52 protein-coding genes and 1 riboswitch (2 of these 53 running past the window's edge) are annotated in these 57,671 nt (G+C 54.0%); of the genes, 9 read left to right on the top strand and 43 right to left on the bottom strand.

The genetic code is table 11. The annotated features are described in order from the left end of the window. The 6 genes from E0E37_RS04695 to E0E37_RS04665 form a co-directional block, all read right to left on the bottom strand. On the bottom strand, positions 1–128 hold the 5' end (the start) of the coding sequence (locus tag E0E37_RS04695) for a restriction endonuclease subunit S (RefSeq protein ID WP_130861825.1). The gene continues 457 nt to the left of window position 1, outside the view; only the first 128 of its 585 coding nucleotides appear in the window; the start codon lies at positions 126–128; its stop codon lies beyond the left edge, outside the window. Between the two features lie 146 nt (positions 129–274). Further along, entirely contained in the window at positions 275–520 is a 246-nt protein-coding gene (locus E0E37_RS04690; RefSeq protein ID WP_130861824.1) for a DUF6061 family protein, read from the bottom strand. A gap of 543 nt (positions 521–1,063) precedes the next feature. Beyond that, complete coding sequence (locus tag E0E37_RS04680) at positions 1,064–2,251, bottom strand: AAA family ATPase (protein WP_130861823.1); 1,188 nt, start codon at positions 2,249–2,251, stop codon at positions 1,064–1,066. Next, positions 2,241–2,576 (bottom strand): plasmid mobilization protein, encoded by a 336-nt coding sequence (locus E0E37_RS04675; RefSeq protein WP_130861822.1) that lies wholly within the window; start codon positions 2,574–2,576, stop codon positions 2,241–2,243. Before E0E37_RS04675 ends, E0E37_RS04680 begins: the two co-directional genes overlap by 11 nt. A 2-nt stretch (positions 2,577–2,578) precedes the next feature. After that, on the bottom strand, positions 2,579–3,487 hold the full coding sequence (locus tag E0E37_RS04670; protein ID WP_456298045.1) for a tyrosine-type recombinase/integrase: 909 nt from the start codon (positions 3,485–3,487) through the stop codon (positions 2,579–2,581). A gap of 163 nt (positions 3,488–3,650) precedes the next feature. Continuing rightward, complete coding sequence (locus E0E37_RS04665) at positions 3,651–3,848, bottom strand: helix-turn-helix domain-containing protein (protein ID WP_130861821.1); 198 nt, start codon at positions 3,846–3,848, stop codon at positions 3,651–3,653. Between the two features lie 304 nt (positions 3,849–4,152). On the opposite strand from E0E37_RS04665, the gene E0E37_RS04660 reads away from it, so the two are divergent. Beyond that, entirely contained in the window at positions 4,153–4,641 is a 489-nt protein-coding gene (locus E0E37_RS04660; protein ID WP_130861820.1) for a helix-turn-helix domain-containing protein, read from the top strand. A 197-nt stretch (positions 4,642–4,838) separates the two neighbouring features. Here the strand turns inward: E0E37_RS04660 and guaA are convergent, their stop codons facing one another. The 4 genes from guaA to E0E37_RS04640 form a co-directional block, all read right to left on the bottom strand. Next, complete coding sequence (guaA, locus tag E0E37_RS04655) at positions 4,839–6,407, bottom strand: glutamine-hydrolyzing GMP synthase (protein ID WP_130861819.1); 1,569 nt, start codon at positions 6,405–6,407, stop codon at positions 4,839–4,841. A gap of 148 nt (positions 6,408–6,555) precedes the next feature. Further along, positions 6,556–8,064: an IMP dehydrogenase gene (locus E0E37_RS04650; RefSeq protein ID WP_130861818.1), complete on the bottom strand. Its 1,509-nt coding sequence runs from the start codon at positions 8,062–8,064 to the stop codon at positions 6,556–6,558. Between the two features lie 57 nt (positions 8,065–8,121). Beyond that, a complete protein-coding gene (locus E0E37_RS04645) occupies positions 8,122–8,910 on the bottom strand; it encodes a M15 family metallopeptidase (protein WP_130861817.1) in 789 nt (262 codons plus the stop codon). A gap of 121 nt (positions 8,911–9,031) precedes the next feature. Then, the gene (locus E0E37_RS04640; RefSeq protein WP_165445207.1) at positions 9,032–9,946 is read right to left on the bottom strand and encodes a DMT family transporter; all 915 of its coding nucleotides are present in this window, start codon (positions 9,944–9,946) and stop codon (positions 9,032–9,034) included. 684 nt (positions 9,947–10,630) lie between these two features. Here E0E37_RS04640 and E0E37_RS04635 point away from each other — a divergent pair. Beyond that, complete coding sequence (locus E0E37_RS04635) at positions 10,631–11,491, top strand: epoxyqueuosine reductase (protein WP_130861815.1); 861 nt, start codon at positions 10,631–10,633, stop codon at positions 11,489–11,491. A gap of 380 nt (positions 11,492–11,871) precedes the next feature. On the opposite strand, the gene groL is transcribed toward E0E37_RS04635, so the two are convergent. The 4 genes from groL to E0E37_RS04615 all read right to left on the bottom strand — a co-directional run bounded on the left by groL (position 11,872) and on the right by E0E37_RS04615 (position 15,741). Continuing rightward, positions 11,872–13,506 (bottom strand): chaperonin GroEL, encoded by a 1,635-nt coding sequence (gene groL / locus E0E37_RS04630; protein WP_130861814.1) that lies wholly within the window; start codon positions 13,504–13,506, stop codon positions 11,872–11,874. A 129-nt stretch (positions 13,507–13,635) separates the two neighbouring features. After that, positions 13,636–13,920: a co-chaperone GroES gene (gene groES, locus E0E37_RS04625; RefSeq protein WP_130861813.1), complete on the bottom strand. Its 285-nt coding sequence runs from the start codon at positions 13,918–13,920 to the stop codon at positions 13,636–13,638. Positions 13,921–14,219: 299 nt separating this feature from the next. Further along, the gene (locus E0E37_RS04620) at positions 14,220–14,930 is read right to left on the bottom strand and encodes a DUF554 domain-containing protein (RefSeq protein ID WP_207302920.1); all 711 of its coding nucleotides are present in this window, start codon (positions 14,928–14,930) and stop codon (positions 14,220–14,222) included. Position 14,931: 1 nt separating this feature from the next. Further along, positions 14,932–15,741, bottom strand: a complete 810-nt coding sequence (locus tag E0E37_RS04615; protein WP_130861812.1) for an Asp23/Gls24 family envelope stress response protein — start codon at positions 15,739–15,741, stop codon at positions 14,932–14,934. A gap of 102 nt (positions 15,742–15,843) precedes the next feature. Between E0E37_RS04615 and E0E37_RS04610 the strand changes: the two genes are divergently transcribed. Next, positions 15,844–16,014: a DUF362 domain-containing protein gene (locus E0E37_RS04610; RefSeq protein ID WP_130861811.1), complete on the top strand. Its 171-nt coding sequence runs from the start codon at positions 15,844–15,846 to the stop codon at positions 16,012–16,014. A gap of 143 nt (positions 16,015–16,157) precedes the next feature. On the opposite strand, the gene E0E37_RS04605 is transcribed toward E0E37_RS04610, so the two are convergent. Continuing rightward, a complete protein-coding gene (locus E0E37_RS04605) occupies positions 16,158–16,790 on the bottom strand; it encodes a redox-sensing transcriptional repressor Rex (RefSeq protein ID WP_130861810.1) in 633 nt (210 codons plus the stop codon). 479 nt (positions 16,791–17,269) lie between these two features. Between E0E37_RS04605 and abc-f the strand changes: the two genes are divergently transcribed. From abc-f to E0E37_RS04585, 4 genes are all read left to right on the top strand, one after another. Then, entirely contained in the window at positions 17,270–19,252 is a 1,983-nt protein-coding gene (gene abc-f / locus E0E37_RS04600; protein ID WP_130861809.1) for a ribosomal protection-like ABC-F family protein, read from the top strand. A 147-nt stretch (positions 19,253–19,399) separates the two neighbouring features. Next, positions 19,400–19,633, top strand: a complete 234-nt coding sequence (acpP, locus tag E0E37_RS04595) for an acyl carrier protein (protein ID WP_130861897.1) — start codon at positions 19,400–19,402, stop codon at positions 19,631–19,633. A gap of 461 nt (positions 19,634–20,094) precedes the next feature. Then, positions 20,095–21,495, top strand: coding sequence for a YfcC family protein (locus E0E37_RS04590; protein WP_246019632.1), 1,401 nt, complete (start codon positions 20,095–20,097; stop codon positions 21,493–21,495). Positions 21,496–21,595: 100 nt separating this feature from the next. Continuing rightward, entirely contained in the window at positions 21,596–22,813 is a 1,218-nt protein-coding gene (locus tag E0E37_RS04585; RefSeq protein ID WP_130861807.1) for a M20 metallopeptidase family protein, read from the top strand. 185 nt (positions 22,814–22,998) lie between these two features. Here E0E37_RS04585 and E0E37_RS04580 read toward each other — a convergent pair whose 3' ends face one another. From E0E37_RS04580 to E0E37_RS04550, 7 genes are all read right to left on the bottom strand, one after another. Then, positions 22,999–23,868: a DUF6612 family protein gene (locus E0E37_RS04580; protein ID WP_130861806.1), complete on the bottom strand. Its 870-nt coding sequence runs from the start codon at positions 23,866–23,868 to the stop codon at positions 22,999–23,001. A 158-nt stretch (positions 23,869–24,026) separates the two neighbouring features. Further along, the gene (tsaD, locus tag E0E37_RS04575; protein WP_130861805.1) at positions 24,027–25,058 is read right to left on the bottom strand and encodes a tRNA (adenosine(37)-N6)-threonylcarbamoyltransferase complex transferase subunit TsaD; all 1,032 of its coding nucleotides are present in this window, start codon (positions 25,056–25,058) and stop codon (positions 24,027–24,029) included. Positions 25,059–25,092: 34 nt separating this feature from the next. Next, positions 25,093–25,308 (bottom strand): hypothetical protein, encoded by a 216-nt coding sequence (locus E0E37_RS04570; RefSeq protein WP_130861804.1) that lies wholly within the window; start codon positions 25,306–25,308, stop codon positions 25,093–25,095. 189 nt (positions 25,309–25,497) lie between these two features. Further along, the gene (rimI, locus tag E0E37_RS04565) at positions 25,498–25,968 is read right to left on the bottom strand and encodes a ribosomal protein S18-alanine N-acetyltransferase (RefSeq protein WP_130861803.1); all 471 of its coding nucleotides are present in this window, start codon (positions 25,966–25,968) and stop codon (positions 25,498–25,500) included. Continuing rightward, entirely contained in the window at positions 25,965–26,762 is a 798-nt protein-coding gene (tsaB, locus tag E0E37_RS04560; protein ID WP_165445205.1) for a tRNA (adenosine(37)-N6)-threonylcarbamoyltransferase complex dimerization subunit type 1 TsaB, read from the bottom strand. The genes rimI and tsaB overlap by 4 nt, the downstream gene beginning before the upstream one ends. Continuing rightward, on the bottom strand, positions 26,759–27,172 hold the full coding sequence (tsaE, locus tag E0E37_RS04555) for a tRNA (adenosine(37)-N6)-threonylcarbamoyltransferase complex ATPase subunit type 1 TsaE (protein ID WP_130861801.1): 414 nt from the start codon (positions 27,170–27,172) through the stop codon (positions 26,759–26,761). Before tsaE ends, tsaB begins: the two co-directional genes overlap by 4 nt. 386 nt (positions 27,173–27,558) lie before the next feature. Further along, positions 27,559–28,104: an ECF transporter S component gene (locus tag E0E37_RS04550; RefSeq protein WP_130861800.1), complete on the bottom strand. Its 546-nt coding sequence runs from the start codon at positions 28,102–28,104 to the stop codon at positions 27,559–27,561. A 231-nt stretch (positions 28,105–28,335) separates the two neighbouring features. Continuing rightward, positions 28,336–28,486, bottom strand: a riboswitch (FMN riboswitch). A gap of 176 nt (positions 28,487–28,662) precedes the next feature. Here E0E37_RS04550 and E0E37_RS04545 point away from each other — a divergent pair. Beyond that, entirely contained in the window at positions 28,663–29,622 is a 960-nt protein-coding gene (locus tag E0E37_RS04545) for a polysaccharide deacetylase family protein (RefSeq protein ID WP_165445204.1), read from the top strand. Between the two features lie 41 nt (positions 29,623–29,663). Beyond that, positions 29,664–30,401, top strand: a complete 738-nt coding sequence (locus tag E0E37_RS04540; RefSeq protein ID WP_130861798.1) for a bactofilin family protein — start codon at positions 29,664–29,666, stop codon at positions 30,399–30,401. 193 nt (positions 30,402–30,594) lie between these two features. On the opposite strand, the gene tuf is transcribed toward E0E37_RS04540, so the two are convergent. The 21 genes from tuf to E0E37_RS04435 form a co-directional block, all read right to left on the bottom strand. Next, the gene (gene tuf, locus E0E37_RS04535) at positions 30,595–31,788 is read right to left on the bottom strand and encodes an elongation factor Tu (protein ID WP_130861393.1); all 1,194 of its coding nucleotides are present in this window, start codon (positions 31,786–31,788) and stop codon (positions 30,595–30,597) included. A gap of 66 nt (positions 31,789–31,854) precedes the next feature. Then, the gene (fusA, locus tag E0E37_RS04530; protein WP_130861797.1) at positions 31,855–33,918 is read right to left on the bottom strand and encodes an elongation factor G; all 2,064 of its coding nucleotides are present in this window, start codon (positions 33,916–33,918) and stop codon (positions 31,855–31,857) included. A 59-nt stretch (positions 33,919–33,977) separates the two neighbouring features. Beyond that, positions 33,978–34,448, bottom strand: a complete 471-nt coding sequence (gene rpsG / locus E0E37_RS04525; protein ID WP_130861796.1) for a 30S ribosomal protein S7 — start codon at positions 34,446–34,448, stop codon at positions 33,978–33,980. A 338-nt stretch (positions 34,449–34,786) separates the two neighbouring features. Beyond that, on the bottom strand, positions 34,787–35,203 hold the full coding sequence (gene rpsL / locus E0E37_RS04520; RefSeq protein ID WP_130861795.1) for a 30S ribosomal protein S12: 417 nt from the start codon (positions 35,201–35,203) through the stop codon (positions 34,787–34,789). Between the two features lie 275 nt (positions 35,204–35,478). Next, a complete protein-coding gene (gene recQ / locus E0E37_RS04515) occupies positions 35,479–37,299 on the bottom strand; it encodes a DNA helicase RecQ (RefSeq protein ID WP_130861794.1) in 1,821 nt (606 codons plus the stop codon). A 57-nt stretch (positions 37,300–37,356) separates the two neighbouring features. Next, positions 37,357–38,292, bottom strand: a complete 936-nt coding sequence (locus E0E37_RS04510) for an RpnC/YadD family protein (protein ID WP_130861793.1) — start codon at positions 38,290–38,292, stop codon at positions 37,357–37,359. Positions 38,293–38,557: 265 nt separating this feature from the next. Beyond that, positions 38,558–42,283: a DNA-directed RNA polymerase subunit beta' gene (rpoC, locus tag E0E37_RS04505; RefSeq protein ID WP_130861792.1), complete on the bottom strand. Its 3,726-nt coding sequence runs from the start codon at positions 42,281–42,283 to the stop codon at positions 38,558–38,560. A 93-nt stretch (positions 42,284–42,376) separates the two neighbouring features. Then, complete coding sequence (gene rpoB, locus E0E37_RS04500) at positions 42,377–46,201, bottom strand: DNA-directed RNA polymerase subunit beta (RefSeq protein ID WP_130861791.1); 3,825 nt, start codon at positions 46,199–46,201, stop codon at positions 42,377–42,379. Positions 46,202–46,446: 245 nt separating this feature from the next. Continuing rightward, positions 46,447–46,761: a hypothetical protein gene (locus E0E37_RS04495; protein WP_130861790.1), complete on the bottom strand. Its 315-nt coding sequence runs from the start codon at positions 46,759–46,761 to the stop codon at positions 46,447–46,449. 16 nt (positions 46,762–46,777) lie between these two features. Next, on the bottom strand, positions 46,778–47,119 hold the full coding sequence (locus E0E37_RS04490) for a hypothetical protein (protein WP_130861789.1): 342 nt from the start codon (positions 47,117–47,119) through the stop codon (positions 46,778–46,780). A gap of 208 nt (positions 47,120–47,327) precedes the next feature. Further along, positions 47,328–47,696 carry a 50S ribosomal protein L7/L12 gene (gene rplL, locus E0E37_RS04485; protein WP_130861788.1) on the bottom strand — a complete coding sequence of 123 codons (369 nt, stop codon included), beginning with the start codon at positions 47,694–47,696 and terminating at the stop codon, positions 47,328–47,330. Between the two features lie 24 nt (positions 47,697–47,720). Continuing rightward, positions 47,721–48,197 carry a MarR family winged helix-turn-helix transcriptional regulator gene (locus tag E0E37_RS04480; protein WP_330548538.1) on the bottom strand — a complete coding sequence of 159 codons (477 nt, stop codon included), beginning with the start codon at positions 48,195–48,197 and terminating at the stop codon, positions 47,721–47,723. 607 nt (positions 48,198–48,804) lie between these two features. Further along, positions 48,805–49,161 carry a hypothetical protein gene (locus E0E37_RS04475; RefSeq protein ID WP_130861787.1) on the bottom strand — a complete coding sequence of 119 codons (357 nt, stop codon included), beginning with the start codon at positions 49,159–49,161 and terminating at the stop codon, positions 48,805–48,807. Positions 49,162–49,323: 162 nt separating this feature from the next. Further along, on the bottom strand, positions 49,324–50,094 hold the full coding sequence (locus tag E0E37_RS04470; protein WP_130861786.1) for a dimethylarginine dimethylaminohydrolase family protein: 771 nt from the start codon (positions 50,092–50,094) through the stop codon (positions 49,324–49,326). Positions 50,095–50,840: 746 nt separating this feature from the next. Continuing rightward, positions 50,841–51,488 carry a GntR family transcriptional regulator gene (locus E0E37_RS04465; protein ID WP_130861785.1) on the bottom strand — a complete coding sequence of 216 codons (648 nt, stop codon included), beginning with the start codon at positions 51,486–51,488 and terminating at the stop codon, positions 50,841–50,843. Between the two features lie 156 nt (positions 51,489–51,644). Continuing rightward, positions 51,645–52,217 (bottom strand): hypothetical protein, encoded by a 573-nt coding sequence (locus E0E37_RS04460; RefSeq protein WP_130861784.1) that lies wholly within the window; start codon positions 52,215–52,217, stop codon positions 51,645–51,647. Positions 52,218–52,332: 115 nt separating this feature from the next. Further along, positions 52,333–53,130, bottom strand: a complete 798-nt coding sequence (locus tag E0E37_RS04455) for an SDR family oxidoreductase (protein WP_130861783.1) — start codon at positions 53,128–53,130, stop codon at positions 52,333–52,335. 99 nt (positions 53,131–53,229) lie between these two features. Continuing rightward, positions 53,230–54,381 carry an ATP-NAD kinase family protein gene (locus tag E0E37_RS04450; RefSeq protein ID WP_207302919.1) on the bottom strand — a complete coding sequence of 384 codons (1,152 nt, stop codon included), beginning with the start codon at positions 54,379–54,381 and terminating at the stop codon, positions 53,230–53,232. A gap of 118 nt (positions 54,382–54,499) precedes the next feature. Further along, entirely contained in the window at positions 54,500–56,068 is a 1,569-nt protein-coding gene (gene gcvPB, locus E0E37_RS04445; protein WP_130861782.1) for an aminomethyl-transferring glycine dehydrogenase subunit GcvPB, read from the bottom strand. Beyond that, on the bottom strand, positions 56,068–57,462 hold the full coding sequence (gcvPA, locus tag E0E37_RS04440; RefSeq protein ID WP_130861781.1) for an aminomethyl-transferring glycine dehydrogenase subunit GcvPA: 1,395 nt from the start codon (positions 57,460–57,462) through the stop codon (positions 56,068–56,070). The genes gcvPB and gcvPA overlap by 1 nt, the downstream gene beginning before the upstream one ends. Positions 57,463–57,487: 25 nt before the next feature. Continuing rightward, positions 57,488–57,671, bottom strand: the 3' portion of a protein-coding gene (locus E0E37_RS04435; protein WP_130861780.1) for an SDR family NAD(P)-dependent oxidoreductase. Its footprint extends 593 nt past the window's final position; the window shows 184 of its 777 coding nt (coding positions 594–777); the start codon falls outside the window, past its right edge — the gene reads right to left on this strand; it ends in the stop codon at positions 57,488–57,490.

Raw genomic sequence — 57,671 nt, 5'->3', positions numbered from 1 at the left:
TGAATTATCCCTTCCTGCTGAATACACCGTAGATTAATCAAGGGATATCTATACTCACTTGGCTCTTTGGCCTGTTTTCTCGACAAGACCAGGCCGCTGCGAACACTCGCAAGGTCCCGCAATTTCATCCCTTCACTCCTTTTGTCATGACCGATAAATAACAGACATATTCTAAAAAAATTTCGCTTTTGAACTATCCCCATTATAAGCTAACCAGTCGAATTTGTCAATAATAAAATTGTCACGGTTGAAAAATAACTCTTATCTAGTGCGATTAACTTTTATCGCTCATATAACTAACACTTTTTAGGTAGTTGGTGATGTCGACGTTCAAAATCAGCTCGGCGTAGGCCAGCGGATCATTATAGATCAGCCAGTCCAATTCTGACCGCTGGTACATGCTGTTTGCCACCTCATTTTCCACTGCGATGCAGTCAATGGAGAGCAGCGTCCCGTCATCCAGACGCAGTTCCACGCAGGCGGTGTCCAGGTTAAACTCACAGGACAAAATCTTTCTCATACTCGTTACCTCCCAATTCTTAAATTTCAGTTGATTTTCCGCAGCGGTACAAGAGCCGTTTCGGCCTTTTTAGATACGGGCAAACAATGCGTGTGGCTATCCACACACTCACATTTCCAGCCGTCTGCTTGTTGAGGGCAGCGCCCCCAAGCCCCCTTTGAACACAGAATTTCATTCTGTGGCTGCGCGTTCTGCGAACGCTTTGAAAGGGTACGCCAAAGCGCCGTCTCCTTTAAGATGCCATGGAACAAATCGTTCCACCCTTACGCCTGATGGCTACCGTGAAACACAGTAGCCATCGCTAGATGCGTGGGCAAAATGTTTTCCCATCCTTCGCTTTTACTTCGCATCCTGTGCCCCGGTCTCAAGTCATGAGGACTACTCCTTAATATTTACATGGTACGCCCTAAAATAGGGCTCACCTGAAAAGATGGGGTGGCAAAACACCACCTCACATTTTCTTTCCCGCAACGGCAGCGACGGTCGCAACGGTGCTGGGAGTACCCCTCAAAACACCGTCGCGACCGTTGCAAGCGTCGCGCTTTACTTGATTACTTCAACCATAGGTGCTTCTATCACCATGTAGGTCAGCCGGATACGCCGTCCGGTGTGCTTGGTTTTGTTCTCGTATTTTACCTGATGTTCTTCCAGCAAGCGGCTGGCATTCACATTCAGATGTTTGGTGAGCCGGTTTACCGCCATATCCGTTTGAATCGCCTGGGCCAGCTCGGTGGGACTGCCTTCCCACTCGCGGTTCTCGTCAGATACGATCTTCGCTACCGCTTCCAGCACCGGGTCCGGAGGTTGCTTCCAAAGCTCATTCTCTGCATGGTCGAGGAGCCATACCAAACGCTCCTGGTCTTTACTTAGATACAGCCGCTGATCCGGCTGATCCCGTCCACTGATTTCCAGTGTAGCCTTTCCGTCGGTTCGTTTTTCTTTCTGCATGATGAGCGCTCCATCTGCACAGCCCGACAGTCCAATGGTACCGGAAATCTTCTCAAAGCTATCTCCCGCAGGCTGCTTTCTGGTGTGGTGGACGATCAGGATGCAAACTCCATGCCGGTCTGCAAATTGTTTCAGTTTTCCAATCACCTCATAATCGCTGGAATAGCTGTAACTGTCGCTTACCATCTCCCGGACTTTTTGAAGTGTGTCCACGATAATGAGCTTGGTGTCACTGTGTTCCCGGACAAACTTTTCAAGTTGTTCATCCAGACCGCTGCCGATCATCTTGGCACTGGTAGCAAAGTGGAGGGAGCTTGTCCCCTCCACACCGAACATACGGAACATCCTGTGCTGCAAACGGCTTTCGTCATCTTCAAGTGCAAGGTAAAGTACCGTCCCCTGATGAACCTTGTAGCCCCACAAATCCTGCCCGGTACTGACATGGTTGGCGATCTGCGCCACCAGGAAGGACTTTCCGATTTTGGGTGCTCCGGCAAGGATATATGCTCCGGTATAGAGCAGGTTTTCAATCACTGCGGACTTTACCTCAAACACATTGTCCATCAGCTCATCTAGGGTTACAGTGTGCAGGTAAGCTGGGTCGCTCATGCGCTGTATCCTGCGATACATTTCCTCTAGGCTTTCCTGAGGATTTACAACTTCATCATTGATTTCTTCCTTGGAAGTGGTTATACTAATGTCAGAAATTTTAGAGATTGACTGTCCATCGTCTGCGCCAACAGATGAGTCCTGGGCAGTCATTTTCTTTTTTTCATCGATCATAGGCAATATCCTCCTGCATTCCTTTCATAATGTTTGTGATCATCTGAATGGTGTCCAACAGTTCCTCATTTACGCCTTGCCCGGCTTCAATACGGTGCAGCTCGTTCAGCACAGCAGCCAGCTGATCTCGCAGTGCCTTATAGACTCTTGGATTGCCCTGCACCACCACATCCCGACAGAGCAGCCGACGGATGATATAATCCTGTTTGGTCAGTCCTGTGAGCTTGACTGCTGTTTCAATCTGGGCATCCTCCTCCGGGGAGACCCGAAAGGCCACAGTCTTGTTCCTCCAACGGCTGTGCTTATCCAAATTCTTTGCTGACATTCTTAATTGCCCCTTTCCATATTCAATTTATCTGCCATTTCCGTTTGTTTGGCCGGAAACAGGTGTGTATAATTGTAGGTGATGTCGATACTTTCATGGCCCACCCGGTCTGCGATGGCTGTGACAGAGAACCCCATGTCGATGAGAAGCGAAACTGCGCTGTGACGAATATCATGGATTCTGATGCGCGGGACTCCGGCCTCTTTGGAGCCACGATCCATTTCCCGGTGGAGATAACTCTTGGTGACGGTGAACATTCGGTCATTCGCTCCAATGCCGTAGAGCATTTTGAGGTAATCCTGGATTTCTTCGGCCAGAAACTGCGGTATGGTGATAACCCGATTACTCTTTTCGGTTTTTGGAGTGGTAATCAAATCCTGCCCGTTTAGCCGCTGATAGGATTTGTTGATAGTGACAGTGCGCTTCTCAAAGTCAAAATCTGCCGGGGTCAGAGCCAGCAGTTCCCCCTCCCGGATGCCACACCAGTAGAGCATCTCAAAGGCATAGAAGGACAGCGGCTTGTCCATCATCACCTCCGCAAATTTCAAGTACTGCTCCTTGGTCCAGAACATCATCTCTCGGTTTTTCTTTTTCCCCATACTGCCAGCCTTTTTGCAAGGGTTATCCCGGAGATTGTAATATCGCACTGCGTGGTTGAAGATGGCGCTGAGCTGATTGTGAACCGTCTTAAGGTACACAGGTGAATAGGATTGCCCCTTTTCATCCTTGTGGTTCAGCATCTCGTTCTGCCAGGTGATGATCTGTTGGGCGGTGATATTGCACATCTTCAGCTTGCCGAAGTAGGGGAGCAGCTTTGTGCGGATAATATGCTCCTTTGTGGCCCAAGTGTTTTCCTTGAGCCGGGTCTTCATATCCGCTGTGTAAAGTTCCACAAAGCTTTTGAAGTTCATATCCAGATCAGCGCTGGTTTTATGAACCTGTTCACGCTCCCAGGCCTGCGCCTCTCGCTTGGTCTTGAAGCCCTCTTTTGGGTCTGTTTCCGCTCACCATTCCAATCGGTATAGCGATAAACTGTCCGCCAGGTGCCGGTTTTTTCTTCCTTGTAAACTGCCATTATGACTCCTCCTTTGCTGTTTTGGTATAGCAATACTTCTCCCTGAAGAATTCTCGATTGACACGGCCGGAGATGGTCAGATACCCTTTCTCCTGTAATTCTTCATTAAGCCCATGGATTACCTTGTAGGCGTGGGATTTGGAGATACCCAATTCCTGAGCAACTTCGTCTGCTCGCATAAAACTCTGTTTCTGCATAAATAAAATACCTTCCTTTCCTCGTTGATCGTTTCTGCCTGCTAATTTTGATTTTCATAAAGACCTCCTTACTCTCTACTGCCACTTTTTTCAGATTTTGCACCCAAGAATTTTGAAGAAATTTTCTTCGGGCATCATAGCTAAGCAAATATGCTTTGCTTATTGTCATTATACTAAGCATAATAGCTTGTGTCAATCGGAGTACACAAAATAAATTAAATAAAATTGTTTAGTATTCTCTTGACTTTCCTAAGCATTTCTGCTACGCTTTTTATAAAGACAACCAACGATTGGAGTTGATAATATGGCGATTGGTGAACGAATTCACTTTTTCCGTCTCCTGCGGGGGATGACACAGAAATATCTTGGCATGTCACTGGGCTTCCCGGAGAAGTCTGCTGATGTACGCCTTGCACAGTACGAAACAGGATCAAGAACCCCAAAGGCAGACCTGACAGCGGCTCTGTCTGAGGTGCTGGATGTCTCACCTCATGCACTCTCTGTTCCGGACATAGACTCCTATGTGGGGCTGATGCACACTCTGTTTACCCTGGAGGATAACTACGGGCTCAAGATCAGTGAGCTGGATGGAGAAGTCTGCTTGAAGGTCGATGTTCGCAAGAACAAGGACGCCGCCCGGCTGCACGAAATGCTCTGTTCTTGGCAGCAGGCCGCTGCCATGCTGGAAGCGGGTGAAATCTCTAAAGAGGATTACGACAAATGGCGCTACCACTATCCGGAGTTTGACAAGACCCAGAACTATGTGAAGATGCCGCCCCAGGATCTCGTTTGACCCTCCCACTTGTAGGCCACGGGAGAGGCCGTTTGTTGCACAGGACAATAATAAAAAGAAAAAGAGAGCTAACTGACTAATCAAAATCAGTTAGCTCTCTTTTTATGAATAATGAAAAAATGTTGCCAATTCGTTGCCACGGAGGGCATCAAGCCTTAGAAAACCCAGTCATTCCGGGCTTTTTCAGACCTCTGAGATCATTCCCACTCAATAGTTGAAGGCGGCTTCGATGTAATGTCGTACACGATGCGGTTGACCCCCTTCACCTCGTTGACGATGCGGTTGGAGATCACCTCCAGCACATCGTAGGGAATGCGGGCCCAGTCGGAGGTCATGCCGTCCACGCTGGTGACGGCGCGGATGCCCACGGTGTAATCGTAGGTCCGGAAATCTCCCATGACGCCCACGCTGCGGATGTTGGGCAGGACGGTAAAATACTGCCAGATGGATTCCTGCAGTCCGGCTTTGGCGATCTCTTCACGGAGGATCCAGTCGGATTCGCGGATGATGGAGAGCTTTTCCTCCGTCACCTCGCCCAGACAGCGGATAGCCAGTCCGGGACCGGGGAACGGCTGCCGCCACACCAGCTCGTGGGCGATACCCAGTTCCTCGCCAACGGCTCGCACCTCGTCCTTAAACAGCAGGCGCAGGGGCTCCAGCAGCTGCATTTTCATGTCTTCAGGCAGCCCGCCCACGTTGTGATGGCTCTTGATGACCGCGGCCTCGCCGCTGCCGCTCTCCACCACGTCGGGATAGATGGTCCCCTGGAGCAGAAAATCAAAACCGCCCTCCTGCTCATAGAGCTTTGCAGATTCCTCGTCGAACACGCGGATGAATTCCGCGCCGATGATCTTGCGCTTCTCCTCCGGCTCGGACACGCCCGCCAGCCTGCCGAGGAAACGATCCTGGGCGTTGACGCGCCTGATCTTCATATTAAACTGTCTGCCGTAGACTTCCATGACCTGGTCGCCCTCGTCTTTGCGCAGCAGACCGTGGTCCACAAAGATGCAGGTCAGATTGTCCCCGATGGCACGGTGTGTGAGCACGGCGGCCACGGAGGAATCCACGCCGCCGGACAGAGCGCACAGGACCTTTTTATCCCCCACGATGGCTTTGATCTCTTCCACCTTGCGCTGCGCAAAGTCAGACATTTTCCAGTTCTGCCCGCACTGGCAGACCTTGTACAAAAAGTTCTGCAGAAGGGTCTGACCGAAGGGCGTATGGTGTACCTCCGGATGGAACTGGACTGCGTACAGCTTACGCTCCGGATCTTCCATTGAGGCGGTGGGGCAGTTCTCTGTGTGAGTGGACACATAAAATCCCGCAGGCACCTCCTGGATATAATCCGTGTGGCTCATCCAGCACAGTGATTCGGAGGCGATGCCGTCGAAGAGCAGACTTTCGTGTCCGGACAGCGTATCGGTCTTCGAACCCTTCATGAGCTTGACCCTGCCGTATTCCTTATAGTCCGGGCTCACAACTTTCCCCCCCAGTACGTGAGCCATAAGCTGCGCTCCGTAACAGATGCCCAAAATGGGGATCCCCATCTCAAACAGCTCCTTGGGCAGCTGAGGCGCGTTTTCCAGATACACGCTGTTGGGTCCCCCCGTAAAGATAATGCCCGCCGGTTCGGATTCCTTCACCCGTTCCATGCATTTCGTATAGGATACGATCTCACAGTAAACGTGAGCTTCCCGCACCCTCCGGGCGATCAGCTGATTGTACTGACCTCCGAAATCCACCACTAATATACCCTGATATTCCATCCTTGCCTCCATTCTCTCTGTTCTGTTTCTCCGCCCGCCGTCCTGTCTGCAGCGGCGTTTCCAGCTCTGCTCCCCAGGGCGCTGCCCCTGTAATTGAAAAATTCCGCGGAACGAAGGTCCCGGGAATTTTTCTTTCATTTCAATGCAGTTACCGCACCTGATTGTTGTTCGTATCCTTCAAAATTACGTCGTGAGCTCCGCCTTCCACGATACTCGTAGCGGATACCAGTGTGATCTTGGCGTTTTTCTGAAGATCGGGTATCGAAACGGCGCCGCAGTTGCACATGGTGGAACGCACCTTGGACAGCGATTGATTCACGTTGTCCTTCAGCGCTCCGGCGTAAGGCACGTAGGAATCCACTCCCTCCTCGAAGGAGAGTTTGCCGTCCCCGCCCAGATCGTAGCGCTGCCAGTTTCTTGCCCGGTTGGAGCCCTCGCCCCAATATTCTTTCACATAAGTGCCGTTGATATTCAGCTTGGCCGTAGGGCTTTCATCGAAGCGGGAAAAATACCTGCCCAGCATGAGGAAATCCGCTCCCATGGCCAGAGCCAGCGTCATGTGATAATCGTGTACGATGCCGCCGTCAGAACAGATGGGGATGTACACGCCTGTTTTCTCGAAATACTCGTCCCTGGCCGCCGCCACCTCGATGACCGCCGTGGCCTGTCCGCGTCCGATCCCTTTCTGCTCCCGTGTAATGCAGATGGAACCGCCGCCGATCCCTACTTTAACGAAATCCGCTCCCGCTTCAGCCAGAAACAGGAAACCCTCTTTGTCCACCACATTTCCTGCGCCTACTTTTACGGAATCTCCATATTTGCTGCGGATCCAGTCGATCGTCAGCTTCTGCCACTCGGAAAATCCTTCGGAAGAGTCGATGCAGAGCACGTCCGCTCCCGCCTCGATGAGGGCGGGCACCCGCTCTTCAAAGTCTCTCGTATTGATGCCTGCGCCTACCACGTAGCGCTTGTCTCTGTCCAGCAGCTCCAGCGGATTTGCCTTGTGCGAATCATAGTCTTTGCGGAATACGAAGTGCGTCAGTCTTCCGTTTTTGTCGATGACGGGCAGCGCGTTCAGCTTGTGGTCCCACAGCATGTCGTTGGCCTCGGACAGCGTCACGCCCTCTTCTGCATAGATGAGACTGGAAAGCGGCGTCATGAATTCGCTGACCTTGGTATCCGGATCCATTCTCGAAATACGGTAATCCCTGCTGGTGACCAGACCTACCACCTTGCCCTCCGCCGTGCCGTCATCTGTGACAGCGATGGTGGAATGGCCGCTCTTCTTTTTCAGCTCCAGAATATCCGCCAGCGTCTGATCAGGGCGTATGTTGGAGTCGCTCTTGACGAATCCGGCCTTGTGGCTCTTGACGCGGCCCACCATGGCGGCCTCGCTCTCGATGGATTGTGAACCGTAGATGAACGAAATTCCGCCTTCCTTCGCCAGAGCGATGGCCATGTTTTCGCCGGAGACCGACTGCATGATCGCCGATACCAGCGGTATATTCATAGTGATGGCCGGCTCCTCTCCTTTCCGAAACTTGGTCACAGGTGTCTTCAAGCTCACGTTCTCCGGACGGCAGCTGCGGTCCGAATAGCCCGGAACCAGCAAATATTCGCTGAATGTGCGGGACGGTTCACTGAAAAAATAAGCCATATTTTTTCTCCTCCATTCTTTTTCTTTCTCTCCGATAAATGTGTGATCCGGCGACTCCTATACTTCGCCCAGATATTCTTCCAGGGTAAGACCCTTCTCATATATTTCGTCGGCCGCAGGCTGACCCACATAGCGGATATGCCACGGCTCGAACTGATAACCGGTTATGTCCTCCTTGCCCAGAGGAAAACGGATGATAAACCCGTATTCGTGGGCGTGTTCCGCCAGCCACTTTCCCTCCGCCGTGTCGGCGTAGTCGGTGGTGAGCTGGTAATTCACGCTGGGCGACGATACGTCTGTGCACAGCCCGGTCTGGTGTTCGCTCTGCCCCGGCCTCGCGCTGAATGTATTGGCCTCCGCCTCTCCGTGTTTCTTCACGTAATTATCCCACAGGACTTTCTGAAAACCGTAAGAGCGGTAAGCCGTGGTGGTTACGATGGTATAGCCCTCTTCCTTGGCCGCCTCCACCAGCTTGTGGAACTGCTCCGTGGGCTCCTTGCGCATAAAGCGCGCCGCGGCGTCGCGGTCTTCCGCGTAATACTTGATATCTGTCAGATCATCAGGTTTATAATTCTCATCCAGCGGATGTGTTTTATTTACCAGCAGCAGGAATTCCTCGTTCTGAACAGGCTTGTCCACGTCCCCGCCATCCTCACCGTCCGGATCCTGCGCTCCTGCTACGTTCTGGCCTCCTCCCTGCCCGGAGAGATCTCCCTCCTTAGGATCGGAGAACACAAAATGTCTCAGCGCCCACACCGCTAAAAAAATGACGACCAATCCCACCAGAATTCCCGCCGCCAGCTTCAATTGCCGTTTAAATTTGTCCATTTCTCTGCGAGTAACCATAATCTCTCTGTTTGTCCCCTTTTTACACTCCGGCCCCCGGAGCCGCAAAACAAAGCTGCGGCCCCGTGCCGAGTTATTGATTTATTTTATACCAGAACGGCTTTTGGTTCAAGGAAAAAGTTTATTTTCCCGCGTTTGCCATGCCCGTCTCTTCCCGGCTCTCTCCCTGTGCGGCCGGCGCAGCCTTTTCATTCCAGATGCACCAGGCTACGATCGCCGCGATCACCACCGCCGCGCCTGTCAGCGCAAATATTCCCGGGGCCTCACCGTTGAAGAGAAAGACCCAGACCGGGTTCAGCAGCGGCTCCACCACCCCGATGAGATTGCAGGCCAGAGGCGTGCAGTGTTTCATGGAAAGAGCGAAAAGCACGTAAGGGATCCCCAGCTGAACGATCCCCAGAGCCAGTATGCAGGACACTGTTACCGGCGTAAACTCCGCGCCGGTGAAAAACACGAAGGGCAGGCCGATGACAGCCGCGAAGACCTGGCCCAGAAAAACGCCGCTCATGCGGGTGTCCTCATCCACCTCTCCTACGGCCAGATAGGCCGCCGCAACCATGAGACCCGCCATGATCCCGAAACAATTTCCCACGATGCTGCCCGGCGCCAGCTGATCCAGAAAAAACAGAGAAATACCTCCCAGCGTGATCGCCACCGTGATGATATCTCCCTTTCTGCACTTCTTCTTCAGAAAGACCGCGCCCAGGAGCAGTATGAACACGGGGGACGTGAACTGGAGCACGATGGCGTTTGCCGCCGTCGTCAGCTTGTTTGCGATGACAAAACATAAAAAGACACTTGCCAGAAACAATCCGCTCAGGACTGACTGTCTGTTCAGTCTGAATTTTATTTTATATATCTTAATATATGCCAGGACCACCAGAGCCGCGATCAGACTGCGCATCCCCGTAATGGCAAAAGGATTCCAGGGAATCAGCTTAATAAAGATCCCCCCGGTACTCCAAAAAACTCCGCAGATCACCATCTGTATGATCCCGATTCTCCGTCCGCCGGCTACCGGCTGTATTTCCTCCATCTCTGTCTCGCCGCCTCCATCTCTTTTCGTGCTTTCCTCTTCTGCGCTTTCTTTTTCCCGTCGTCCTGCCCTGCGGCCTCCGAAAAGCCGCATACATGCCGAAATCCGCAGCCGAACGCTTTATCTCCCGCCCCTCCCTGAAAACGGGGCCTTGAACATACTCATTATATCCAAGACGATCAAATGGTGCAATACCAACTGAACTTTATTTATGGTACAATGTTCATACCCCGCGACTGGCGAGCCAAAGGCGAAGACAGAGCGGCGGTATGACAGGTGCCCAGAACACTTAGCGATTGCCAAGCCGAAGGCGAAGGCAGAGCTTAGTGTTTATGGTACAATGTTCATACCCCGCGACTGGCGAGCCGAAGGCGAAGACAGAGCGGCGGTAAGACAGGTGCCCAGAACACTTAGCGATTGCCAAGCCGAAGGCGAAGGCAGAGCTTAATGTTTATGGTACAATGTTCACACCCCGCGACTGGCGAGCCAAAGGCGAAGACAGAGCTCAGTGTTTATGATACAATAAATCTATCCGGATCAGCCGCGCCGCAGTCCTGCGGACCCGGCGCTTCCCGCGAAACGATCCGCACCACACACCATGCGCCGGCAAGAGCCGCGGTCCTCTGCGGACTGCCCCGCCGGCCGCCTGCATATACGACCTGTGAAAACGAAGGAGAGTAAATCATGGACTGGAAAACACAAATTACCCATATGATCTCGGATTATATCAGAGAATATGAGAACAGCGGCACGCCTATGCGTTGGAAAGCGCCGCTGGTGGGCTTCGCCGCCGCCGATTCTCCGGAATTTCCGAAACTGTCCAGAGTGGTCCACCCGGAACACGCCCTCCCCCGGGACATTCTTTCAGACGCTTCCATCGTCGTCTCTTATTTTCTTCCCTATCCGGACGAGATCGTCCGCAGCAATCTGGAGGAGGACCGAAACGTCTCCGTGAACGGCCTCTCTCTCATCGCCGCATCCGCGGAGTGGGCCATGGCCTACCGCGAGACGAACATCCTTTTCGGAAAGCTCAACGATTATCTGAAGGAGGAACTGGAAAAGCTGGATCAGCAGGGAAGGCCCGTCTCCGAATCCGGCCGTTCCCCCGTCAGGGCCGCTCTGCCCTTAAAAGCTGCCTCCATGGACAGCGCTACCGTCACCAGCCGCTGGTCACAGCGCCACGTGGCCCGTATTGCCGGACTGGGCACCTTCGGCATGAACAACATGCTCATCACCGACTCCGGCTGCTGCGGCCGCTACAGCAGCCTTGTCACAGATCTGAAAGCGCCGGCGGATCCCATCCGGCGGGATGAGAGCTGTCTGTATAAACGAAGCATGGCGGCGGACCACAAGCCTTCCTGCGGTCTGTGCATCGGCCGATGTCCCTCCGGCGCCCTGACTGCGGAGGGATTCGACCGCTTTCTCTGCTCCAAGGTCTGCGAGGCCAATCAGGAGATCCACGACCCTGGCGTGACCCTGGGCGCGGACAGCGAGGTCTGCGGCAAGTGTCTCTCCGGGCTTCCGTGTTCCTTTTGCAGACCCTGATCTGCCGGTGGCTGTCTGTCCTGATAGGAGACGACAGGAGACGATCTGACGGCCTGTTCCATGGCCGCTCCCCTGCGGGCGCAGGACGGGACGGGGAGCTGGCAGCGATCCCCCCATCCTGTGAACGGCAATGACGACGATACTATAAATGTAGGAAATCATTTTTTCTATTCTGCTGCCAGCGTGCTGAAATGTCAGGCAGGATCGTTTGTTCCCTGCAAAAGAAAAAGACGCCGCGGTGTGCATCCTGATGAGATGCCCCGCGGCGTCTTTGTGCGGGCGTCTGCTGCGCGCCCGCTTTTATTGTAAGGTTATTGCTGTCTGTCTGTGGGGCCGGCGGGAGGTCAGTCTCCCTTTTGCGGCAACATGGGGCTGATGGATTACATCATGCCCATTCCGCCGCCCATTCCGCCTCCGCCCATGGGCGGCATCGGCTCATCCTTCTTGACTTCCACAATGCCGGCTTCTGTGGTCAGGAGCATTCCGGAAGCGGATGCAGCGTTCTGCAGTGCGGATCTGGTCACCTTTGTCGGATCTACGATACCAGCCTCGATCATATCCATGTACTGCTCGGTAGCGGCGTTGAAGCCTACTCCGCTCTTGCTGTTCTTGATTCTGGCAACTACGACGGAGCCTTCCATGCCGGCGTTCTCAGCGATCTGTCTAACCGGCTCTTCCAGGGCTCTCACGATGATGTTCGCACCGGTCCTCATATCGCCGGACAGAGATTTGGCATATTTGGCAACTGCGGGGATCACGTTTACCAGCGCGGTGCCGCCGCCCGGTACGATACCTTCCTCAACAGCAGCTCTGGTAGCGTTCAGGGCGTCTTCGATCCTCAGCTTCTTTTCCTTCAGCTCGGTCTCGGTAGCGGCTCCTACCTGGATGACCGCAACGCCGCCGGACAGTTTCGCCAGTCTCTCCTGAAGCTTTTCCTTATCGAAGTCGGAAGTGGATTCCTCGATCTGCGCCTTGATCTGATTTACTCTGGCCTTGATCGCTTCCGCATCGCCGGCGCCGTCCACGATAACGGTGTTTTCTTTATTGACTTTGACGGTGTTGGCCGTTCCCAGCATATCCAGAGTGGCTTCCTTCAGCTCCATGCCGATCTCCTCGGAGATGACCTGGCCGCCGGTGAGGACTGCGATATCCTTCAGCATTTCTTTTCTTCTGTCGCCGAATCCCGGAGCCTTTACGGCAACGCAGTCGAAGGTTCCTCTCAGCTTGTTGACTACCAGCGTGGCCAGAGCTTCACCTTCCACATCCTCAGCGATGATCAGCAGCTTCTTGCCCTGCTGTACGATCTGCTCCAGGATGGGCAGTATCTCCTGAATGTTGGAGATCTTCTTATCGGTGATGAGAATATACGGATTGCTGACTACAGCCTCCATCTTATCGGTGTCGGTCACCATGTAAGCGGACAGATAACCTCTGTCGAACTGCATGCCTTCCACGACCTCCAGCGTCGTTCCCATGGACTTGGATTCCTCAACGGTGATGACGCCTTCGTTTCCGACCTTTTCCATGGCCTCCGCGATGAGCTGACCGATGGTATCGTCGTCAGCGGATACGGACGCGACCTGCGCGATGGCTTCCTTGGACTCCACTTTCTTGGAGATGCCCTTAATGCTGTCTACCGCCACATCTACAGCTCCCTGGATTCCCTTTTTCAGGATCATCGGGTTGGCTCCGGCTGCAACGTTCTTGAATCCCTCTCTGATGATGGTCTGCGCCAGCAGCGTGGCGGTGGTGGTTCCATCTCCGGCCACATCGTTGGTCTTGGAGGCTACTTCTTTTACGACCTGAGCTCCCATATTTTCATAGCCGTCTTCCAGCTCGATCTCTCTTGCGATGGTAACGCCGTCATTGGTGATCAGCGGGGAACCGAACTTTTTCTCGATGAGAACATTTCTTCCCTTGGGTCCCAGCGTGATCTTGACCGTATTTGCCAGCTGATCTACGCCGGCCTGCAATTTTCTTCTGGCTTCTTCGCCGTAATTGATTTCCTTTGCCATTTTAAACACCCTTTCTTATTATATCGCAGACCTCCGGAACAAATTTCCGACCGGCCGCATCCTTTGCCCTGATCTTCCTATTTCTATGTCCTTCTTCATCGGACCGCTCACTGATCTTCGCGGCCGGACTTATTTGACCACCGCCAGAATGTCTCTCTGGGATACGATGATGTAATCCTCGCCGTCATATTTGATCTCTGTGCCTGCATATTTGGAGAAGATAACTTTGTCACCCTCTTTTACTTCCATTTTGATCTCCTTGCCGTCGACCACCCCTCCCGGACCTACGGCCATAACTTCGGCCATCTGCGGCTGTTCCTTGGCGGATGCGGTGAGGATAATGCCTCCTGTAGTCTTTTCTTCTGCCTCTAATCTTTTGATCACGACTCTGTCGCCCAACGGTTTGATGTTCATAATACCTTTCTCCTTTCGATTTTGGTTTATGTAAAATCATTTTCAACTTTGTTAGCACTCATCATTATCGAGTGCTAACATTAATTATAGCCAACTATCCCCCAATGTCAATAGCTTTATCGTAAAAACTCCGAGGTTTTTTGATTTTTTCATTTGCCACCGGGATTTTCAACTTTACTATGCCCAAAAGTCTCATTGCCTAACCAAATTTTGAAGGTTTATCTCCCTTTTTCCTGGTATTTCAGATTCATTTTTATATAAAGTGAAATTTTACACCATTCTGTTTTCCCAGACCCGCATCAGACCAGTCCCTTTATCAGATCCGCCGCCTGAATAAACAGCCAGGGCAGAAAGATAGCAGGGATCATATTGGCCGCCCGGATCTTTTGCTGTTCCGGAACGATGAAGTTCCACCCCACGGCCACCAGCACCAGATTTCCGGTCGCAGATATTTCCGTGATGATCTCCGGCGTCAGATAATCCTTCACAAAACCGGCGCCCAGAGCGAGGATCCCTTCATATATAAATACCGAGACGGCCGCAAAGGCCACGCCGATGCCCAGCGCGGAGGAAAAAATGATGGCAAGCATCAGGTCGATCAGGGATTTTGCGAAAAGCATGTCGTTGTTGCCCTGCAGCCCGCTGTTCATGGCCCCCACGATAGCCATGGAACCGGTGCAGAAAAGCAGGCTTCCGGTGGTAAAGCCTTTGGCGAAGCTCCCCTCAGAGGCCCCCAGCCGCGTCTCCGCCCAGGCGCCCAGCAGATTCATCCGCCGGTCGATATCGATCCATTCTCCCAGGATGCCGCCCGCCACCATGCTGAGTATGACTACCATGATACGCTGGTAGCTCATGGCCCCCTGTATGCCGATCAGGATGACCGCAAGACCCATCCCCTTCATCATGATCTCCTCGTAGCGATAGGGGATCCCTTTCAATATATACCTGCCCAGCAGCCCGCCCGCGATCACCGCGGCGGTGTTCACCGCCGTACCCAGCAAATGCGTCACTTTATTTCAGCCCCCTTATCTCCACGTCCACAGCCAGCACGTTGAACGCCGTCATATGTTCCACCTGAGCTGCGATCTCCCTCTGGAGGACCCGGGCAGCCGTCAGCACTTTCGTGCGGTAGCGCAGATACAGCAGGACCCGGATATTCATGCCCTCCGGAAGGTTGTCCGAAGTAACGCGCACAATGCCGGCCACCAGCTCTTTTTTCTGTTCCGCCACGCAGAGCACAATGTCGCTGATCACCCGATCCGAGATCACGTACTCACCCAGATAGCTGTAAGTGGGGCGCACTACTGTTTTTTCCGTAAACGCCGCCCTGCCGCCCGCCAGGCCGCGAAACATCCGCAGCGGGTCCAGAAAATACCCGGAGAACTGACGCTTCACCTGAAAGGTAGGCACGGGGATCACATGCTTGCCCAGGTCCTGCCTCTGTGTCCGCGCCATCTCCCGTTCTTCCTCCGTGGTGATGTCTTCGATGCGGATCATCTCCGACAGCGGCGGCAGATCCAGACGGGAGATGATCTTGCCTATCATCCCCTCTGACGTGCCCAGTATGAGTATTCTGTGCGGCTGCACCTGCTGGATGCTCTCCCTTACCTCCCGGCAGTGCTCCTCCTTGGTAAAGAGAGCTGTCTTCACCGCGCCGATCTTCGTGGCCTCCCGCTTTGCCGATACGCCCGCCATAATTCTGTTCTCGAATATGAACAGTCCGTCGTCTATGATCGCATCAAAGCCCCGTGCCCGGCACAGGCCGATGGCGCTGTAACTTTTCCCGGTCCCGCTCCTGCCGACCAGTCCGTATGTTTCCATAAAATATATGCTTCTTTCTTTTAAAATATATTGTGAATTGAAAACGATTCTGCTATAATGAGGGTGCTTGTTTAAACCATCATTTAAAGGAGGAATTGAATCATGGCATATGTAATTGGTGATGCTTGCATCAGCTGCGGAGCTTGCGCTTCCGAATGTCCTGTAGACGCTATCGCTGAGGGCGACGGCAAGTATGTAGTCGATGCCGACAAGTGCATCGAGTGCGGAGCTTGCGCTAACGCTTGCCCGGTAGACGCTCCGACAGCGGGCTAATATAGACCAAAAGAACAGATAACCGTTTCGCGCCATGCGAAACGGTTATTTTTCTTTTGAAGCGCGTCTGCTCCCGCCGTGCGTTGGCCGCGCAGACAACAGCCCGCAGTGTCTCTGCGCCTTCGAAGAGCGGACCGCCTTTTCTACTCCTTGTGGTTGATGTGATAGGCCAGAGAATGCAGACTGTCGCTCAGGTGGACGTTTTCCAGCGCCACGTGTTCGTCTACATCCAGATCCATGGGAGCAAAGTTCCAGATCCCCTTGATCTTTCCCGCTACCAGTTTATCGGCCACCTCCTGGGCGCTGTCCTTATTCGTACAGATAATGCCGATATCGATCTGGTTTTCCTCCAGATACTTTTCCAGATTGCTGTAATCCATCACTTCGATATCGTTGATCCTCAGTCCCACCAATCTCGGATTGACATCGAACATACCGCACACCTTGAATCCCGCCTTATAATAATGGGTATAATTAGCCAGTGCCTGTCCCAGGTTTCCGCAGCCCAGAATGATCATGCGATATTCTCTGTCCAGACCCAGGATCCTGCTGATCTCCGTGTGCAGGGCCTTCACATTATAACCGTAGCCCTGCTGGCCGAAACCTCCGAAATTATTCAGATCCTGCCGGATCTGCGATGCCGTATATCCGATGAGATTGCTGAGATCATTGGAAGAAATGCGGTCGATGTCCCTCTTCATCAAGTCTTCCAGATACCTGCGGTACCGCGGAAGACGCTTGATCACCGCCTTAGAAATTTTGCCTTTTTCCTTCATACTATCTCACTTCTCCTCGCTATGATAAATTATGTATCTCCCGCCCGGAAAGGTTCCCGACGGCGGCGCAGCAACTGCCATACACAGAATCCGCAGCAGCCGCTCTGCGGCTGTTCTACCGTGACTGGCTGAAGGCCATCGTGGGAGAATCATCCCCTGGCGGCCGCGCCGCACCGAATCTGCAATAGGCGCTTTGCGCTATTATACCATTCAACCACCCTTTCGCACAATAACTAACGTTAAATAATTAACCGCATAAATAGCGCAAATTTTTTACCGGAATCGCTCCAGCGCCGAACTTCGGCCGCGGCGCAAAATCCGCGCCCCAAAAAGACGGGCCGCATTGCCATTTTGCAAAAACAATGATAAGATAATACCGGCCGCGGCCATTCGCCCTCCGGCTCCGCCGTCTCGGCGTCTCTGCGGAAGTTCTCCGCGGAACACAAAACTGAAAGAGCAAAGGATAAACAGACAAAACTATGATACTTTTATCTGCAACCAATCTAAATAAATATTACGGGACCACTCCGATCCTCACCGGCGTGTCCTTTCATATCAGCCAGGGCGACCGGGTGGGCATCGTAGGCGCCAACGGCGCCGGAAAGACGACCCTTCTGAACATCCTCACCGGGGAGCTTCCCTGCGACAGCGGCGATTTCTTTCTGCCTGCAGACACCTCCGTGGGATATCTGAAGCAGACGGATAATTTTTCTTCGGAAAATACCGTGTACCAGGAGATGCTGGCTATTTTTCGTCCGGTCATCGATATGGAGCACCAGCTGGCCGCGCTCTCGGAAGAGATCTCGCTCCGGTCTGCCGCCGGCGAGGACGTGGAGCAGCTTCTTCACCGGTATGACGACTTGTCTCATGCTTTCAAACTGGCCGACGGCTATTCCTACAAGAGCGCCATCAACGGCATCCTCTCCAGCATGGCCTTCTCCGAAGATTTTTACGGCAAACAGATCTCCATGCTCAGCGGCGGCGAGCGCACCAGACTGGCTTTGGCCGCTCTGCTTTTGAAGAAACCGGATCTGCTTTTACTGGACGAGCCGACCAACCATCTGGACATCGGCACGCTGAAGTGGCTGGAACAGTACCTGAAATCCTACGGCGGCACGCTGGCCGTGATCTCTCACGACCGGTATTTCCTTGACCAGACCGTTACCCGGATCTTTGAAGTGGAAAACCACAAACTTACCTGTTACGAAGGAAATTATTCTGTGTATGTGGAAAAAAAGCGCCAGCGCGAGGAAGACGCCATGCGCCGGTATGAAAGCCAGCAGAAGGAGATCGCCAGACAGGAAGAGATCATCCGCCGTTTTAAACAGCACGGTACGGAAAAACTGGCAAAGCGGGCTCAGTCCCGCGAAAAGCGTCTGTCCCACATGGATGTGCTGGAACGCCCGGATTCCCGTCCCGGAAAAATGCGCATCCAGTTCCGGGAACGTCTGCAGAGCGGAAACGACGTCCTGTTTGCGGAGGATCTGTCCAAGAGCTTTGGAACCGGCGCAGAGCTTCGCCGGCTTTTTTCCAACGTGGGTTTTGACATCAAAAAAGGCGACCGCGTCTGTCTGGTGGGCCCCAACGGTATCGGCAAGACCTCTCTGCTCAGGATCGTTATGGGTGAGCTGGAGCCGGACAGCGGGTATGTCAAGACCGGGCACAATGTCATCTTTGGATATTACGATCAGGAGCAGCAGCAGCTCACTTCCTCCAATACGGTGTTGGAGGAGCTGCACAGCGAATACCGGCTCTACACAGAGACAGAACTGCGCTCTCTTCTGGGACGCTTTCTGTTCCGGGGAGAAGATGTGTTTAAGATCGTCGGCTCTCTGTCCGGAGGCGAGAAGGCCCGGCTGGCTCTGCTCAAGCTCATGCTGTCCGGCGCGAACCTGCTGGTCATGGACGAACCAACCAACCATCTGGACATCGCCTCCAAGGAGGTATTTGAGGACGCTCTGCTGGAATTTCCCGGTACGCTGCTGTTGGTATCCCACGACCGTTACTTCCTGAATAAAATTCCTACCTCTATATATGAGCTCTCCGAGAACGGCGTCACCGTTTTCGGCGGGGGATACGACTACTACCTGGAAAAAAAGCAGCAGATCGCTTCCGGAAAAAGCTACCTGACGGAACTTTCCCGTCAGGCCTCTGCGGACGGCACGCTGCTGAACCAGACCAGCGCCCGCAGCGATAAGGAACAGCGGGCCGAAGAACGCCGTCAGCAGAAAGAGCGGCTGGCGGAGCAGCGCCGCAGAGAGCGGCGCCTGAAAGAACTGGAGGGATCCATCGCCGATCTGGAGGGCAGGATCGAGGAAATACAGGCGGATCTCTGCCGGGAAGAGGTCTACACCGACTTTGAGCGGTCCGCCGCTCTGGACGGGGAACTGCGGTCCGCCCGCGAAACTCTGGACGCCGTGTATGAGGAATGGATGCTCATGCAGGAGGATGATTCCCAGTGATTTTACGCGCAAAAGTATAAAAAAAACGCTTTTCTTTAAAATAAGGGTTGCAGTCTGTCAGACAGGTGCTTATAATAATGGTTGCATGCATGCGGGGCTCCAATCCCTGCAAAAACAAGGCGCTCATAATTTTGGAGGTACAATATGATATTTGAAAAAATCAGAGAGATCATCAGGGAACAGCTAAACGTGGATGAAGATTCCATTGCAATGAGCACGCACCTGATGAAGGATCTTGAGGCGGATTCTCTGGACGCCGTGGAGATCATCATGGCGATCGAAGACGAATTCGAAATCGAAATTCCCGACGAGCAGGCCGAGAAGTTCCAGTCAGTTGGAGACATTGTAAAATACGTTGAAGATCAGACCAACGAAGAATAATGAAAATGGACGAACGGAAACCGTCTCTGCAGGCTGCGCCCACAGACGACGGTTTTTTCTTTTGGATCTTCCCCGCGTCCTTTTGTAAACATTCATAGACACCGGCGTAAATTATTTTTTACATAATCTGCGATTCCGCCTTTTCCTTACCCCTCCCCCTTTTCACAGGCAGCGAACGGAGCGCGTGCCGTCCCGCTTCATTTCATAAACACTACCCATTGAAAATTGCGGCTTTTACGCCCTTCCTCCCATATTTAAAGATAAAAAATGAATATTCGCCGCGTTTTTTTACATCAGTTGGCAGAGTTCTTGCGTTATAGTCAGTGTGAAACCTTCCCACAGGGAAGGCTGCATCAATGGAAAATGCAGTTATATGTCTTATCAACAAAATTCTGAGTATGTATGGAAAAGAAAGGAGAACATGCGGCGGACAGCTAGATACGCGCCGCATGGAGAGAGAAATGGAGAAACAGAAAAAAGGTTTTCGCCTTCCCCACGTGTATCTGATCTTTATGCTGATCATGGTATTGGTGGTCATCCTGTCCTTCATCATTCCGGCAGGACAATTTGAACGCACCGTAGATCCCACCACCCATCAGGAGATCGTAAATCCCGACGTGTTCCACTATGTGGCCGCTGAGGATAAAACGCCCATCACCTTCCTGGGCTTCTTCCAGTCCATTCACGACGGTATCGTGCAGGGCGGCGATATCGTCATATCCCTGCTGCTGATCTCCGGCGTCATCTACCTGATCGAGACGACCGGCGCCATCGCCGCCGGCATCCACAAGATACTGGCCGTCTCAGAAGGCAAGGAACTGATGGTCATCGTAGCGCTCTACACCGTATTTACCGTCATGGGTGCCCTGGGCTTCGGCGAAGGCGGCATGCCTTTCTTCCCACTGTGTATCTCTGTGGTCATGGCCCTGGGATACGACCGCATCGCGGGAGCGGGAACTGCGATCCTGGGCATGGGCATCGGTTTTGCCTCCGGTCTTATCAACATGTTTACCACCGGTATCGCGCAGAGCATCGTGGGCCTGCCCCTGTTCTCCGGACTTGGCTTCCGCTTTGGCGCTCTGATCATTTTTTACATCATCGGTCTTGCATACCTGCTCTTCTACTGCCGTAAGATCAAGAAGGACCCCAACAAGAGCATCGTAAAAGCTGAATTCCTCACCCAGGACAGCAAGGCCGCGGCAGGCGAGAGAGTCTCGTTCAATACTTCCAGGATCCTGGCGCTCATCGGCCTTCTCATCCTTTTCATCCTCCAGGGCTATGGCGGACTGAAGCTGGGCTGGGGCATGCCCCAGATCGCGGCCATCTACCTGATCTTCGCGGTGGTGCTTACCTTCCTGTTCCGCCTGAACCCAAATCAGGTATGCATGGATATCGTCACAGGAGCCAGCCGCGTGCTGGGCGCCGCGCTGGCTATCGGATTTGCCCGCGCCATCATGATCCTCATGAACCAGGCTCAGATCCTGGATACGGTGGTCAACGCCATGGGCAATTTCCTGGCCGGAAAGAGCGCCATCGTCACGCTGCTTCTGGTGTATCTGGCCGTGACAGCCTTCAACTTCTTCGTTGTGTCCGGCTCCGGAAAAGCAGTCATGATGATGCCCATTCTGGGACCTCTGGGCAAGATGCTGAACATCAACCAGCAGGTCATGGTGCTGGCCTATCAGTATGGCGACGGCTTCACCAATTACCTGTGGCCCGCCGGTTCTCTCGTCGCCCTCACGTTCTGCGGCATCGAATACAGCGACTGGATCAAATTCGCCTGGAAGATCTTTGGCATGCTCATCCTGGCCGCCTTCTGCATCATCCTCTTCGCTGATGCCATCGGTCTGGGACCTTTCTAGACTGTGCCATCGTTACACAGACCAGACGCCAGTGTTTCGAACATAAACACACAGCACACAGCTGTTGCTTCTTGTTTCATATTGAAGAGGAGATATTAAAATGAAAGAGATCATGAAAGACGCCCTGAAAGTGGAAGACAAAATTCTTGAAGACAGACATCACCTGCATCAAAACCCCGAAGTAGGCTTTAACCTCCGCGCCACTTCCGCATATGTGAAAGACCGTCTGGCGAAGATGGGCATTGAGTCGAAGGAATACGGCGGTCCCATCCCCGAGGACCTGCGTCAGAAGTTCCTGTTCGCCGGCTTCCCTGATATGAATTATTCCACCGGACTGGCGGCTACCATCGGCCAGGGCAGTCCCTGCATTCTCCTGCGTGCGGACATGGACGCGCTTCCCATGGCGGAGACCGCCGACCTTCCTTTTGCAGCCAAAAACGGTTTTGGCCACATGTGCGGCCACGATTCCCACACTGCCATGCTCCTGGGCGCGGCCCGCATTCTGAAGGCCCGGGAGGGAGAGCTCAGGGGAACAGTTAAACTGATGTTCCAGACCGGAGAAGAGTGCGGCTGCGGCTCCAAGTTTATGGTGGACGCCGGCATTCTTGAAGATCCAAAAGTAGACGCAGCCATAGCCATACATGTGATGGCGGATCAGGAGGCCGGTACGATCCATTTTTCCAGAGGAATCGCCTCTGCAGCGATGGACACCTTCATGGTAAAAATACAGGGAAAAGGGACTCATAGCTCCCAGCCCCAAAACGGCATCGACCCGTTGACCATTGCCAATCAGATCTATACTGCAGCCAACCTGATGATCGGACGGGAAACGGATCCCAAGGAGACAGTGGCCTTCGGCATCGGAAAATTCGGAGGCGGAAACGCGGTCAACGTGATCCCCGACACCTCAGAAGTGATGATGGCTGCCCGCACCTTCAACCGCGAGGTGAGGGCCCATGTGATCAAACGTCTGCCGGAGATCATCGATCACTCGGTGAAAATGTGGCGGGGAACTTACGACATGATGACTTTCTCCACTCCGTCAACCTATAACGATTCTGATCTGTGCGACGAAATGCTGCCCTTTATCCGTGAGATCTGTCAGGAAGTTGAGGAAGTTGACTGCATGGCCGGAACAGAGGATTTCGGTTATGTCAGCGAAAAGGTTCCGGGAATGTTCATGACGCTGGGCGCCGGAAAACCGGGCGCCTACCCCATGCACAATCCCAATATGGTCCTGGACGAAAGCGTATTCAAGCTGGGTGCGGCCATCCATGCCAACTGTGCCTTCGAATGGCTGCGGATGCATCAGAAATAATGCCGCAGGAATGGGCGTGCCAATTGATCAATGCCGGGCCCTGCGGACTTGCCGCCCGCACCGGCAGACAGCCGCCTGTTTCCCCATGACCGCAAAAAGCCTCCGGTTTGACCGGAGGCTTTTTTTGTACACATTGTGATTCCTCTGTATTTGATCCTTCTTCCTTCGCCCGGGCATTCTCCGGACTACTGCAGCAGCGCAGCTTCCTGCGCGTTCTTCGCCGCCTCCGGGATCTCAATATTTTCCACGTTGTTGAAATCGCTCAGCGTCATGGTCATGAACACCTTGTCCACAGTCAGCCCCGCTTCATCGGCGCTGGCGCCCATGGATTCCAGCACCTTTCCCATCAGAGTCTGCATCATAGTCGTCATGTCCATCTCGTACTTTACCGGAATAGACGATTCCTTGTCGATCCAGATGGATACGGGCAGATCCCCCAGATCCTGATACATAGCAGCGGCGTCGGACTCGCTGATCCCGATCTGCGTCAGCATTTCGGCCGCTCCGGAAGCCGCCATGACTTCGTTCATGGAGTCATTTGCGATCACGCCTTCGTATTTAACAGCGTCGCTGCCGTTGATCTTCTCCGTACCCGCTTCTTTGAAAGAATCGATGCTCTTCAGATAGAGGTCCATGGAGGCCTGCGCGTTGTACTGTTCCAGCTGCGCAGCATCCGACAGAGTCTGCTTCATCCAGGTCGCACCGCCGTCCTGAGTCATGTACATCACATAGTTGTCGCCTTCCTGGGCCGCGTACATCTGCATGGCTACAGACTGTCCCGCCGCTTCCACGGTCATGTCCATTTTCATGGCCATGGGGTCGGAATTGTAGACCGCCGTTCCCTTTGTGCTGCTCTCCATGGACTGGCCCTGCATGGTCATAGTCATGGTCATATCCATGTCATAGCTCATGCTCTTTATATCCGCCAGCTTTTCCTGGGCGGTCTTCATAATGTCTTCCGCCGTTCCTCCGCCCGAGCAGGCCGCAAATCCCACTGTCATCACCGCCGCCAGACCGATCGCCAAAACCTTTTTTAAATTACCCATTTTTCTCATTTTCTTTTTCCTTTACCTCCTTTTGAGTTACACGAATCACATTTTTACTTTACCATAAACATATGGTAAAGAAAAGGTTGTAAAGCGCTCAAATGTATTAAGAAATACGAAAGGTGCCGCCGTTTTTTACCGGCCGCACCTCTTTTTTGGCATGATCTTCACAATTTCCTTGTCTCCAGCGGCAGATTGGGCCAGGCGTCAAGCGTCATATCTGACAAGAGACCTTCCTGATATCTGTAATAAGCCGCGCAGGCGATCATAGCGCCGTTGTCCGTGCACAGCACCGGCGAAGGGCAGTACAGGCCAATTCCTTCCCGCCGGCAGGCGTCGGAGAGCATTTTCCGAAGCAGGCTGTTGGCCGCCACCCCTCCAGCCATCACCAGCCGATCTCTGCGGTGCTCTTTTGCCGCCCTCACCGCTTTGTTCACGATCACTTCCATGACCGCCAGCTGAAAGCTGGCGGCCACATCTGCCTTGTTCACTTCTCTGCCTCTCTGCTTTTCCGCGTTCAGATAATTCAGCACGCCGGTCTTGATACCGCTGAAGCTGAAATCCAGGCTGTCCCGTTCCAGATAAACGCGCTTAAATTCCACTGCGTGGGGGTCCCCTTCCCTGGCGATCTGATCGATCAGCGGTCCGCCGGGATAGCCCAGTCCCAGTACACGGGCCACTTTGTCGAAGGCCTCTCCCGCCGCGTCGTCTCTGGTCCGTCCCAGCACCGTGAAGGAGCTGTAGCCGTCCACATTCACAATGTGGGTATGGCCTCCCGACACGACCAGCGCCATAAAGGGCGGCTCCAGTTCAGCGTGCTCTATGTAATTTGCACTGATGTGTCCCTGAATATGGTGGACTCCCACCAGGGGCTTCCCGGCGGCGTAGGCCATGGCCTTTGCCGTGGCCAGGCCGATCAGGAGCGCGCCTACCAGCCCCGGACCGCAGGTCACGCCGATCACATCTACGTCGGCCAGTTCCAGCCCGGCTTCCTCCATCGCATTTACATAAACCCTGTTTATGTTTTCCAGGTGATGGCGGGACGCGATCTCCGGAACCACGCCCCCGAACACCTGATGGACCTTTATCTGTGAGGAAATAATATTGGAGAGCACCGTTCTGCCGTCGGCGGTGAGCGCCACCGAGGTCTCGTCGCAGCTGCTCTCGATTCCCATCGTTATCAGTTTTCCGTCTTTCATAACTTACTCCGTTTCTCGCGTCCCGCCTTTTTCCCTACCTCATATCTACGGGAAAACGGCGGTCCATTTGCGCGGCGCAGCGGTGATCCGCCGCCATGTACCTGCAGTTTTCACAGGACTGGTACTCGCTCATGCTGAATACCGACATATCGCCTCTGCGGGCAAATCTGCCGCACTGTGAGGCCCTCCTGTACATATTGTACCTTTCGTCCCGGTCGTCGTAAAAATCGTCTTCTCTGTAGCCAGCCATTTCATTCACTCCTTATGCGTATGATAAGTTTCCGGTCCCGCCGCCGGTCATTTCCAGGGCGTCGCTTTTTCCGCACCGCGGGCTCATCCATTCCGGCTCATTCCGGATCCGGAGGACCGCGCTGCAGCTGTTACTTATTATTTCGCAAAGGAATTTTTCTATTCGCTGTCAGATCTCTTCGCCGGCTGTTTATTGGCCGCCGGTCTCTGGGTTTTCGCCATCACGCCACATGATCAGCGCGTCCTCGCCGTTGTCCTCGTAATATCCTTTTCGCCGGCCCGCCTCGCGAAACCCAAAGCTCTTGTACAGGCGGAGCGCCGCCTCGTTGGAGGGACGGACTTCCAGCGTCTGCCGCAGGATCCCGGCCTCCTCGCAGCTGCGGATGAGGACCTGCATGAGCGCTCTGGCGATGCCCTGACGGCGGCAGTCAGGATGGACCGCCACGTTGGTAATATGGCCTTCGTCCACGATGGCCCACACCCCCGCATAGCCCGTGAGCGCTCCGTCGATCTCGCTGACCAGATACAGCGCCAGATTGTTGGCCGTCACTTCCTGCCGGAAGGACGTCTCGCTCCACGGCGCCGCAAAACACAACGTGTCCAGATACGCCATAGCCTTCACATCCCGTTCTTCCGCTCTTCTCACGATCATCTCGTTCATTTCTTTTTCTGCGCCTCTTCCAACTTTCTCTCTGCCTCGGCTTTCCGTAGATAGACCGGATGCAGGTCGAAAAGACTTTTCGCCTTTCCCTGATCAAACAGCGATCTGCCCAGCATGGCCACGGAAGCCGCGCTCTGATACCGCTGTTCTTCCTCCGCCGTTTTCAGACATATATCGCCTTTTGTCGATAGACTATCGCTGTTGAAGTTCCAGTCCTCGACAGCTTTCGCGATCTGCTCTCCGTAAGGGGCGATCCCGTCCCCGAACAGAGTGACCGTCAGGGGGCCTTCCTCCGGCAGCCCTCCCCGTTCTGCAAGAGCGCTGCTGCAGGCCGTCCGCAGTCCCTCCAGATAAACCGGAAGGTCGTAAGCGCCGTCCTCCATCAGCCGCCGGTATCCGCCCCTGCCATCGCAGAAGTAGACGCCGGCGTAGACCTGGCTTCTCTTCGCGTCGAAGATGGGGCAGACCAGCCCCCGGTAATCTGCTCTGTGGTACACGAAGGATTCCAGCGTCGGCACGCCGACCACCGGCGCGCCGATGACCTGGGCCAGCCCTTTGGCCGTGGCCATGCCGATGCGGATACCCGTAAAGCTTCCCGGTCCCTCAGATATTGCAATTACCGACACATCGTCTATCGTTATTCCACATTTCGACAACAGGCTGTCGATCATGGGGATCAGATGCTGCAGGTGATTCATGGTCTCATCCGACGTCTCGATCCTCAGTTCCCCGCTTTCTGAGAGCAGTGCTGCGGAAGCCTTCGCACCCGTGGTCTCGATGGCCAGTAAACTCATTCCTCTTTCCTCCCTACATAGTAAACTCTCTGGGTTTCTTCCCCGCCGTATTCGATGCGGATCATCACACTTCCTACAGGGATCAGCTCCCCGATCAGATCTGCCCATTCCACAATGCAGACCCCGTCGCCGAAAAAATATTCCTCATAGCCGATCTCATACATTTCCTCCGGCTCGCCCACCCGGTAAACATCAAAGTGGTACAGCGGCAGCCGGCCGCTGTGATATTCCTGCACGATGGTAAACGTGGGGCTGGTGATCAGCTCCGTCACACCCAGTCCTTCCGCCACCGCTTTCGTGAGAGCCGTCTTTCCGGTCCCCAGATCCCCCGTCAGCGCCACAATGCTTCCTGGCCGGAGTTCTTCGGCCAACTGCATGCCAAAGGCACGGGTATCGTTTTCATCTTTCATTATTATTTTCTGCTCGTTCACCGTATCTATCCCTTTCCCGCGGCATTCTGCGCAGATCCGAATCCCTGCAGATCTGCGCTGCGGCTGCCGATCTTCATATAAATCTCCCGCCGGCGCCCTGTCCTGCGGTTTAAAACTCGTTTTTGCTGTGCCATAAACACTAAGCTCTCCCTTCGCCTTCGGCTCGCCAATCGCGGGGTATGAACATTGTACCATACAATCGGATTTTTCACCAGAGCAACACGACTCCCAGTTATTTTACACTGGATCCGGTCTCTGGAAACAGGAGGATCCGGCCCCGGCCCGGGCGGAAAGAGAAGACCCGCCCGGGTCCTCTCCGAACCGCAGGCGGGTCTGTTTTCAGCTTGTGCTCTTGCGCCTGTTTCTCACTTGTGCAGGAACGGAGAAATACGCTTGTAGAGAAAAAACGTGATCAGCGCGTTTACTCCCGACTTCACCAGGTTGAAGGGCAGGATCACCGGCAGGATCATGGCCGCCACCGTCTCTCTGGGCATGCCTGAATAAATGGGAGTGATCACCAGATTCGCCGCGCACATGACGGCCGTCATCACGATGACTCCGGCGGCCAGCGCCGCCACGGCGCTCTTTCTGTCCTTTTTATGTTTGTACATATTGCCCGCCACCACGGCGAAAGATCCTGTGGCCATGATGTGCATGATGATGCCCCAGATCTGGCTGCCGGCGCTGACCGTCGTCCCCTGGATCACAGATACCAGAACGGTGAGTACCACTCCCGCCATGGGGCCGAACGCAAAGGTCCCGATGAAGATCGGAATATCCGCCGGATCGTACTCCAGATACGGCGCAGCCGGAAACAGCGGGAAATGTACGATCACCACCAAAACTACGGAAATTGCCACCAACATCGCCATCTTTGCCAATCGCGTCGTGCCTGTATGCACATTATTCATCTTATCTCCTCCTCTGTCTCACATCTGTCCGCCCCGTCCGTCACTGGCAGACGACGCCGGCCCGCAGCCGGCATAAAAAGTTTCCTCTGGAAACATCATTCGCCCTTCGGGCGCACTTTCACAAGGTTACTTTTTTGAAACATACAGAAATATCAGCGGACGATATTTCCTTCGTCATAAAAAAAATCCCCTGGCTTTTCAGGGGAATTCGCACGTGAAATAAAACAAACAGATGCATTTCTTCCATCCGGACTATACCGTCGGTATCGGGATCTAACCGATTCTGCCTTTCGGCTCGCGGACTCGCAGCTTCAAAGCGCATCCTGCGCGCTTCTCGCTGATTACCGCCGGTGAGGAATTTCACCTCGCCCTGAAACAGCTCTCTTAACTGTTATAGTATACCGCGGTCCCTCAGCGCTGTCAATCCCTGTCTTTCCTGATATTCTTCCGCATTCTGGAAGAAAAAAGTCCGCTGTGATCAAATCCCCTTCCATAATGAAATTTCTGTGGTATAATAGGAATATAATGTCGATTTTAATCGTGAAAGGGGGGATTTACGTGTATTTTGGCAGCGTAAGGTTTTTTAAGCATTTAATTCTAGCCGCCGCGGCCGCCATGATCATCGTTCCCACCATTCTGTGTGTTCACTATGGATTGGCGTACTACAGCCTCAGGCAGGAGCTGGCCTCAGAACGGCCCGGAAGCGTTCCGGGATCCGCGGGCGATCCGAAGGCGCCTGGAGGGCTGCTCTCCAATCCGGTGGCTCACTGCGGATTCAATCTGGTCTACGCCGCCGGCGGCGAGAACGGGAACCCCCGCGCCTCCGACCTGCTGTCCTACCAGAGCAAGTATCCTAATCTTTATGTGGACAATGATTTTCAATATACCATTCCCGATGAGAAGACCGTATATCTGACATTTGACGACGGTCCCTCTTCTCTGACGCCGCATGTCCTCGATGTGCTGAAAGAGTATGATGTCAAGGCCACCTTTTTTATTGTCTACAAGGACAGTGAAACGGCCAAGGATCTGTACCGGCGGATGGTCGACGAGGGGCACACCATCGCCGTCCACAGTACAAGCCACATCTATAAAGAGATCTATCGGTCCGTGGACACTTATCTGGCTGATTTCGCACAGACGGCTCAGCTTCTGGAGTCCGCCACCGGCGTGAGACCGGAGCTCTTCCGCTTTCCCGGAGGCAGCATCAACGCCTACAATCGCTCCGTATACATGCCTATCATCGCAGAGATGAGCAGGCGCGGCTATACGTACTATGATTGGAACGTCGGCTCCGGAGACACTGCACACAACAAGACCGCCCGAACGATCTGTGAAAATGTCATAAACGGCTGCGCCGCCCACCATGAGTCGATCGTCTTAATGCACGATCTGGCTTCCCACGACAGCACGCTGGCGGCTCTTCCGGAGATCATACATACGCTGAAAGAATCCGGGTACACCTTCGCCGCCCTCGACAAGGATGTCCAGCCTGCGGCCTTTGGCTATCCGGACTGATCTGCCCAATACTGGAGTTAATTTTGCAACAGGAGGAAACTATGGGAACAAAGCAGAACTTTAAGACAGCCCTGAACGAACTGATGGCGGGAAAGATCGCCACGGACGAGGAGGGCGGGGAGGGTGCGGCCGCTGTGGACTGCGGAGAAGACGCTGTTCCTCAGCCCGCGGAACCGGTATTCAATAAACCTTCCTATACCTCGGCATACACGCCGCCGGCAGCACACATGTCCGTCATCGCCGCGGATCTTCTCATTGAAGGAAACGTGAAAAGCAAATCAGATATCCGCGTGGACGGTCACATCAGAGGAAATGTGATCTGCGACGGAAGCATCGCCTGCGGCGGTGTGGTGGAAGGCGATATCCGCTGCCACTCTCTGGTAATGTCCGGCTGCAGCATAAACGGCAACATATCCGCCAAGGCCGATGTGACCGTTGACCCGGAAAGCACGATCATCGGCGATATCAGCGCTCACAACCTGGTGGCCAACGGCAGGATCAAGGGCAATATCAGCACCACGGGCGCCACGGCGCTGCGCGAAAACGCCATGCTCATGGGCAACATCCACGCCAAGTCCATCTCTCTGGATGCCGGCGCTGCGCTCAAAGGCACGCTGGAGGTCCAGACGGCCGACCTTTCCGATGAGGACTTCAGGATCAGACCTGCCGAATCCTCTCCCACCGGATCCGCTCCTGTGCAGACATCTGGACAGCCCGTCTCAGAGCCGCAGCGGACAGCCCCTGAAAATACCGACGACGTCTTCGGCGTCGATCAATGACCGTTCAATGACCGTTCAATAAACAGATCGACTCTGACAGCAGACCCCGGCCCCGGTCAAGACCGCGCCGGGGTCTTTTCGGTCTGCAAAACAAGCGTAGATCCAAAGTCTCCTGTACCTGGACGCAAAAGAGCCCGCAGAATCGATTCTGCGGGCTCTTTTCGTTTTATCTAGAATTCTCTATTTGGAAGAATTACTCGTTGATCTTCGTGACAACGCCGGAAGCTACCGTTCTTCCGCCTTCACGAATAGCGAATCTCAGTCCTTCTTCGATAGCGATCGGGGTGATCAGCTCAATGTCCATCCGGATGTTGTCTCCCGGCATACACATTTCCGTTCCCTCCGGCAGCGTTACGTTTCCCGTTACGTCTGTCGTTCTGAAGTAGAACTGCGGTCTGTATCCGTTGAAGAACGGCGTGTGACGTCCTCCCTCTTCCTTCTTCAGTACGTATACCTCTGAGCTGAACTTCGTGTGCGGATGGATCGTTCCCGGCGCAGCCAGTACCTGCCCTCTCTCGATCTCGTTTCTCTGCACTCCACGCAGCAGCGCTCCGATGTTATCTCCCGCTTCTCCCTGATCCAGCAGCTTGCGGAACATTTCGATTCCCGTTACGACTACTTTTCTTCTCTCTTCCGTCAGTCCTACGATCTCTACTTCGTCCGATACCTTCAGGATTCCTCTCTCTACTCTTCCCGTCGCTACCGTTCCGCGGCCCGTGATCGAGAATACGTCCTCTACCGGCATCAGGAACGGCTTGTCGGTCGCTCTTACCGGCTCCGGTATATACGCGTCTACCTGCTCGAACAGCTCTACGATCTTATCTCCCCACGGTCCTGCCGGATCTTCCAGCGCCATCAGCGCAGATCCTCTTACGATCGGGGTGTCGTCTCCCGGGAACTCGTAGGTGTCAAGCAGTTCTCTCACTTCCATCTCTACCAGATCCAGCAGCTCTTCGTCGTCTACCATGTCGCACTTATTCAGGAATACCACGATGTACGGCACGCCTACCTGTCTGGACAGCAGGATGTGCTCTCTGGTCTGCGGCATCGGTCCGTCCGTCGCCGCTACTACCAGGATCGCTCCGTCCATCTGCGCCGCTCCCGTGATCATGTTCTTTACATAGTCCGCGTGTCCCGGGCAGTCTACGTGCGCGTAGTGTCTGTTCGGGGTCTCGTACTCTACGTGCGCCGTGGAGATCGTGATTCCTCTCTCTCTCTCTTCCGGAGCCTTGTCGATCTGATCGAAGGCTACGTCGGCTCCCAGACCGTATCTCTGGTGCAGAGTCTTGGTGATCGCCGCTGTCAGCGTGGTCTTGCCGTGGTCAACGTGACCGATGGTACCGATATTAACATGCGGTTTTGTTCTCTCGAATTTTTCCTTAGCCATTTTTCATTTCCTCCTGACAAATCCCGCCCACGGCGCTCGGACCGCGGGCCGGGTTTATATCAAATACTATTTAGATATTTTCTCAAGCAGATTGTCGGGCAGTTTCTCGAAGTGATCCATCTGCATCACGTAGGTTCCGCGGCCCTGAGTCTTGGAACGCAGATCCGTGGCGTATCCGAACATTTCGGAGAGCGGAACCATTCCGCGCACTGCCACGGCGCCATTGTGCATATCGGTGCCTTCGATCCTTCCTCTTCTGGAACTGATGTCGCCGATCACATCTCCCATGTATTCCTCGGGAGCGGTGACCTCGACCTTGAAGATGGGCTCCAGCAGAACCGGCTTCGCCTTCTTTACAGCCTCTTTCAGGGCCATGGAAGCGGCGATCTTGAACGCCATCTCGGAAGAGTCGACCTCGTGGTAAGAACCATCGTACAGCTCTACGCCCAGGTCCACCAGCTGGTAACCGGCCAGCGGTCCGGTCTGCATCGCTTCCTGAATACCTTCGTCGATCTTCGGAATGTATTCCTTCGGGATCGCTCCGCCCACGATGCAGTTCTTGAATTCGTAACCTTCTCCCGGCTGTCTGGGGTAAATACGGATCTTGACGTGACCGTACTGGCCCTTTCCTCCGGACTGCTTCGCGTATTTGTGATCCACATCCGCGTTGCCCGTGATCGTCTCTTTGTAGGAGACCTGCGGTTTTCCTACGTTGGCCTCCACTTTGAACTCACGCAGCAGTCTGTCCACGATGATCTCCAGGTGCAGCTCGCCCATGCCGGCGATGATGGTCTGTCCCGTCTCCTCGTCCGTGTAGGTCTTGAAGGTGGGGTCTTCCTCTGCCAGCTTGGCCAGCGCGATACCCATCTTTTCCTGACCGGCCTTCGTCTTCGGCTCGATGGCGATCTGAATGACCGGATCCGGGAACTCCATGGATTCCAGAATGATCGGATGCTTCTCGTCGCAGAGAGTGTCGCCTGTGGTGGCGTCCTTCAGCCCTACCGCAGCGGCGATGTCGCCCGCGTAAACGTGGTCGATCTCTTCTCTGTGATTGGCGTGCATCTGAAGAATACGGCCGATCCGGCCCTTTCTGTTCTTCGTGGAATTGAAGACATAGGAACCGGCGTCAAGCTCTCCGGAGTATACCCGGAAGAAAGCCAGTTTTCCCACGAAGGGGTCGGCCATGATCTTGAAGGCCAGAGCGGAAAACGGCGCGCTGTCGTCAGCCGGTCTCTCGTCCTCTTCCTCAGTTCCGGGGATAACGCCCTTGATCGCGGGAATATCCAGCGGGGACGGCATAAAGTCCACCACCGCATCCAGCATCAGCTGAACGCCCTTGTTCTTATACGCGGATCCGCAGGTAACCGGTACCATCTGTCCGGCAATGGTCATCTTTCTGATGGTTGTCTTGATCTCCTCAACGGTGAACGCTTCACCCTCCAGGTATTTCATCAGGAGTTCTTCGTCTCCCTCGGCCACGGCTTCGATCATCTTGTGATGCCATTCCTCAGCCATTTCCATCATGTCTGCGGGGATATCCTGTTCTTCGATCTCCTTGCCAAGGTCGTCCTTATAGATCTCCGCCTTCATGCGGATCAGGTCGATGATGCCCTGGAAGGTCTCTTCTTTGCCGATGGGCAGCTGGATGGCAACAGCGTTGGCCTTCAGTCTATCCTTTACCATATCGATAACGCGGTAGAAGTCCGCTCCCATGATATCCATCTTGTTGATAAAGATCATTCTGGGAACATTGTATTTCTCCGCCTGTCTCCATACGGTCTCAGACTGGGGTTCCACGCCGCCCTTGGCGCAGAGTACGGTCACGGCGCCGTCCAGCACACGCAGAGATCTCTCTACCTCAACGGTGAAGTCCACGTGTCCCGGGGTGTCGATAATGTTGATTCTGGTATTTTTCCACTGAGCTGTGGTCGCGGCAGAAGTTATGGTAATACCTCTTTCCTGCTCCTGCTCCATCCAGTCCATGGTAGCAGCTCCTTCGTGGGTCTCTCCGAGCTTGTGAGTTCTTCCTGTATAAAACAAGATTCGCTCCGTTGTCGTTGTCTTACCAGCATCGATATGCGCCATGATACCGATGTTTCTCGTGTTCTCCAATGTAAATTTTCTAGGCATATCCTAACTCCTCCTTTCCTCAGCCATTTTCTCTGATATTCGCATATAATTTCCTGTCATTACCATCTGTAGTGTGCAAACGCCTTGTTTGCCTCCGCCATCTTGTGGGTGTCTTCCTTCTTCTTCACGGAAGCCCCCGTACTGTTGGCGGCGTCCATCAGCTCCTTGGCCAGTCTCTCGGACATGGTCTTCTCGCCTCTGAGTCTGGTGTATTTGGTCAGCCATCTCAGTCCCAGAGTCTGACGTCTGTCCGCTCTGACTTCGATGGGGACCTGATAGTTCGCACCGCCTACACGTCTTGCCTTGACTTCGACCACCGGCATGATATTGTTCATGGCCTTCTCGAAAACCTCCAGCGGATCTTCCCCTGTGGTCTCCTTGATCGAATTGAACGCGTCGTAAACGATAGACTGTGCGACTCCCTTCTTTCCGTCCAGCATAATGCTGTTGATGAGCTTAGCCACCACAACGCTGCCGTAAACCGGATCGGGAAGCACTTCTCTCTTGGGTATATTTCCTCTTCTAGGCACTTCTCTTCCCTCCTTGCTTGTAGACCCCCGCGATACTGCCTTGTGCCGCCGACACGCTTTCGGCCTGCCAGCCCGCCCTTTCGGATCAGCCGGCAATGCTTTCTGCTGCATATCCTGTGCACATCTGCTGCACGCCCGGATTTCAGCCGCTTTCCTTCTCGCAGAAGATCCCTCGCAACTTCGAATTCGGTACTCGACGCGGTCCTCCGCGCCGCGATGCCTCTTAATATCTATATTAAGGGCACTCGTCTGCTTGCCGGTGTCTCTCTGACATTCCGAATTCCCGGTTCGCAATTACATTTCCCGATTCTTGTCAAATTATAACTTCTTTTTCAACCTTATTTTGCCTTAGGTCTCTTTGCACCGTATTTGGAACGGGCCTGGCCTCTGTTGGCAACGCCTGCGGTGTCCAGCGTACCTCTGACGATATGGTATCTCACACCAGGCAGGTCCTTAACTCTTCCGCCTCTGATCAGCACAACGCTGTGTTCCTGCAGATTGTGGCCGATTCCCGGAATGTAAGCCGTTACCTCGATGCCATTTGTCAGACGGACCCTGGCTACCTTTCTCAGCGCTGAGTTAGGCTTCTTAGGAGTTACAGTCTTAACGGAAGTGCAAACGCCTCTCTTCTGAGGAGCCTCGGTATCTGTGGGCACTCTCTTGATGGAGTTCATGCTCTTTAACAGAGCCGGGGAGTTGGACTTCGTGACAGACTTCGTTCTTCCCTGTCTCACCAGTTGATTAATTGTTGGCATTCGTTTTCTCCTTTCCTGCGGGCAGTCATCTTTCTTTTACCGGGCTTATTTTCCCGCCGCTGCCGGCAAAATATAACGTTTTCAGCTCATTTTTGAAAATTTTCCAGTTCATCTGAGAACCACAATATCCAGAACAAGCCAAAGTACAGTATATCTGAAGTTATGGGGCCTGTCAACGTTTTTTCGCCCTGTTGGCGTTAAATCCATAATAAATCGGCGTTAACCAGCCTCATATCCACCTTAAAATAGGCAGGACCCGCGCAGACTTTCCCCTCTCATCCATTGATCGCCTGTAAAAAACGCTCCCCATACTTTTTATATTTGAACTCGCCCACGCCGCTGATCTCCATCATTTCCGCCTTCGACTGCGGTCTGGCGGCGCACATATGAGTCAGGCTCTTATCCGAAAAAACCATATAAGGCGGTACTCTCTCCTCTTTGGCTATTTCCGATCGCAGCTGCCTCAGCCGTTCGAACAGCCCTTCATCCACATCTCCGAATCCGACGGCCCTCCTGGCCGGCTTCTTTTTCGTCTTCGGCTCTTCTTCCCTCTCCCGGGCCAGTTTCATGAGGACAGACAGACTTCCGTCCAGCACCTCTCCCGATCTCTCTGTCAGACGCACAACGGTATACTCATCGCTGCTCAGACTCAGGTAATCGTTCACCAGCAGATGATTAAAGACCTGACGCAGCCTGTGAGCCGGCACCGTACTCAGACAGCCGTACCAGGAATTTTCGTTCATGCGATACTGCCGGATCTTTGCGTTGTTTGCGCCGCGGACCGTATCGATGATCACATTGATCCCGTACCGCTGCCGGCACTCGCCCACACAGCCGATCAGGCCGCGGGCGTATTCCGTTACGTCCACCGTCTCGAACTGGCTCAGACAATTGCCGCAGTTTCCGCAGTAATTATCCCCGTACTCTCCAAAATACCGGAGAATGTAGTCCCGCAGGCACTCGTTGGAGAAGCAGTAATACGTCATCTTTTTCAGACGTTCTCTGTCCCGCTCCAAAACGGCCTGCCGCGCGGCCTCGTCCAATTCCTCGTTGTCACGGTTATTCTCGATAAAAAGCTGATTCGTAATGACATCCTGCCCGCCGTAATACAGAATACACTCCGCAGGTTCTCCGTCTCTTCCCGCTCGCCCCGCTTCCTGATAATAGCTCTCCATATTTTTCGGCATATTGTAGTGAAGCACGAAACGGACGTCCGATTTATCGATCCCCATGCCAAAGGCGTTGGTCGCCACGATGATCCGTTTCCTGTCGTAGATAAAATCGTCCTGATTTTTCTGCCTTTCTCCGTCGTCCAGACCTGCGTGATATCTGGTGGCGGAGTAGCCGTCCCGCTGCAGGCGGCCGCAGACCTCTTCCACGGTCTTCCTGGTCAGACAGTAGATAATGCCGTTTTCGCCGGGGTGACAGTCCAGATAATTTCTCACGGCGCCGTATTTATCCTTCAGAGAATACACGGCAAAGTAAAGGTTGGGGCGGTCGAAACCCGTTGTCAGCACGGTGGGATCCTGCAGCATCAGAATATCTGCCACATCATCTCTGACCGCCTGTGTGGCCGTGGCGGTAAACGCGCTCACCACAGGCCGGTAAGGCAGCCTGTGGATAAAATCCACGATCTTCAGATAACTGGGCCGAAAATCCTGTCCCCATTGTGAGACGCAGTGAGCTTCGTCCACCGCCACCATGGCGATCTTCGCATGGACGGCAAAATCGAGAAATGATTCTGTGGTCAGCCGCTCCGGCGCTACATAGATGATCGGATAGCGCCCTGCTCTGGCGTTGTCCAGCGCTGTAAAATACTGAGCCGACGACAGCGAGCTGTTCAGATAGGCGGCGGACACGCCCGCCTGTCTGAGACTTGCCACCTGGTCCTTCATCAGCGAGATAAGGGGCGAGATCACCAGCGTGATCCCCTCCATCATCAACGCCGGGATCTGATAGCACAGTGATTTACCCGCCCCGGTGGGCATGATCCCCAGCACATCGCGCCCTGAAAGAATACTGTCGATGAGCAGTTCCTGACCTTCCCTGAACTTATCATATCCAAAATACTGCTTTAAAACCTGATACTTATCCAACGTTCCTCCCCTGCGGCTGATCCACATAAAAACGGCCGGACGCTCCCGGCCGCACTGCTATTTCTCCACAAACCGATCGTAATATTCTTGAGCCGAACTCTCGCTCAGTTCAAATCGTCTTTGAAGCTTCTCCACAATGCGTTCCCGGGAAAAGCCCTCCTCCCTGAAATCCAGAACAAAATTTTGGATGCCCAGCTCCAGACCTTTTTCCAGACCTTTTTCCAGACCCTTCTCCAGACCCTTCTCCAGACCCTTTTCCAAGCCTTGCTCCATTGCTTCTTCGCTTTTTATCCTCATCATATCTTCCATCGTGTACTCTTTAAACATATCATTTGCCACCTCCGCTCCATGCTTTTTCAGAAAGTCGGCCAGCATTCCCTCGTCTATGCACCCTTTGATTGCCGCGGCGATGGCCGCGTCCCGGCTCATTCCCTTATTCAGGTTTTCCCTGACCATGCTTACGAGTCTGCTGTAACCGCGCAGTGTAGGACTTTTGCTCAGCACCGGATGATTGGATGATTCGTTGATATTGATCACTTTGACTACCAGCTCCAGCACCGGCCGGCCTGTTCCGTCCATAAACGCGTCGGACAGTTTCATTTCCCAGGTTGCCGGCTGCTTTCTCGTTCCATTGTATAGAACATAGAAGTGAGGAGTCGGGATCCGATACAGTTTTTCCTTCAAAAGCTCATCCAATTTCAGTATCTGCTCATACTCTCTGGCTGCATACAGGAACATACGCACCGGCATGTTCTCGTTGGCCGTAGCCTGATGTTCTGTCAGCACGATATACTGCTCTGCTACGGAGAAGGCCAGATCGTTGATCAAATTGTTATAAAGGGCCGCGGAGAGCGTCTGAATGGATACCGCCTCCGGATCAGTGTAATCGGTTCCTTCCAACGCGTTGAACAGTTCCAGCAGGCGCGCCTTATCGTTGAACAGAAGCTGAAAGACCCCATTTTTAAAATTGCGGTTGGTGCTGTGTTTCTTCATCTTTTCTCCTTTTAGTATACCACAGATCGAGGGCTTGGTCATTTAAAATGTGATGGAGATATCCATATATTTACTACACAGCAGTATACAATATTATTCTTTAATTGTCAATATATGTTTATCTTTATTTCTTCATGTTCTGTCCTATCCTCTTTCACCGGAACTGCAAAAAGCAAAATTCTCCCGCCGCATCTTCCATGCAGCGGGAGAATCTCTCTCGGCAGACGCGTTCAGGCGCCTGCAATATCATTCATTTGACTCTGTCTTACAGTTCCGTAAATCCCGGATCTTCGTCTGCGTCAAACTCCATCTCCGCAGCGGCTGCCTGTTCTCTCACCGAATCAAGCTCCAGTGTTTCCAGACCGGCCAGCTCCGCAAAAGCGTTTTCCGCTTCTTTCTCGTCGCCGTAGAAATTGATGCGTTCGCCTCTGAGTTCTTCGCCTTCCTCCTCGTCCTCCTCGGAGATAGGCTTGAAGGATTCCATATACTCGGTATTGACGCCGTAATCCAGTTTGATGTTCTTGTAACGCTTCATTCCCGTTCCCGCCGGGATCAGCTTGCCGATGATGACATTTTCCTTGAGCCCCAGCAGCTTATCATTCTTCCCCTTGATCGCCGCGTCGGTGAGCACGCGTGTGGTCTCCTGGAAGGACGCCGCGGACAGGAAGGAATTGGTGGCCAGGGACGCCTTGGTGATACCGAGCAGGATCCGCTTGCCCGAGGCCGGCTGCTGTTCTTCTGTCAAAGCGGCGTTGGCCTCCTCCAGCTCCGACTGACTGTACAGTCCGCCGGGCAGAAGCTGCGTATCGCCCGCCTCCTCGATCTTGCACTTGGAAAGCATCTGGCTGACGATCACCTCCACGTGCTTGTCGTTGATATCTACACCCTGCTGTTTGTATACGCGCTGAACTTCCTTCAGCAAGTACTGATAAACGCCTTCCACCCCGTTCAATCTCAGAATGTCGTGAGGATTGAGAGGTCCTTTTGTGATACCTTCTCCCGCGGTGATAAAATCGCCCTCCGACACCCGCAGCCGGGCGCCGTAAGGAATGATGTAGACCCGTTCTTCCTCGCCTCTGATCTTGACTTCGGTCTTGTTGTCTTTTCTGCTCTCAATGGAGACCACCGTGCCGTCGGCCTCGCAGATCTCCGCGATACCTTTTGGCTTTCTGGCCTCGAAAAGTTCTTCAACACGGGGAAGACCCTGTGTGATGTCGTTTCCGGCAACCGATACGCCGCCTGTGTGGAAAGTACGCATGGTCAGCTGCGTGCCCGGTTCTCCGATAGACTGCGCGGCTGTGATCCCCACTGCCTCTCCGATATTTACCACCTCGCCGGTGGCCAGGTTTCTGCCGTAGCACTTGGCGCAGATCCCGTGTTCACATTTACAGGTCATGACGGAACGGATCTTTACAGCCTCGATTCCGGCCTTCTCAATGGCTTCCGCCTGAGCTTCCTTGATCTCCTCTCCGCCGCTGACGAGCAGAGTGCCTTTATCGTCATAGATATCCTCCATGGCGGTCCTGCCCACGATCCGCAGCTTCAGAGCCTCGATGATCTCCTTGCCGTCTGTAAAGGCGCGCACCTCGATGCCCTCGTCCGTTCCGCAGTCCATTTCGCGGACGATAACGTTATGGGATACGTCTACCAGACGTCGGGTCAGATAACCGGAGTCCGCCGTACGCAGAGCTGTGTCGGCCAGACCTTTTCTTGCCCCGTTGCTGGACAGGAAGTAATCCATTACGGACAGTCCCTCACGGAAGTTTGCGGTGATGGGGATCTCGATGGTTTTACCGGAAGCGTTGGCCATCAGTCCACGCATTCCGCCTACCTGCTTGATCTGGTTCTTGCTGCCTCGGGCTCCTGAATGCGCCATGATAAACAGGTTATTCAGTGTCCCCAGAGAATCCATCAGCGCGTCGGCCACGTCGTCGGTGGCCTTGTGCCACGTCTGGATGACCTTCTCATACCGCTCGCTGTTGGACATAAGGCCCCGTCTGTAGGCCATCTGATATTTATCTACGACTTCCTGGGCTTTCGCGATGATCTCCGGTTTTTCCTTCGGCACTTCCATGTCGGCCACACTGATGGTGATAGCCGCCTTGGTAGAATATTTGAAACCGGTGCTCTTGATGTGATCCAGCATCAGCGCCGTCTCTGTGTTGCCGTGGACCCGGTAACACTTGTCGATGATCTGGCCCAGCTTTTTCTTATCGCAGAGGAAGTCGATCTCCAGGGCGTAGGGATCCGCGTTTCTGTCCACATATCCCAGGTCCTGAGGTATTTTGTCATTGAAAATGAAGCGGCCTACGGTAGATTCCACCAGCTTGCCGGGATCATCCGGCGTAAGCTGCTTTCTCACCTTGACTCTGGCGTGGATGCCCACAGCGCCCGTCTGGTACGCCATCAGCAGCTCCGCGTAATCGCAGAACACCTTGCCGTCGCCCTTTTCCGCCTTGGAGCTCCTGTCTTCCAGACCCGGGTGGGTCAGATAATAGCTCCCCAGGATCATGTCCTGGGTCGGCGTGGTGATGGGGGAACCGTCTTTCGGCGCCAGAATGTTGTTGACGGAAAGCATGAGGAACCTGGCTTCCGCCTGCGCCTCCACAGACAGAGGTACGTGAACGGCCATCTGGTCTCCGTCAAAGTCCGCATTGTACGCCGTGCAGACCAGCGGATGCAGTTTGATCGCCTTGCCCTCCACCAGCACCGGCTCGAAGGCCTGAATGCCCAGTCTGTGCAGCGTAGGAGCACGATTCAGCAGGACCGGATGATCCTTGATGACGTCGTCCAGCACGTCCCAGACCTCGGGGCGCACCTTCTCCACCATGCGCTTGGCGCTCTTGATATTGTGAGCCAGGCCGTCCTGGACCAGCTTCTTCATAATAAAGGGCTTGAACAGCTCCAACGCCATTTTCTTCGGAAGACCGCACTGATAGAATTTCAGCTCCGGTCCCACGACGATTACGGAACGTCCGGAGTAATCCACACGCTTGCCCAGCAGATTCTGCCGGAAACGTCCCTGCTTGCCTTTCAGCATATCGGACAGGGACTTCAGCGGACGGGAACCGGGACCCGTCACGGGCCGGCCTCTTCTGCCGTTGTCGATGAGCGCGTCCACAGCCTCCTGCAGCATTCTCTTTTCGTTTCTCACGATAATGTCCGGAGCTCCCAGGTCCAGTAGTCTCTTCAGACGATTATTTCTGTTGATCACCCTTCTGTAAAGGTCGTTCAGGTCGGAGGTGGCGAAACGTCCTCCGTCCAGCTGCACCATGGGGCGCAGATCCGGCGGAATCACCGGCACGACCTCCAGGATCATCCACTCCGGCTTATTGCCTGAGGAGCGGAGAGCCTCGATGACCTCCAGTCTTCTCACGATACGTATCTTCTTCTGACCCGACGCGTCCTTCAGTTTCTTTCTCAAGTCCGCAGACAGCTCTTCCAGATTGATCTGCGTCAGCAGATCGCGGATCGCCTCGGCGCCCATAGCGGCTTTAAAGTCGTTTCCGTACTTATCCTTAGCCTCTCTGTACTGCTGTTCCGTCAGGATTTCCTTGTATCCCAGATCCGTCGTGCCCGGATCCGTCACGATATACGCCGCAAAGTACAGCACCTTTTCCAGATTTCTCGGAGAAATATCCAGTACCAGGCCCATGCGGCTGGGGATCCCTTTAAAATACCAGATGTGAGACACCGGTGCGGCCAGCTCGATGTGACCCATCCGCTCTCTTCTCACCTTGGCTTTCGTGACCTCAACGCCGCAGCGGTCGCATACGATACCCTTATAACGGATCCTCTTATACTTGCCGCAGTGGCATTCCCAGTCCTTTGTAGGTCCGAATATCTTTTCACAGAACAATCCTTCCTTTTCCGGTTTCAGCGTTCTGTAATTGATCGTCTCCGGCTTTTTGACCTCGCCGTGAGACCAGCTTCTGATTTTTTCCGTCGACGCCAGACTGATCTGTAATGATTCAAAATTATTTAATTCCAAGGAGCTTCTCCCCTTCCCATATATCAAATCAACCGAAAGTTTATCACCAAATCCGCGATTTGGGAGATTTTCGTTCTCAAAAGAAGCAGCAGATTAAATCAAGTCATCCTCAAAGTCTGCGGAGGCGTCTTCGACGAAGTCTTCTTCCAGCTCTTCGTCATCGGGCCCCTCCTCGGTGTAACCGGCTTCCTCGTCGAAGAATTCTTCTTCATCGGCCACAGTTTCCATGTCGTCGATAATGCCCTCGATGCCTCCGGTCCCCTCCGCCTCGTTGGATTCTTTGATCTCGATCTCCTGATTGTCGTCCGTGAGGACCTTGACATCCAGACCGAGACTCTGCATCTCCTTGATGAGTACCTTGAAGGATTCGGGAATTCCCGGTTCGGGAATATTCTCGTCCTTGACGATCGCTTCGTAGGTCTTCACACGGCCCACCACGTCGTCGGACTTCACAGTCAGGATCTCCTGCAGCGTGTAGGCGGCTCCGTAAGCTTCCAGAGCCCATACTTCCATCTCTCCGAAACGCTGTCCTCCAAACTGGGCCTTGCCGCCCAAAGGCTGCTGGGTGACCAGGGAGTAGGGTCCGGTGCTTCTGGCGTGGATCTTGTCGTCCACCAGGTGATGCAGCTTCAGCATATACATGTAACCTACAGTTACAGGGTTGTCAAATTCTTCACCGCTCCTGCCGTCGCGCAGAACAAGTTTTCCGGATTCCGGATAACCGCACTCGCCCAGCAGATTGATGATATCCACCTCGCTGGCCCCGTCGAATACAGGCGTAGCGATGTACCAGCCCTTTTTCCTTGCCGCCAGACCCAGATGGACCTCCAGAACCTGCCCGATATTCATTCGTGAAGGTACGCCCAGGGGGTTCAGCATGACCTGCAGCGGCGTTCCGTCCTCCATGAACGGCATATCCTCCTGGGGCAGGATCCGGGAAATAACGCCCTTGTTTCCGTGACGTCCCGCCATCTTGTCTCCCACGTTGATCTTTCTCTTCGTGGCGATATAGCATCTGACCAGCTTGTTTACACCCGGCGGCAGTTCGTCGCCGTTCTCTCTGGAAAAGATCTTCACATCCACGATGATGCCCGTCTCCCCATGGGGAACGCGCAGGGAGGTATCTCTCACCTCTCTGGCCTTCTCACCGAAGATCGCTCTCAGCAGCCGCTCCTCGGCAGTGAGCTCGGTCTCGCCTTTCGGCGTCACCTTGCCGACCAGAATATCGGAGGAGTTGACCTCCGCTCCGATGCGGATGATCCCTTCCTCGTCCAGATCCTTCAGCGCATCCTCGCCTACGTTGGGAATATCCCTGGTGATCTCTTCGGGTCCCAACTTGGTGTCTCTTGCTTCAGATTCATATTCTTCAATGTGGATCGAGGTCAGCACGTCATCCATGAGCAGCCGCTCGTTGAGGATGATCGCGTCCTCATAGTTGTATCCCTCCCAGGTCATGAAACCGATGAGAAGGTTCTTGCCCAGCGCTACCTCGCCCAGCTCTGTGGAAGGACCGTCGGCGATGACTTCTCCCTCCTCGATATGCTCACCGTGGTTCACGATGGGTTTCTGGTTGATGCAGGTGCTCTGGTTGGCCCGCTTATACTTCAGCATCTTATATTCGTCGACGCCTTCGCCGTCGTCTCTTCTGATCCGGATCTTCACCGCATCGACGAATTCGACGGTTCCCGCGTGTTTGGCCAGTATTACGACTCCCGAGTCTCTCGCAGCCTTATACTCCATGCCTGTGCCCACGTAAGGCGCTTCGCTGACGAGAAGGGGCACGGCCTGACGCTGCATGTTGGCTCCCATCAGAGCACGGTTCGCGTCGTCGTTTTCCAGGAAGGGGATCATTGCCGTAGCAACGGACACTACCTGGCTGGGAGAAACGTCCATGAAGTCGACGACGTCTTTGTTGTAGAGGTCGATCTCACCGCCGGCGCCTCTGGCAACGACCTTGGCGTTGACGAAATGTCCTTCGCTGTCCAGCGGCTCGTTGGCCTGGGCGATGATCAGCTGCTCTTCTTCGTCCGCGGTCAGATACTGGATCTCCTTTGTGACGATGCCTTTCTCTTTATCCACCTTTCGATACGGCGTCTCGATAAAACCGTACTCGTTGATCACACCGTAGGTGGTCAGCGAACCGATCAGTCCGATATTGGGACCTTCCGGCGTCTCGATGGGGCACATTCTTCCGTAGTGGGAGTGGTGTACGTCCCGGACCTCGAATCCGGCTCTCTCTCTGGAAAGTCCGCCGGGACCCAGGGCCGACAGTCTTCTCTTGTGCGTCAGCTCGGCCAGAGGGTTGGTCTGGTCCATGAACTGCGACAGCTGGGAACTTCCGAAAAACTCCTTGATGGCTGCAGTCACGGGACGGATATTCATCAGGGCCTGCGGCGTTGTAACTTCGATGTCCTGAATGGTCATTCTCTCCTTGACCACCCTCTCCATACGGGCCAGACCAATGCGGAACTGATTCTGCAGCAGTTCGCCCACGGTCCTCAGCCTTCTGTTTCCGAGATGATCGATGTCATCCGTCAGTCCGATCCCCTCAGTCAGGTTCAGCAGATAGCTGACGGAAGCCACGATGTCGTCCAGAACGATATGCTTCGGAGAAAGCTGGTTCTTCATGGAGACGATGGTTTCCTTCAGTTCATCCTCGTCCGTTACGCTGTCTAAAATTGCTTTCAATACAGGATAGAACACCTTCTGCGCGACTTTGATCTCATCCACGTTGAAGGGTACGAAATCCTGGAGGTTTACAAAATTATTTCCGATAACTTTTACCGGTTTCTCTTCGTCGATCTTGCTGTATACATAAACATATTCGACTCCCGCGTTCTCTACAGCGAAGCCCAGTTCTCTGGATATCTTCTGATCCTTTTCCACCAGGATCTCTCCGGTGGAAGGGGATGCAATATCCTCCGCGGCGACGCAGCCGATAATACGGTTGGAAAGGCCCAGTTTTTTATTGTATTTGTACCGTCCCACCTTGGCCAGATCGTAGCGCTTGGCATCGAAAAACAGCGCTTCGATGAGATCGTAAGCACTTTCAAAAGTGGCGGGCTCGCCGGGACGGAGCTTCTTATAGATCTCCTTCAGTCCCTCGTCGTAATTGGTGGTAACGTCCCTCGCCAGGGATTTTTCCAGCCTGTCGTCCGTTCCGAATACTTCCTCGATCTCCGCGTTGGTCCCCTCGTAAAGGATCTTCGTGGTGTCCATGGCATACTCGCCGAAACGGCGCACTTTCTTTGCCAGCTCAGCTTCGGTAATGTTCGGATTCTTGCGTCTCTCGTTCTCCACCTTGTCCTCAACCGACTTATACGCCAGGGCTCTGAGGATGGTCGTTATAGGCTGCTTTCTCGTGCGGTCCACGCGGACGGACAGGATCTCGTTGGAATCCGTCTCGTATTCCAGCCATGCGCCCCGGTTGGGGATAATGGTAGTGGAAAACAGCTTGTTGTTGGATTTGTCCACGGCCATGTCATAATACGGTCCGGGGGATCTCACAAGCTGCGTAACGATGACACGCTCCGCGCCGTTATAAATGAAGGTTCCCCTCTCTGTCATGATCGGGAAATCTCCCATGAATACTTCCTGTTCCTTTACCTCTCCTGTCTCCTTATTCACCAGGCGGACCTTCACCTTCAGCGGCGCTGCATAGGTAACGTCTCTCTCCTTGCATTCCTCCTGGTCGTACTTCGTCTCGTCGGAGATGGAGTGGTCGATAAATTCCAGCACTAAATTGTCCGCATAATCTCTGATTGGAGAGATATCCTCGAACACTTCAGTCAGTCCTTCTTTAATAAACCAATCGTAAGAATCTTTCTGGATTTGGATCAGATTAGGCATTTGAGCTACTTCATTGATCTTGGAGTAGGTCATTCGTTCTTTTCTACCTATTTTAATGGGTTGAGGCATCTTTTTTCCTCCTTGCATTGAAAACAAAATACTTCGCGTGGCAATGTACTATAATACCACATTGCTTTCAAGTAGTCAAGGAGATTATCGACGAATCTCAAATATTTTATACCAGTTTCAGAATGGGCTTAAGAATAAAAGAAAAATGCCACGCCCTACCCCTTTGCTGCAAGAATGGATTGCCTTCAGATCAGACATTTAGAATATAGATATATATTAGCGGAACACGGCCAAAAAAGCAAGCACTATTCTCCAGTCACCGTGCTGTGGCAGGTCAGCAGATATTGAAGCGTCTCCGAAGCAAGCCGGTCCCGGTTCTCCAGGGTCAGCTCCTCGTAGGCCCCCCAGGCCTTCTCGTAATACACCCGGTTCATCGGCTCCGATCCGTTACGCGCCAGATCAGGCGCCCAGTCCGGCGTCACTTGATTGATCTTCAGCATTCCCACGTATTTTGTCACCGTGTCCATCAGCTGATTTTGCCGGGGATCGCTTTTGTCCTCCTGATTTGCCGGCAGCCCTGCCGTCTGGTCAGAGTGCTCCGGGTCGTTGGGCGCGGGCACGGGCTCCGGTCCCTCCTCATCCGTCGGCGCAGGCAGAGCCGGCAGCTCCGCCTGGGACTGGATCGTTGAGAGCCGGCAGCTCCGCCTGGGACTGGATCGTTGACGCCGCGCCGGTCATGCTGGCCGCTCCGCGGGCCGCCGCGCTGCTGATCGGATAATCCCAGAAAAACGCCCCGCCGGCCACCGCCAGGCAGCAGAACAAAAAGATCAGGGACCGCGACATCCCATAATGCCTGCGCACTGCGGAAGCAGCCGCCTCCAGGGCAAAGAGCATCCACAGGCAGACGACCGCAGGTATGAGCAGACGCCGGTTTTTCTTTGCCGCGCTTATCACCTTTGCCACTAACTTATCAAACATGCGGTCGTCCTCCTTTTCTCCAAATTATTCCTGTCTCGTAAGACCATCGGTAACATACAACATTATACATGAAATCGGAAGTTTCTGCAAAATATCTGCAATTTCTTCTTTCGATCCATATAAAAAAGGACCGGCTCGCAGATCTCAGAGATCCCGCGCCGGTCCTTTCTGCATGACGCCTTTCCGTTTCCCGGATCAGCCTCGTGTCTTATTTCAGCTCTACAGTAGCGCCGACTTCTTCCAGCTTCGCCTTGATCTCGTCAGCTTCTTCCTTCGTAGCAGCTTCCTTGACCGGCTTCGGAGCTCCGTCTACCAGATCCTTGGCTTCCTTCAGGCCCAGACCCGTGATCTCTCTCACGGCCTTGATGACCTTGATCTTCTCGCTGCCTGCAGCAGCCAGAATTACGTCGAACTCGCTCTTCTCCTCAGCAGCAGCCTCACCGCCGCCAACAGCGCCTACCACGGCTACCGGAGCAGCTGCAGATACGCCGAATTCTTCTTCGCAAGCCTTAACCAGCTCGTTCAGTTCTAATACTGTCATCGCTTTGATCGCTTCGATAATCTGATCTTTGTTCATTTTAATTTCCTCCATTACATATTTTTAATTCTTCCGTTGAATTTCGTTTCTTCGCGTTTTGCCGTCCATAAGACGCGCCGGCAGGCTGATCTCGGCGATCTCCCGCAGCAGCGACTTGAACAGCTCCTGCTTTTCTTTCGACATATCCGCCAGCACTGTAGCGTTGACCTCCTCCACCGCATCGAGCACCGGCTCCTGCAGGGCCAGCGCCTTCTCCGTCAACTCGATCTCAATGAAACGGCGATCTTCCCTGCTGATGCTGCGCCGGAGCATGCCCTTCTTCTCCATGCGCTCCAGTATGCCGGAAATGGTGGAAGTTTCCAGATGAAGAATCTCCGCGATCTCCTTAGGACTTTTCTTCTTTTCCACCCAAAGACAGTACAGAACACCGTACTGCACCGGAGTAATATCAAACTCGGACAGGCGGGCGCTCATCGCCTGTGACACCCGGTGCTGCGACGTGGTCAGCAGATAATTGATACATTGATTTAATTCCAGCATGGTACTTCCTCTTTCTTTTCTCCGGCGGCTGTTTACTGCGCCTGTTATTTCCGTAATACTCTGCCTTTCCGGAATTCACGGAAAGAACCGGACATCCATCCGGTTCCCTCTCACTTCTTTCTACTAATTTATCATCTGTGCGCCGGGCCGTCAATCCTTTTTCTGTAAATCGCTGGGGCGCCAGACCTGGATCTGGATCTGTATCCGGATCTGCCCCTCTCGATCCGTCCCTCTCGCCGCCTGCCCGTTCAAGCACTCCTTCGCATCTGTTTTTATATGTAGCATGCTAATTACTTGCTTTCAAAATAGTAGCATAGGAACGAACCCCTGTCAATCCACTTTTCGATACTTTTTCACAAGCGAAAGAAGCTGCCGAAACCAGCGGACCGGCGCGGCTTCCTGGCGGGCAGCCCAGCGGCGCAGCCGGAGGGCGCAGACAGCAGAGAGGCCGGAACGAACAACGCAAAAAAATCAGCGCCCGTTCCGGGTCAGTTCAAACCGGAAGGGACGCTTTATTTTGTTTGCTGACACATAACCAGGCCGCGGCGCTCCCTGTTCTGTCACTTTCCGAAACGCCGGAGGGTCTGAAACTGCCTTCGTGCTCGCGTTACCAGTACCTGCGTCTTCTGCCGAACAACTCCTGCAAAAGCAGAATGTCCAGCAGATCGCGGAACAGTCCGCCGCTGCGCAGCGCTGCAGGCGACGCGTCGGGAACGGCCATAGCCATTGCGGCAGCCGCGCCGGTAAACTGCATTTCAATACGGTCGCCCATTTTTTTCAGCTGTTCCCGCGTGGGCGCCATGCCGCCGCACGCATCCATATAATCGCAGGCCTCGATCACATAGGGCTGAAGCTGATAGTAGATCTCGGGATAAAGGGTCTCATACTCAGCGGCAGCGGCCGCAGTCTCCGCGGCCTTGACCGGCCCTTCATACCAGCGTGTTAACTCTGCATTATGTCTCATAATATGTTCTCCTGTGACTTCCCCTATTGGACAGGGGTATAAATATCGTTGCACTCACAGTCTATGCACAGGAGCGTCCATTCGTTCGGCTGGGTCCCCTTTCCTTTTTGGCTGCCGCAGAGGAGCAGTCCGCGGCAGCCATATGGAGCGATCGGGATGGTCTTAGAATCTCAGGGAGAGACAGCTGAGACCACCGTCCAGCTTTCTGTATTCGGAAGTATCCACCAGGATCACTTCATAGCCGGCGTCGCGCACAGCCTTTTCCACAGCGGGATAACCCTCGGGAACGATCACTTTGCCGTTGACCCAGATGCAGTTTGCCGCGTACGCTTCCTCTTCCGGAATGAGAATTTTGTTGAACTTCTCAAAATCCGGTTTGGTCACAAATTCGCCGGAGACCAGCATGTTATTGTTTTCAATGTAGTTGACGCCCGTCTTCAGGTGGAGCACCTCTTCAAGGGGCACCTCAGAACCCGTCAGACCGTATTTTTCCAGTATCGCGATGAACTGACGGATGCCTTCCTCATTGGTTCTGGCGGAACGTCCCACATAGAAGTGATCGCCCACCATCATAACATCGCCGCCGTCCAGCGTTCCGGGATCCACGATGTACTCGATCTTGTCATCGCTGAAAAACTTCCTGATCGCAGGAATGATCATTTCCGCTTCTCTGTTTCTGGACATCGCGCCGGGGTTTGTGATGATGGCGCATTTTCTGGTGATGACCGCCGGATCTTCAACAAAACAGGAGTCGGGGAATCTCTCGCACGCCTCCAGTACTGTCACTTCCACACCACACTTCTTCAGAGCCTCTATGTAGGCGTCATGCTGCTTCAAAGCCAGCTCATAATCCGGCTTTCCCAACTCCGGCGCCGATGTGATCCCTTCCACCATCGCTCTGCACGGTCTTCTCACAATTACATTCTTGAACATGTCATGCCTCCTGTTCCGCCTGCTCGCTGATTGCGTTCTACTTTGTCCCTCACTGGAAATGGCCGGGCCTTTGGCGCGCCCACCAGCAATATTTTGTATGTTGTATATAATATACAATATAGCGCTTGTGTTGTCAACTGTCTCCTGCAAATTTTCCCATCGTTTTATTCAGCCGCAGCATTGCTTCATTTTTTTCCGGCGGGTGCGGAGCTTTAAAATGGCAATCAGAAGTTGATCGAAAGCATGAGAGGACCCATTTTTTCTTTCTTTTTGCCTTCTATGAACACCCCAAAAAGAAAAAAATAGATGGCGTTATAGGTATTTCGATCGTTTATCTTGTCGATTATTGTCGCTTTTTTCTTTTTGTAAGCAGTTTCATATAAAATGCGAAAAAATATTTAACTTATTTTGTATTTTATATATATTTAATACATTTCTTTTTCGTTTTTGAGCCTCTTTTGCCATCAAAAAGAAAAAATACAGAAAATGATCCATGCTTATTCCTTTTTAGGCCGATCCCGTCACTTCCCCACCCATAATAAGCCATAAAAAGTCATAATAAGTCGGGATGACTCACACCATGACAGTACCCGCAAACGGTGCATCACCCGCCCTGCAGGCTCACTCTCACAAGACAAATTTTTTCGGGCATACGATAGACGATATGTCTTATGTCATAAAAAAAGCACGGGGCCCCGGACTTCCCGTGCTTCCCGTACTTTTTCTCAGTCTGGCTTTTTCTTTCCTTACAGCGTCTCCATGTAGGCCCAGTCCACCCGCCAGTGGACCTCCCTGAGGAAGGATTCCAGTCCTGCCGCGTCTTCCTTCTCGAAGAGACGGATGATCTCCTCGTGCTCGGCATTGGTACTGTTAAGGATATCTTTCATACTTTCATCCCCGTACAAGCTGTAGGACTTCCGCAGGAATTTGTTCTTGATGCGGTGCAGAAGGTCGATGAGACTCTGGTTGCCGCATTTGTCGGTATATACCTGATGAAATGCCTCCTGCTGCTTATAATACATGTCCAGATTGTCGGAGTCGATGGCCAGTTTCATGCTGCCTATGTAAAACTGCATCTCCTTCAGTTCTTTTTCCCCGATCTTGCCGCAGGCCGCTGCAGCCGCCAGTCCATCCAGCGCCCCCAGTATCATATACGTCTCCCTGGCCTCCTGATCGGAGAGACCTTTGATGATAAATCCCTTCCGCGGAACGTTTTCCAGAAACCCGTCGCTGGCCAGCTGGATCAATGCTTCCCGGACCGGTGTCCGACTGACGTTCAGAATATCGCTGATCCGCTGCTCGTTGACCTTTTCCTCCGGCTTCAGATTCCCTGCGTTGATCTCCCCTGTGATAAAATTGTATACGTGATCCTTTAACGACAAATAGGTATCCATATATACAGTCCGCCTTTCTCTAGTTGTATATTGTATACATCGATTATACTGTAATCTGCTAAAAAAAGCAAGAAGGGATCCCGCAAAAAAACACTCTCCGGGCGGCAGACTCCGCGCCGAAGAGTGTCCTCACAGATAGGATCTCTGTTTTGCTTACTATAATTGATGCGTTTTTCTCGCAGCCCGGTTTTCCTGTTCCTTCCGCTTCTCTGAATCCTCAAGCGCATCTTCGATGGCCTCGTCCAGCACGTCGTCCAGTGCTTCTCCGATGGCGTCTTCCAGAACTTCCTTGCCTTTATCGTCTTTCAGCAGGTCCAGAATGGTGTCCATGATGGACTTGCGGTCCTCGCTCTGATCGTAGAGGAATTTGCGGATGGCAAAGACCATGCCGATAGCCAGCACCGCGGCCAGGTTGTCCAGCATACCGTGCTCCAGCAGCATCTGTCTGGCGATGGCAAAGAGCATCACGTCAAGTACTGCGCCCTGGGAATGCTCCAGAAGCATCTTGATGAACTCCAGACCAATGACCAGCCACATGATATCGCTGAGCATGCTGCGCAGCTGTACCGTGCTGAGATCCATCGAAAATATCTCATAGTTATTGACCAGCATCACTAATTCGATCCCGATACAGATCAGAATGATCAGCGAAATGATGCCCTCGAACACCGTGGAAAGCTGAAAGATAAAACGGGACGATTTCTGCATCCATACTTTGAACTGTCTCATGTATACCTCTCTTTTGCCTTAGTTTCAGCGGCAAAACCGCATCCTCGTTACTATTGTAACAATTTCCCGGGAGTTATACAAGAAAAAAAAGTGTCTTCGGTCTATGCAGAAAATGTCACCGGCCCACGCAGGAAGTTTCCGGCAGCGTGCTTCCTCCATCGATGCGGATCTCCGCCCCGGTGATATAGGCCGCTTCATCCGATGCCAGAAACGCGGCCAGATAGCCGATCTCCTCCGGCCTTCCCAGCCGTTTGACGGGGACGGATTCCGCGATCTCATCCAGGACGCGCTGTGGATCGTTTGGATCGGTCTCCTCCGCTGTCAGCTGCACCATAGGGGTCATAAAGTATCCGGGAAGAATAGCGTTGGACGTAATATTGTACTCAGCCGTGTCGATGGCGATGGCCTTGCTGAAACCCAGCAGCGCGGCCTTCGTGGTCGCGTAGGCAATATTGGCCGGATCACACACCACCGGTCCGGTGACGGAGGACATGTGGATCAGCCGGCCGTAGTGCCGTTCCATCATGCCGGGCAGCACCGCCTTTACGCAGTTCCACGCCCCTTGGATATTTACGTCGAAATGGAGTTTTCTCAGCTTTTCATCCATCTCCCGAATGTCTGTAAGCAGGGAGACGCCGGCGTTGTTCACCAGAATATGCAGCGGACCATGAGCGGCCTCCGCTTCCCGCACCACGTCCCGGACGCAGTCGGGATCCGTCACGTCCATCTGATAAGCGGCTGTCCGGACGCCTTTTTCCGACTCCTCCAGCCTCCTGGCGGACTCAAATACTTGCTCCGATTTATCCGTCATGATGACGAGAGCGCCTTTCTGCGCCATGACCCGGGCGATGCCCAGCCCGTTTCCCATAGCTGCCCCCGTGATCAATGCCGTCCTGCCTGTCAGATTACCCATTCTGTCCTCCTTCTGTTTGCTTCACCGCGCCTGCCCTCGGCCATGTCTGCCCTTCAGCATGCCTGCTCTTCGGCGTCTGCACCGCTTCAATTATCCGCCTTACTCGTCGCCCGCCGTTAGTCTGCAGATCATCTGTTCTCTGGCTCCTACCGCCACGCGGTAATATCCCGCCAGCTCCCTGTCCAGTTCCGGATCTCCCGTATCCGAGATCAGCCGATGTCCCGGAAGGGACAGCAGTTTTCTCTTGGTGGCCGCCAACAAAATGCGCTCCATACCCAGTCTGCGGATGATGCGGGGGCTGATCTGCTGGTTTCCCCTGCCGAATACGTGGCCCTGACCGCCGATAACGGTCAGGATGACGCGCAGGTCACTGCCCGGCTCCTGGGCGATCTCCCAGAGCTGCCGTTCCGTCACGTCGGAAGCCACCAGCTTTTTATCCCGTATGACGTCCACGCCGATGAGCGTGTTAGGCAGATCCAGGCATTCCATAACGCGCCGGGTGGTGGTCCCCGCGCCCACCGCATAGTACACGCCCGGTTCCATGCCGTCGATGAGCTGCGCCGCAATGGACGTCAGTTCTCCTTCTTCCGGGACGGATCTGGCCTTCACATGCTGGATCCTCGTCTCGTCGCAGGGCACCCGGAGAAACCCGTAAAGACGCGGGCGCACCTCTCCTCTGCGGTAAGCGTCCTCGTCCAGATCCATGACCTCGGCCTCCCGGCTGTTTTCCGCCCCCTGTTCAAGATGCCGGAGAGCGGCGCTGCCCGCGCTGGCGGGATTCAGCGCAAACACGCCGGAATGGATCTTCACTCCGGCGGGTATGCCCAGCACGGTCACCCGGTCGCCCGCTCCCTCATAAATATTGCGGGCGGTGCCGTCCCCGCCGGCAAACAGCAGCAGATCCACCCCCGCGCGGCTCATAGCCCGGGCCGCCTGAACGGTATCCTCCGGTGAAGTTGCGCCGGCGCCTCTGCCGGGCAGCACCTGCTCCGGGCTCAGTCCGGCGGCCCGGCACTCATCTTCGCCCATGCCGCCTTGACAGGTAATGACCGAAATGCGGCCGGCTGCGGCTCCCAGCTTTCTCAGCGCGGCGGCGGCCCGGTCCGGAGCTTCCGGACGAGCCCCCAGTTCCAGGGCCTTTTTCTGAATCTCCGCGCCGTCGCTACCTTTCAGCCCCACCCGGCCTCCAATGCCGGCCACCGGGTTGACGATCAGGCCGACTCTCATTTTCCTGCTTGTTTCATTGCTCATCCGTGGATTCTCTTTCCATATTGATATTGATGGGGCCCTTTTCCCTTCCCGTCCGGCGATAACGTCCCTCAAACCGGACCGGGCGCCGGAACTTCCGTCCCGGCGCCCTGGGTCCTTCTCAGGACTTTCCGAACCGCTTTACATAGGCCCGCCATGTAGTCGCAAGCTTCCCAAAAGATTCCTCCGTGGAATCCGCGGGAATATCGATGGGGCGATGACGCGCGCACTTGTGAGGCGCGGTGCGTATCGTCTCCGGGTCTTCCCGGCATTCCACCGCGATGCGGCGAAGCACTTCCACATAATAATCAATATCGTCTTTATTATAACTCTCACAGGGCTCCGGTGTAAATGGCTCCGGCACAGTAAATGGATGATGGGACATCCAAAGTTCGGAAATACCGTAATCCACAAGCCGGTGATTTACGTCCACAATGCCCAGCCCCGTCTCCTCAAAGAGCTTGTCGAAAGACAGGCGAGTCTGCTCCATGCGGCGCTCTCCCTTCCCGTAATGCAGGGATACGCCGGGCACCTTTTCCAAGATCTTCTTGGTCATGTACTGATTGTTCAGCACAGAGATCACCGCCGCCTGGCGCATGCCCTCCCAGCCAAGACTCATACACCACATATAGGCTCTCGTCACTGCGGTGGCATTGCCTAAAAACAGTTTTACGTATCCGATGCTGTCCTTTCTGTCATAATCCAGGTAGTATTTGCTTCCGTCAAACTCTACCGTAGGTTTGGGCAGAAACGCCTCGAACGCTCCGGTGCAGCCAATGGCGCCGCAGCCCGGTCCGTCGGAACCGTGAGGGGACGAGAAGGTCTTGTGCAGATTGAAATGCATCAGATCAAAGCCCGCCTCTCCGGCCCTCGCCACGCCCAGCAGCGCGTTGGCATTAGCCTGATCGTACACGCAGACGGCGTCTACCTGATGAGCCGCTTCCGTGAACTCGTGGATGCGGTCGTTGAAGATCCCCGTGTCCTCCGGATTGGTGATGAAAATGGCGGCCGTCTTCTCGCTGAGCGCCGCTTTATATTCCTCGAAGTTGGGGAGCCCAGTCTTTTCATCGGGCATCAGCGTGATGATCTTATAGCCCAGAGTAGAAGAGGCTGCCGCGTCCACCGGATGGGAATGCAGCGTGGTCACGATCTCCGTCTTATGGGTGTTTCCTTTGGACTCGTGGTACTTCCTGACCAGCTGAGCGTTGGTATAGATGGCGTGACCTCCGGCCACAGGCAGGAAGGAAAAACGCTCCATGCCCGCCAGCTCTTTCATGATCTGCTCCGTCTTATAATATATTTCCAGGATCCCCTGCATGGTATCCGTGTCCTGAAGCGGATGCACATCCATGAGTCCGGGATGCCGCATCATATGCTCCTGTACCTTAGGGTTGTATTTCAGCGTACACGTTCCCTGCGAGATGCCCAGCGTGTTGTCCGACCCCATCATCTCCTGGGTCACACGACTGTAATGCCGCACCAGCCGCGGCTGGCTGACCTGAGGCAGAGCCGGCCGCTTTTTTCTGCGGACGCCTGCGATCTCTCCCAAAACGTCCCCGGCAGCTTCCGCGACCTCCTGCTCGGCCTTCGCCACCAGGATCCCCCGCTCTCCCGGTACGGTGAGTTCCAATACGATGGGTTCGTTCCAGCGGGCCTGATGAAATTCTCTGATCTCTATCTCTTTCGCCATTACATAAGCCCCCTTTCCACCGCCTGTACAAATTGATCGATATCCGCCTTGCTGTGGATCTCCGTCACGCAGACCAGCATGCAGCCGTCCAGGCCCATGCCTGTTCCCGTCAGATCATATCCGCCGATGATGTTTTCCGCCAGCAGTTTTTTATTCAGTTCCGCCGGGGTCACGCCGGAGGCTGTGAGATCCAGCACGAATTCCTTAAAGACCGGTCCGCTGTATTTCAGGGATACCCCCTTGATCGCAGAAAGTTTCTTTGCCGCGTAACGCGCCCTCTGCATGATCAGGGTGCCCACCTCTTCCATGCCCGCAGGACCCATAACGGCCAGATATACTCCCGCCGTAGCCGTCCAGAGCCCGGCGCTGGTCCCTGTGTATTCCGCGCACTGTTCACGGATCTCATAGGAGGTCCGGTCAAAGGACGCCTCGAAGCTGAAGCCGATCTCTCCCTCCACCGTGGTAGGCGAAGCGCCGTACATCATATCCTTCAGCTGGAATGCATACTTCGGATCATCTTTTACCATGACGTAGCCGCCCACACCGGCTCCCGCAAACATGTGGATGCCGATGGAGTGAATATCGCCGCAGGCGATGGTCGCGCCATAGCTGCCCGGAGCCTCCATTACGCCCATGGAAATGGGATCTCCGTAGACGATGAATTCCGCCCCCGCCTTCTTCGCCATGGACCCGATCTCCTCCGCCTGGATCTCTATGATGCCCAGGAAGGTAGGATTCTCGATCATGACCGCCGCCGTCTGGTCGTCCAGCTTGGCAGCCAGGTCTTCCAGATCCAGCAGGCCGGTGTCCCCACTGTATTTGACTTCAACCAGATCGCAGTAATTTCCGTCGATCTGAGTCAGATAGTTTCTGGCGATATTCAGAGTCATCGGATTGATGCTGGCCGGGTAGAGTACCTTTTTGCGGCCGGAGATCCTTCCCGCCATGCGAAAAGCGTGGCCCAGCGAGCTGCCCCCGTCGTACTGCGGAAAGGCGATGACGTCCATGTCCAAAAGCTCAGCCATCTGGCTCTGATACTCGAACTGCAGCTGGCCCCTGCCCTGATCGCCCAGATCGCTGGTATAAGCAGTGTAAAACTCTCCGCGGCCCAGGACTTCATCCACTACAGCCGGCACGTAGTGCGGCGCGCAGCCGGCTCCCAGGAAGCACAGATGGGTCCCCGCTCCGGCGTTTTTGTTCAGGATCGCCGCGGTATGGCGTTTCAGCGAGCACTCGTCCAGAATGGGTTCCGGCAGTTTAAAGTCATGGTAGAGTAAATGATCGGGGATCACTTCAAAAATTTCCCGCTCATCCTTCGCCTCCACCTCCCGCATCATTTCCGCCTTTACCTCCGGCGTGGTATTTGGTATGTATGGGTAAACGATCTGTTCCATCTTTAATTTCCTCCTTCGCCCCCGCCTAGTAACCGGCGGTCAGGCCGCAGTCGATCGACAGCGTCGTGGCCGTGATGGAGTCCACCTTGGGAGACGCCAGGAACAGAACGCATTCCGCGATCTCGCTGGGCTGAATGAACTTGGCTCTCTCTCCCTGAGGATACTTTCTCAGCAGATTGTGGTAGTAACCTTCGATGTCTCCGCCGCCA

The sequence above is a fragment of the Bacilliculturomica massiliensis genome (assembly GCF_900605495.1).
GTDB classification, from domain to species: Bacteria; Bacillota; Clostridia; order Peptostreptococcales; family Anaerovoracaceae; genus Bacilliculturomica; species Bacilliculturomica massiliensis.
This window is presented reverse-complemented; position numbering and strand designations above follow the sequence as displayed.

What these genes read in the sequence shown, in the direction of transcription:
- E0E37_RS04690 (WP_130861824.1), bottom strand. Translation starts at nt 520, where the DNA reads ATGAGAAAGATTTTGTCCTGTGAGTTTAACCTGGACACCGCCTGCGTG.
- E0E37_RS04680 (WP_130861823.1), bottom strand. Translation starts at nt 2,251, where the DNA reads ATGATCGATGAAAAAAAGAAAATGACTGCCCAGGACTCATCTGTTGGC.
- E0E37_RS04675 (WP_130861822.1), bottom strand. Translation starts at nt 2,576, where the DNA reads ATGTCAGCAAAGAATTTGGATAAGCACAGCCGTTGGAGGAACAAGACT.
- E0E37_RS04670 (WP_456298045.1), bottom strand. Translation starts at nt 3,487, where the DNA reads ATGAACTTCAAAAGCTTTGTGGAACTTTACACAGCGGATATGAAGACC.
- E0E37_RS04665 (WP_130861821.1), bottom strand. Translation starts at nt 3,848, where the DNA reads ATGCAGAAACAGAGTTTTATGCGAGCAGACGAAGTTGCTCAGGAATTG.
- E0E37_RS04660 (WP_130861820.1), top strand. Translation starts at nt 4,153, where the DNA reads ATGGCGATTGGTGAACGAATTCACTTTTTCCGTCTCCTGCGGGGGATG.
- guaA (WP_130861819.1), bottom strand. Translation starts at nt 6,407, where the DNA reads ATGGAATATCAGGGTATATTAGTGGTGGATTTCGGAGGTCAGTACAAT.
- E0E37_RS04650 (WP_130861818.1), bottom strand. Translation starts at nt 8,064, where the DNA reads ATGGCTTATTTTTTCAGTGAACCGTCCCGCACATTCAGCGAATATTTG.
- E0E37_RS04645 (WP_130861817.1), bottom strand. Translation starts at nt 8,910, where the DNA reads ATGGTTACTCGCAGAGAAATGGACAAATTTAAACGGCAATTGAAGCTG.
- E0E37_RS04640 (WP_165445207.1), bottom strand. Translation starts at nt 9,946, where the DNA reads ATGGAGGAAATACAGCCGGTAGCCGGCGGACGGAGAATCGGGATCATA.
- E0E37_RS04635 (WP_130861815.1), top strand. Translation starts at nt 10,631, where the DNA reads ATGGACTGGAAAACACAAATTACCCATATGATCTCGGATTATATCAGA.
- groL (WP_130861814.1), bottom strand. Translation starts at nt 13,506, where the DNA reads ATGGCAAAGGAAATCAATTACGGCGAAGAAGCCAGAAGAAAATTGCAG.
- groES (WP_130861813.1), bottom strand. Translation starts at nt 13,920, where the DNA reads ATGAACATCAAACCGTTGGGCGACAGAGTCGTGATCAAAAGATTAGAG.
- E0E37_RS04615 (WP_130861812.1), bottom strand. Translation starts at nt 15,741, where the DNA reads ATGGAAACATACGGACTGGTCGGCAGGAGCGGGACCGGGAAAAGTTAC.
- E0E37_RS04610 (WP_130861811.1), top strand. Translation starts at nt 15,844, where the DNA reads ATGGCATATGTAATTGGTGATGCTTGCATCAGCTGCGGAGCTTGCGCT.
- E0E37_RS04605 (WP_130861810.1), bottom strand. Translation starts at nt 16,790, where the DNA reads ATGAAGGAAAAAGGCAAAATTTCTAAGGCGGTGATCAAGCGTCTTCCG.
- abc-f (WP_130861809.1), top strand. Translation starts at nt 17,270, where the DNA reads ATGATACTTTTATCTGCAACCAATCTAAATAAATATTACGGGACCACT.
- E0E37_RS04590 (WP_246019632.1), top strand. Translation starts at nt 20,095, where the DNA reads ATGGAGAAACAGAAAAAAGGTTTTCGCCTTCCCCACGTGTATCTGATC.
- E0E37_RS04585 (WP_130861807.1), top strand. Translation starts at nt 21,596, where the DNA reads ATGAAAGAGATCATGAAAGACGCCCTGAAAGTGGAAGACAAAATTCTT.
- E0E37_RS04580 (WP_130861806.1), bottom strand. Translation starts at nt 23,868, where the DNA reads ATGAGAAAAATGGGTAATTTAAAAAAGGTTTTGGCGATCGGTCTGGCG.
- tsaD (WP_130861805.1), bottom strand. Translation starts at nt 25,058, where the DNA reads ATGAAAGACGGAAAACTGATAACGATGGGAATCGAGAGCAGCTGCGAC.
- E0E37_RS04570 (WP_130861804.1), bottom strand. Translation starts at nt 25,308, where the DNA reads ATGGCTGGCTACAGAGAAGACGATTTTTACGACGACCGGGACGAAAGG.
- rimI (WP_130861803.1), bottom strand. Translation starts at nt 25,968, where the DNA reads ATGAACGAGATGATCGTGAGAAGAGCGGAAGAACGGGATGTGAAGGCT.
- tsaB (WP_165445205.1), bottom strand. Translation starts at nt 26,762, where the DNA reads ATGAGTTTACTGGCCATCGAGACCACGGGTGCGAAGGCTTCCGCAGCA.
- tsaE (WP_130861801.1), bottom strand. Translation starts at nt 27,172, where the DNA reads ATGAAAGATGAAAACGATACCCGTGCCTTTGGCATGCAGTTGGCCGAA.
- E0E37_RS04550 (WP_130861800.1), bottom strand. Translation starts at nt 28,104, where the DNA reads ATGAATAATGTGCATACAGGCACGACGCGATTGGCAAAGATGGCGATG.
- E0E37_RS04540 (WP_130861798.1), top strand. Translation starts at nt 29,664, where the DNA reads ATGGGAACAAAGCAGAACTTTAAGACAGCCCTGAACGAACTGATGGCG.
- tuf (WP_130861393.1), bottom strand. Translation starts at nt 31,788, where the DNA reads ATGGCTAAGGAAAAATTCGAGAGAACAAAACCGCATGTTAATATCGGT.
- fusA (WP_130861797.1), bottom strand. Translation starts at nt 33,918, where the DNA reads ATGCCTAGAAAATTTACATTGGAGAACACGAGAAACATCGGTATCATG.
- rpsL (WP_130861795.1), bottom strand. Translation starts at nt 35,203, where the DNA reads ATGCCAACAATTAATCAACTGGTGAGACAGGGAAGAACGAAGTCTGTC.
- E0E37_RS04510 (WP_130861793.1), bottom strand. Translation starts at nt 38,292, where the DNA reads ATGAAGAAACACAGCACCAACCGCAATTTTAAAAATGGGGTCTTTCAG.
- rpoB (WP_130861791.1), bottom strand. Translation starts at nt 46,201, where the DNA reads ATGCCTCAACCCATTAAAATAGGTAGAAAAGAACGAATGACCTACTCC.
- E0E37_RS04490 (WP_130861789.1), bottom strand. Translation starts at nt 47,119, where the DNA reads ATGTTTGATAAGTTAGTGGCAAAGGTGATAAGCGCGGCAAAGAAAAAC.
- rplL (WP_130861788.1), bottom strand. Translation starts at nt 47,696, where the DNA reads ATGAACAAAGATCAGATTATCGAAGCGATCAAAGCGATGACAGTATTA.
- E0E37_RS04480 (WP_330548538.1), bottom strand. Translation starts at nt 48,197, where the DNA reads ATGCTGGAATTAAATCAATGTATCAATTATCTGCTGACCACGTCGCAG.
- E0E37_RS04475 (WP_130861787.1), bottom strand. Translation starts at nt 49,161, where the DNA reads ATGAGACATAATGCAGAGTTAACACGCTGGTATGAAGGGCCGGTCAAG.
- E0E37_RS04470 (WP_130861786.1), bottom strand. Translation starts at nt 50,094, where the DNA reads ATGTTCAAGAATGTAATTGTGAGAAGACCGTGCAGAGCGATGGTGGAA.
- E0E37_RS04465 (WP_130861785.1), bottom strand. Translation starts at nt 51,488, where the DNA reads ATGGATACCTATTTGTCGTTAAAGGATCACGTATACAATTTTATCACA.
- E0E37_RS04460 (WP_130861784.1), bottom strand. Translation starts at nt 52,217, where the DNA reads ATGAGACAGTTCAAAGTATGGATGCAGAAATCGTCCCGTTTTATCTTT.
- E0E37_RS04455 (WP_130861783.1), bottom strand. Translation starts at nt 53,130, where the DNA reads ATGGGTAATCTGACAGGCAGGACGGCATTGATCACGGGGGCAGCTATG.
- E0E37_RS04450 (WP_207302919.1), bottom strand. Translation starts at nt 54,381, where the DNA reads ATGAGCAATGAAACAAGCAGGAAAATGAGAGTCGGCCTGATCGTCAAC.
- gcvPB (WP_130861782.1), bottom strand. Translation starts at nt 56,068, where the DNA reads ATGGCGAAAGAGATAGAGATCAGAGAATTTCATCAGGCCCGCTGGAAC.
- gcvPA (WP_130861781.1), bottom strand. Translation starts at nt 57,462, where the DNA reads ATGGAACAGATCGTTTACCCATACATACCAAATACCACGCCGGAGGTA.